The organism is Flavobacterium zhairuonense (genome assembly GCF_004352915.1).
In the GTDB taxonomy this organism is placed as follows: Bacteria; Bacteroidota; Bacteroidia; order Flavobacteriales; family Flavobacteriaceae; genus Flavobacterium; species Flavobacterium zhairuonense.
The window spans coordinates 57,672-115,342 of sequence record NZ_SJSY01000066.1; the positions used below are offsets into that span (position 1 = coordinate 57,672).

The 57,671-nt window shown below is 32.6% G+C and carries 57 protein-coding genes (2 of these 57 cut by a window edge); 21 read left to right on the forward strand and 36 right to left on the reverse strand.

The annotated features are described in order from the left end of the window. The 14 genes from EYY60_RS04415 to dusB all read left to right on the forward strand — a co-directional run. Positions 1 to 598, forward strand: the 3' portion of a protein-coding gene (locus EYY60_RS04415; RefSeq protein ID WP_132988185.1) for a beta-ketoacyl synthase N-terminal-like domain-containing protein. 464 nt of this gene lie to the left of the window's left edge; only the last 598 of its 1,062 coding nucleotides appear in the window; its start codon lies off the left edge, out of view; the stop codon is at positions 596 to 598. Next, a complete protein-coding gene (locus EYY60_RS04420; protein ID WP_132988186.1) occupies positions 595 to 1,371 on the forward strand; it encodes a polysaccharide deacetylase family protein in 777 nt (258 codons plus the stop codon). The genes EYY60_RS04415 and EYY60_RS04420 overlap by 4 nt, the downstream gene beginning before the upstream one ends. Further along, on the forward strand, positions 1,361 to 1,993 hold the full coding sequence (locus tag EYY60_RS04425; RefSeq protein WP_132988187.1) for an outer membrane lipoprotein carrier protein LolA: 633 nt from the start codon (positions 1,361 to 1,363) through the stop codon (positions 1,991 to 1,993). Before EYY60_RS04420 ends, EYY60_RS04425 begins: the two co-directional genes overlap by 11 nt. 79 nt (positions 1,994 to 2,072) lie before the next feature. Beyond that, positions 2,073 to 2,594: a hypothetical protein gene (locus tag EYY60_RS04430; RefSeq protein WP_235832288.1), complete on the forward strand. Its 522-nt coding sequence runs from the start codon at positions 2,073 to 2,075 to the stop codon at positions 2,592 to 2,594. Between the two features lie 20 nt (positions 2,595 to 2,614). Further along, a complete protein-coding gene (locus EYY60_RS04435) occupies positions 2,615 to 3,220 on the forward strand; it encodes a porin family protein (RefSeq protein ID WP_132988189.1) in 606 nt (201 codons plus the stop codon). A gap of 3 nt (positions 3,221 to 3,223) precedes the next feature. Beyond that, positions 3,224 to 3,835 carry an outer membrane beta-barrel protein gene (locus EYY60_RS04440; RefSeq protein ID WP_132988190.1) on the forward strand — a complete coding sequence of 204 codons (612 nt, stop codon included), beginning with the start codon at positions 3,224 to 3,226 and terminating at the stop codon, positions 3,833 to 3,835. A 4-nt stretch (positions 3,836 to 3,839) separates the two neighbouring features. Then, a complete protein-coding gene (locus EYY60_RS04445) occupies positions 3,840 to 4,211 on the forward strand; it encodes a 3-hydroxyacyl-ACP dehydratase (protein ID WP_132988191.1) in 372 nt (123 codons plus the stop codon). Positions 4,212 to 4,213: 2 nt separating this feature from the next. Then, positions 4,214 to 4,699 (forward strand): hypothetical protein, encoded by a 486-nt coding sequence (locus EYY60_RS04450; protein ID WP_132988192.1) that lies wholly within the window; start codon positions 4,214 to 4,216, stop codon positions 4,697 to 4,699. A 19-nt stretch (positions 4,700 to 4,718) separates the two neighbouring features. After that, positions 4,719 to 5,897, forward strand: a complete 1,179-nt coding sequence (locus EYY60_RS04455; RefSeq protein ID WP_132988193.1) for a DUF2062 domain-containing protein — start codon at positions 4,719 to 4,721, stop codon at positions 5,895 to 5,897. A gap of 252 nt (positions 5,898 to 6,149) precedes the next feature. Continuing rightward, on the forward strand, positions 6,150 to 9,830 hold the full coding sequence (locus EYY60_RS04460; RefSeq protein WP_132988194.1) for a 1-acyl-sn-glycerol-3-phosphate acyltransferase: 3,681 nt from the start codon (positions 6,150 to 6,152) through the stop codon (positions 9,828 to 9,830). 1 nt (position 9,831) lies between these two features. After that, positions 9,832 to 11,346 carry a phytoene desaturase family protein gene (locus EYY60_RS04465; RefSeq protein WP_132988195.1) on the forward strand — a complete coding sequence of 505 codons (1,515 nt, stop codon included), beginning with the start codon at positions 9,832 to 9,834 and terminating at the stop codon, positions 11,344 to 11,346. Positions 11,347 to 11,534: 188 nt separating this feature from the next. Beyond that, on the forward strand, positions 11,535 to 13,202 hold the full coding sequence (locus EYY60_RS04470) for a C45 family autoproteolytic acyltransferase/hydolase (RefSeq protein WP_132988196.1): 1,668 nt from the start codon (positions 11,535 to 11,537) through the stop codon (positions 13,200 to 13,202). Continuing rightward, complete coding sequence (locus EYY60_RS04475; protein ID WP_132988197.1) at positions 13,199 to 14,488, forward strand: phenylacetate--CoA ligase family protein; 1,290 nt, start codon at positions 13,199 to 13,201, stop codon at positions 14,486 to 14,488. Before EYY60_RS04470 ends, EYY60_RS04475 begins: the two co-directional genes overlap by 4 nt. A 150-nt stretch (positions 14,489 to 14,638) precedes the next feature. Beyond that, complete coding sequence (gene dusB / locus EYY60_RS04480) at positions 14,639 to 15,631, forward strand: tRNA dihydrouridine synthase DusB (protein ID WP_073415046.1); 993 nt, start codon at positions 14,639 to 14,641, stop codon at positions 15,629 to 15,631. Positions 15,632 to 15,706: 75 nt separating this feature from the next. Here the strand turns inward: dusB and EYY60_RS04485 are convergent, their stop codons facing one another. The 6 genes from EYY60_RS04485 to rbfA all read right to left on the reverse strand — a co-directional run bounded on the left by EYY60_RS04485 (position 15,707) and on the right by rbfA (position 20,433). Beyond that, a complete protein-coding gene (locus EYY60_RS04485) occupies positions 15,707 to 15,916 on the reverse strand; it encodes a hypothetical protein (RefSeq protein ID WP_132988198.1) in 210 nt (69 codons plus the stop codon). Positions 15,917 to 15,932: 16 nt separating this feature from the next. Beyond that, a complete protein-coding gene (locus tag EYY60_RS04490) occupies positions 15,933 to 16,475 on the reverse strand; it encodes a DUF6934 family protein (RefSeq protein WP_132988199.1) in 543 nt (180 codons plus the stop codon). A gap of 97 nt (positions 16,476 to 16,572) precedes the next feature. Continuing rightward, positions 16,573 to 17,175, reverse strand: coding sequence for an N-acetylmuramoyl-L-alanine amidase family protein (locus tag EYY60_RS04495; protein ID WP_132988200.1), 603 nt, complete (start codon positions 17,173 to 17,175; stop codon positions 16,573 to 16,575). Between the two features lie 66 nt (positions 17,176 to 17,241). Beyond that, positions 17,242 to 18,669: an MATE family efflux transporter gene (locus EYY60_RS04500; RefSeq protein ID WP_132988201.1), complete on the reverse strand. Its 1,428-nt coding sequence runs from the start codon at positions 18,667 to 18,669 to the stop codon at positions 17,242 to 17,244. 170 nt (positions 18,670 to 18,839) lie between these two features. Then, on the reverse strand, positions 18,840 to 20,039 hold the full coding sequence (locus EYY60_RS04505; RefSeq protein WP_132988202.1) for an ABC transporter permease: 1,200 nt from the start codon (positions 20,037 to 20,039) through the stop codon (positions 18,840 to 18,842). Between the two features lies 1 nt (position 20,040). Then, positions 20,041 to 20,433, reverse strand: a complete 393-nt coding sequence (gene rbfA / locus EYY60_RS04510) for a 30S ribosome-binding factor RbfA (protein ID WP_132988203.1) — start codon at positions 20,431 to 20,433, stop codon at positions 20,041 to 20,043. Between the two features lie 225 nt (positions 20,434 to 20,658). On the opposite strand from rbfA, the gene EYY60_RS04515 reads away from it, so the two are divergent. Further along, positions 20,659 to 21,078, forward strand: coding sequence for a CBS domain-containing protein (locus EYY60_RS04515; protein WP_132988204.1), 420 nt, complete (start codon positions 20,659 to 20,661; stop codon positions 21,076 to 21,078). A gap of 45 nt (positions 21,079 to 21,123) precedes the next feature. On the opposite strand, the gene EYY60_RS04520 is transcribed toward EYY60_RS04515, so the two are convergent. The 24 genes from EYY60_RS04520 to EYY60_RS04640 all read right to left on the reverse strand — a co-directional run bounded on the left by EYY60_RS04520 (position 21,124) and on the right by EYY60_RS04640 (position 46,990). Then, positions 21,124 to 22,377: a murein hydrolase activator EnvC family protein gene (locus tag EYY60_RS04520; protein ID WP_026727270.1), complete on the reverse strand. Its 1,254-nt coding sequence runs from the start codon at positions 22,375 to 22,377 to the stop codon at positions 21,124 to 21,126. 23 nt (positions 22,378 to 22,400) lie between these two features. Beyond that, entirely contained in the window at positions 22,401 to 23,183 is a 783-nt protein-coding gene (locus tag EYY60_RS04525; RefSeq protein WP_132988205.1) for a DUF4292 domain-containing protein, read from the reverse strand. A gap of 2 nt (positions 23,184 to 23,185) precedes the next feature. Then, positions 23,186 to 24,535, reverse strand: a complete 1,350-nt coding sequence (locus EYY60_RS04530; protein WP_132988206.1) for a tetratricopeptide repeat protein — start codon at positions 24,533 to 24,535, stop codon at positions 23,186 to 23,188. Positions 24,536 to 24,586: 51 nt separating this feature from the next. After that, complete coding sequence (locus tag EYY60_RS04535) at positions 24,587 to 25,603, reverse strand: sugar phosphate nucleotidyltransferase (RefSeq protein ID WP_132988207.1); 1,017 nt, start codon at positions 25,601 to 25,603, stop codon at positions 24,587 to 24,589. Positions 25,604 to 25,688: 85 nt separating this feature from the next. Continuing rightward, positions 25,689 to 26,123 (reverse strand): dUTP diphosphatase, encoded by a 435-nt coding sequence (dut, locus tag EYY60_RS04540; RefSeq protein ID WP_132988208.1) that lies wholly within the window; start codon positions 26,121 to 26,123, stop codon positions 25,689 to 25,691. Between the two features lie 29 nt (positions 26,124 to 26,152). Further along, a complete protein-coding gene (locus EYY60_RS04545; protein ID WP_132988209.1) occupies positions 26,153 to 27,613 on the reverse strand; it encodes a lipopolysaccharide biosynthesis protein in 1,461 nt (486 codons plus the stop codon). A 94-nt stretch (positions 27,614 to 27,707) separates the two neighbouring features. Beyond that, a complete protein-coding gene (locus tag EYY60_RS04550) occupies positions 27,708 to 28,154 on the reverse strand; it encodes a GNAT family N-acetyltransferase (protein ID WP_132988210.1) in 447 nt (148 codons plus the stop codon). A gap of 477 nt (positions 28,155 to 28,631) precedes the next feature. Continuing rightward, positions 28,632 to 30,158, reverse strand: coding sequence for an AAA family ATPase (locus EYY60_RS04555; RefSeq protein WP_132988211.1), 1,527 nt, complete (start codon positions 30,156 to 30,158; stop codon positions 28,632 to 28,634). A gap of 8 nt (positions 30,159 to 30,166) precedes the next feature. Then, entirely contained in the window at positions 30,167 to 30,997 is an 831-nt protein-coding gene (locus EYY60_RS04560) for an ATP-binding cassette domain-containing protein (RefSeq protein ID WP_132988212.1), read from the reverse strand. Positions 30,998 to 30,999: 2 nt separating this feature from the next. Next, positions 31,000 to 31,770: an ABC transporter permease gene (locus EYY60_RS04565; RefSeq protein ID WP_132988213.1), complete on the reverse strand. Its 771-nt coding sequence runs from the start codon at positions 31,768 to 31,770 to the stop codon at positions 31,000 to 31,002. 45 nt (positions 31,771 to 31,815) lie between these two features. Beyond that, a complete protein-coding gene (locus tag EYY60_RS04570) occupies positions 31,816 to 33,630 on the reverse strand; it encodes an OmpA family protein (RefSeq protein WP_132988214.1) in 1,815 nt (604 codons plus the stop codon). Between the two features lie 28 nt (positions 33,631 to 33,658). Then, positions 33,659 to 34,780, reverse strand: coding sequence for a hypothetical protein (locus tag EYY60_RS04575; protein ID WP_132988215.1), 1,122 nt, complete (start codon positions 34,778 to 34,780; stop codon positions 33,659 to 33,661). Between the two features lie 2 nt (positions 34,781 to 34,782). After that, positions 34,783 to 35,457 (reverse strand): hypothetical protein, encoded by a 675-nt coding sequence (locus EYY60_RS04580; protein ID WP_132988216.1) that lies wholly within the window; start codon positions 35,455 to 35,457, stop codon positions 34,783 to 34,785. Between the two features lie 255 nt (positions 35,458 to 35,712). Then, entirely contained in the window at positions 35,713 to 36,573 is an 861-nt protein-coding gene (gene atpG, locus EYY60_RS04585) for an ATP synthase F1 subunit gamma (protein WP_132988217.1), read from the reverse strand. 90 nt (positions 36,574 to 36,663) lie between these two features. Further along, entirely contained in the window at positions 36,664 to 38,241 is a 1,578-nt protein-coding gene (atpA, locus tag EYY60_RS04590) for a F0F1 ATP synthase subunit alpha (RefSeq protein WP_132988218.1), read from the reverse strand. 37 nt (positions 38,242 to 38,278) lie between these two features. Then, positions 38,279 to 38,812 carry an ATP synthase F1 subunit delta gene (atpH, locus tag EYY60_RS04595; protein WP_132988219.1) on the reverse strand — a complete coding sequence of 178 codons (534 nt, stop codon included), beginning with the start codon at positions 38,810 to 38,812 and terminating at the stop codon, positions 38,279 to 38,281. 4 nt (positions 38,813 to 38,816) lie between these two features. Next, the gene (locus EYY60_RS04600; protein ID WP_132988220.1) at positions 38,817 to 39,317 is read right to left on the reverse strand and encodes a F0F1 ATP synthase subunit B; all 501 of its coding nucleotides are present in this window, start codon (positions 39,315 to 39,317) and stop codon (positions 38,817 to 38,819) included. A 129-nt stretch (positions 39,318 to 39,446) separates the two neighbouring features. Then, positions 39,447 to 39,638 (reverse strand): ATP synthase F0 subunit C, encoded by a 192-nt coding sequence (gene atpE / locus EYY60_RS04605; RefSeq protein ID WP_053472986.1) that lies wholly within the window; start codon positions 39,636 to 39,638, stop codon positions 39,447 to 39,449. 101 nt (positions 39,639 to 39,739) lie between these two features. Beyond that, on the reverse strand, positions 39,740 to 40,891 hold the full coding sequence (gene atpB / locus EYY60_RS04610; RefSeq protein WP_132988221.1) for a F0F1 ATP synthase subunit A: 1,152 nt from the start codon (positions 40,889 to 40,891) through the stop codon (positions 39,740 to 39,742). Positions 40,892 to 41,458: 567 nt separating this feature from the next. Beyond that, a complete protein-coding gene (locus tag EYY60_RS04620; protein WP_132988223.1) occupies positions 41,459 to 41,683 on the reverse strand; it encodes an AtpZ/AtpI family protein in 225 nt (74 codons plus the stop codon). Then, positions 41,664 to 42,059 carry a bactofilin family protein gene (locus EYY60_RS04625; RefSeq protein WP_132988224.1) on the reverse strand — a complete coding sequence of 132 codons (396 nt, stop codon included), beginning with the start codon at positions 42,057 to 42,059 and terminating at the stop codon, positions 41,664 to 41,666. Before EYY60_RS04625 ends, EYY60_RS04620 begins: the two co-directional genes overlap by 20 nt. Before the next feature lie 5 nt (positions 42,060 to 42,064). Beyond that, positions 42,065 to 44,665 (reverse strand): type IX secretion system periplasmic lipoprotein PorW/SprE, encoded by a 2,601-nt coding sequence (gene porW, locus EYY60_RS04630; RefSeq protein ID WP_132988225.1) that lies wholly within the window; start codon positions 44,663 to 44,665, stop codon positions 42,065 to 42,067. Positions 44,666 to 44,753: 88 nt separating this feature from the next. Beyond that, a complete protein-coding gene (locus EYY60_RS04635; RefSeq protein ID WP_132988226.1) occupies positions 44,754 to 45,449 on the reverse strand; it encodes an ABC transporter ATP-binding protein in 696 nt (231 codons plus the stop codon). A gap of 80 nt (positions 45,450 to 45,529) precedes the next feature. Beyond that, positions 45,530 to 46,990: a DUF5687 family protein gene (locus EYY60_RS04640; RefSeq protein ID WP_132988227.1), complete on the reverse strand. Its 1,461-nt coding sequence runs from the start codon at positions 46,988 to 46,990 to the stop codon at positions 45,530 to 45,532. Positions 46,991 to 47,115: 125 nt separating this feature from the next. Between EYY60_RS04640 and EYY60_RS04645 the strand changes: the two genes are divergently transcribed. Both EYY60_RS04645 and EYY60_RS04650 read left to right on the forward strand, forming a co-directional pair. Then, entirely contained in the window at positions 47,116 to 48,168 is a 1,053-nt protein-coding gene (locus tag EYY60_RS04645) for a ferredoxin--NADP reductase (protein WP_132988228.1), read from the forward strand. A gap of 329 nt (positions 48,169 to 48,497) precedes the next feature. Beyond that, entirely contained in the window at positions 48,498 to 48,842 is a 345-nt protein-coding gene (locus tag EYY60_RS04650) for a hypothetical protein (protein WP_235832289.1), read from the forward strand. A gap of 216 nt (positions 48,843 to 49,058) precedes the next feature. Here the strand turns inward: EYY60_RS04650 and EYY60_RS04655 are convergent, their stop codons facing one another. Together EYY60_RS04655 and EYY60_RS04660 are read right to left on the reverse strand one after the other, a co-directional pair. Further along, positions 49,059 to 50,069: a glycosyltransferase family 9 protein gene (locus EYY60_RS04655; RefSeq protein WP_132988230.1), complete on the reverse strand. Its 1,011-nt coding sequence runs from the start codon at positions 50,067 to 50,069 to the stop codon at positions 49,059 to 49,061. Between the two features lie 43 nt (positions 50,070 to 50,112). After that, positions 50,113 to 50,718, reverse strand: coding sequence for a DUF4254 domain-containing protein (locus EYY60_RS04660; protein ID WP_132988290.1), 606 nt, complete (start codon positions 50,716 to 50,718; stop codon positions 50,113 to 50,115). Between the two features lie 112 nt (positions 50,719 to 50,830). Here EYY60_RS04660 and upp point away from each other — a divergent pair, with 112 nt between their 5' ends. Beyond that, the gene (upp, locus tag EYY60_RS04665; RefSeq protein ID WP_132988231.1) at positions 50,831 to 51,484 is read left to right on the forward strand and encodes a uracil phosphoribosyltransferase; all 654 of its coding nucleotides are present in this window, start codon (positions 50,831 to 50,833) and stop codon (positions 51,482 to 51,484) included. On the opposite strand, the gene EYY60_RS04670 is transcribed toward upp, so the two are convergent. Then, on the reverse strand, positions 51,479 to 52,408 hold the full coding sequence (locus tag EYY60_RS04670) for a DUF6427 family protein (RefSeq protein WP_132988232.1): 930 nt from the start codon (positions 52,406 to 52,408) through the stop codon (positions 51,479 to 51,481). The genes upp and EYY60_RS04670 overlap by 6 nt on opposite strands. Before the next feature lie 141 nt (positions 52,409 to 52,549). Here EYY60_RS04670 and EYY60_RS04675 point away from each other — a divergent pair, with 141 nt between their 5' ends. Continuing rightward, positions 52,550 to 52,780: a DUF6341 family protein gene (locus tag EYY60_RS04675; RefSeq protein ID WP_041519835.1), complete on the forward strand. Its 231-nt coding sequence runs from the start codon at positions 52,550 to 52,552 to the stop codon at positions 52,778 to 52,780. A 43-nt stretch (positions 52,781 to 52,823) separates the two neighbouring features. Here the strand turns inward: EYY60_RS04675 and purD are convergent, their stop codons facing one another. Continuing rightward, complete coding sequence (gene purD, locus EYY60_RS04680) at positions 52,824 to 54,098, reverse strand: phosphoribosylamine--glycine ligase (protein WP_132988233.1); 1,275 nt, start codon at positions 54,096 to 54,098, stop codon at positions 52,824 to 52,826. A 135-nt stretch (positions 54,099 to 54,233) separates the two neighbouring features. Between purD and EYY60_RS04685 the strand changes: the two genes are divergently transcribed. Together EYY60_RS04685 and EYY60_RS04690 are read left to right on the forward strand one after the other, a co-directional pair. Continuing rightward, a complete protein-coding gene (locus EYY60_RS04685; RefSeq protein ID WP_132988234.1) occupies positions 54,234 to 55,544 on the forward strand; it encodes a phenylacetate--CoA ligase family protein in 1,311 nt (436 codons plus the stop codon). A 42-nt stretch (positions 55,545 to 55,586) separates the two neighbouring features. Further along, positions 55,587 to 56,114, forward strand: coding sequence for an ORF6N domain-containing protein (locus EYY60_RS04690; RefSeq protein ID WP_132988235.1), 528 nt, complete (start codon positions 55,587 to 55,589; stop codon positions 56,112 to 56,114). Positions 56,115 to 56,244: 130 nt separating this feature from the next. Here EYY60_RS04690 and EYY60_RS04695 read toward each other — a convergent pair whose 3' ends face one another. Together EYY60_RS04695 and EYY60_RS04700 are read right to left on the reverse strand one after the other, a co-directional pair. Continuing rightward, positions 56,245 to 57,012 (reverse strand): glycosyltransferase family 2 protein, encoded by a 768-nt coding sequence (locus EYY60_RS04695; RefSeq protein WP_132988236.1) that lies wholly within the window; start codon positions 57,010 to 57,012, stop codon positions 56,245 to 56,247. A gap of 71 nt (positions 57,013 to 57,083) precedes the next feature. Further along, positions 57,084 to 57,671, reverse strand: partial view of a UDP-glucuronic acid decarboxylase family protein gene (locus EYY60_RS04700; RefSeq protein ID WP_132988237.1) — the 3' portion only. It continues 396 nt past the right edge of the window; only the last 588 of its 984 coding nucleotides appear in the window; the start codon falls outside the window, past its right edge; it ends in the stop codon at positions 57,084 to 57,086.

The window sequence follows — 57,671 nt, forward strand, 5'->3', positions numbered from 1 at the left end:
TGAAGAAGACGAAGCCAATTCGATTTTAGTGGGCGGAGTTGATGAAAACGGAGAATATACGGTATCACTTTTTAAATTAGCCGGAAGAATTAAAAAAGAAAATGATCTTCCTTCCGAAGTTTTAAACGCAAATTCAACTGGGGTTGTTTATGGAGAAGGCGCAAGTTTTTTTGTTTTAGAAAACGAAAGAAAAGCCAATACGTATGCAGAAATTCTTGATGTTGAAATCATAAATACATTGGAAGAAAATGAAATTGAACCTGCTTTAATTTCATTTTTAAAAGCAAATAATTTACAAATTTCAGATCTTGATGCTGTGGTTTTAGGTTTTGACGGCAACTCAGACTCTAATTTTTATTATCAAAATTTAAGCAAAAATGCTTTCGCAGAAACGCCTCAACTGTATTACAAACATTTGAGCGGCGCATACGACACGGCTTCGGCATTTGCTTTGTGGATGGCTTCAAAAGTTATAAAAACGCAGGAAATTCCAGAAATTATAAAAGTAAATTCGGTTTCAAAATCGATTTATAATACCATTTTATTGTACAATCAAGTAAATGGAAAAAATCATAGTTTTACGTTGCTTTCAAAATGATAACGCATAAAAAAGTCACAATATTTTTTATCTTCTTATTGCTTTTATTATTTATATTAAAAGCCGATATAGGAATAAATGAATTATGGTTTTTAATAGTTCCTTTGCCTTTGATTCTTATATCCGCATATGGTTCTGCACGAATTTCTTCCAATTATCATGTAAAAGCATTCTGCAATAACCCATTAGAAACTGAGAAAAAAATCGCCTTAACTTTTGATGACGGACCAAGTGAATTTACTTTGGAAGTTTTAAAACTGCTGAAAGAATACAATGCTAAAGCGACTTTTTTCTGCATTGGAAAAAACATTGAGGCGCATCCGGAAATTCTTCAAAAAATTATAGACGAAGGTCATTTGGTTGGAAATCATTCTTATTCACATTCTAAGTTTTTTGATTTTTATACCTACCCAACCATAATCGAAGAACTTCGCAAAACAGATCAATTGCTGGAGAAATTCACATCCAAAAAAATCAACTTTTTTCGTCCGCCTTATGGAGTGACGACTCCATCAATTCGCAGAGCTTTAAAATTTACAAAGCATAAAGTAATTGGCTGGAATATTCGTTCGCTTGACGGCGGTACAAAAAATGTTGATTTGATTTTGAATCGAATTAAAAAACGAGTTTCTCCCGGCGGAATTGTACTTTTGCACGATACTGCTCCGCACTCTGTTTTTGTATTGGAACAGTTTTTGCAATTTTTACAGCAGAATCAATATGAAGTCGTTTCTGTAGAGGAACTTTTGAATCTTAAAGCTTATGAAGACTAAATTATATATTTTCCTTTTTCTAAATGTTTTCAGCATTTCCATTTTTGCCCAAGAACAAAAAATGACCGATGCCGAAATTGCGTCTTTCAAACAAGATGTAAATGTGGTTTCGAAAAAAATCAAAACTTTAAGTACTGATTTTGTGCAATACAAACATTTGGATTTTCTTTCTAAAGACATTGAAACTTCTGGGAAAATGGTTTTTAAAGAGCCTGCATTATTATCTTGGCAATACAAAAAACCATACAATTACAGCATTGTCTTCAAGAACGGAAAAATCCTGATTAACGATGAAGGAAAGAAAAGTGCGGTTGATATTGGTAACAGCAAAATCTTCGCCAGAATCAACAAATTAATTATTGGAAGCGTGAGTGGCAATATGTTTGACGACAAAGAATTTACGATTTCATATTTAAAATTGAAAGGTCAAAACCTGGCGAAATTTGTTCCGAAAGATGCGACGTTGAAGAAATACATCAAACAAATTGAACTGACTTTTGATAAAGAAGAAGCAACCGTAGTTCAGGTAAAACTTTTGGAATCATCTGAAGATTATACCCGAATTGTACTTAAAAACAAAGTGATCAATGCAAAAATCGACGATTCAGTTTTTACTAATTAATTGTTTTCTGGCAATTTTTTTAGTTTCCTGTGGCTCGGTCACAAAAAATTATACGCCTAAAAAATTAGATAAAACGAAGATGGAAGTTCCTTATTTCTCTGACCCAAATGCTGATTATGTTTATAAAACAAATATCACAGTTTATGGTCATGAATTGTCTGGAATTTTTATTGCCAAAAAAGTAAATGACACCACACATCGCGTAGTTTTTACAACTGAATTTGGGAACAAATTACTGGATTTTGAAATTTCTGAAAAGACTTTTAAAGTAAATTCGATTGTGTCAGAATTAGATAGAAAAATCCTAATTAATACTTTGGAAGAAGATTTTAGACTTCTTCTAAAAAAGGAATATTTGATTCAGGAACAATTCGAAAATGAAGATTTTGAGATTTATAAATCGGCAGATGGAAATCGAGACAACTATCTTTTCTTCTCAAAAAAAGACAAAAAATTAGAAAAAGTAGTGCGTTCTTCGAAGTCAAAAGAAAAAATAACAATTACTTTTACTTTAGAAAACGATAAATTTGCTAAAAAAGTCGTCATTTTACATCAAAATATCAAGTTGAAAATTGAACTGAATTATTTTAAATCAGAATAAAAATACAAACCAAACCAACTATGAAAAAACTAACCTTAATTGCATTTGTTTTATTTATTGGACTTATTTCTGTGCAAGCACAAGTATCTGTTAGTCCAGGAATTCGAGGCGGTTTAAACCTTACTAGTTTAACCAATATTGATAACAACAGCATGAAAGCTGATTATTATATTGGAGGATTAGTTGCCATAAAATTCAATAAATTTTTCACACTTCAGCCTGAAATAACGTATTCGCGACAAGGTGCCGAAGCACGAGAATATTATAATGGATCAAATACTTTACAGGATACAAAATATGAATTAAATTATGTAACGCTTGGCGCAGTTGCAAAGTTTAACTTTGGTGGTCAAGGTTTTCATATTTTAGCTGGACCATCTCTTGATTTGAAAACAAGTGACAATTTTGGTCGATATGGCTATGATCCTATTGGTACAGATTTCTCTTTTGTTGGAGGTATTGGCTATACTTTGCCAAACGGACTAACTTTTGAGGCAAGATTTAAACAGGGATTAATTGATATTTATGGTTATGATGGTATTGATTATGACGACTATTATTACGATCAAGTTATTTTAAATCAGGTATTGCAGTTTGGAATCAGTTATACTTTTAAAGTAAAATAAATATTGGGCTTTAAAAATATAGCAGTAACAATATTGTTCTTTATTGTACTGCAACTGGCTCATGCTCAAGTAAGTTTTAATCCAGGTTTGAGAGGCGGTTTATCTCTTTCGACTATTTCCGAAACAAAATCGACTTATAAAACTGATTTTTACGTTGGTGCCTTTGGAGAAATAAATATTACAAAAAAATATGCTCTTCAGCCCGAAATAACGTATAGCAGGCAAGGATCTGATAATGTGGGATATTATTTTGATAATGCAGAACCCAAAACCGTAAAATTTCGTGATTTGCAATTGGGTTATTTGTCTTTTACGCTTTTGAACAAATTTACATTTGGACCTGGAATTCAAATACAATTTGGACCAGCAGTTGATGTTCTTGTAAATGATAATTTAGATAAAGTAGAAATGTATAACGATTTATCGCTTATTTCTGGTATCGCTTACCGATTGCCTTCGGGACTTACATTTGAAGCGCGGCTAAAAAAAGGCGTACTTGATGTATTTGATAGTTCTTATTATAATGACAAAAATGATTACTATTTATTTGGAAGCTACAATACGAATGTCAATATTCAATTAGGAATTTCTTATGCATTTGGCGGAAAAAAATAAAAAAATGGTTTTAAAAGATTTTTACAAAGTTCTTTCGGAAGAAAAAACGGGAGACACAAAATATACTATTACGATTCTGGTCAATGAAAAACATGAGGTTTTTAAAGGTCATTTTCCGGGAAATCCAATTATGCCAGGTGTTTGCATGATTCAGATTATTAAAGAACTGACAGAGAAAATTACGCAGAAAACTTTGATGATTCAGACTTTGGCGAATGTAAAATTTATGGCGCTTATCAATCCGGAAGTTAATCCCGAATTACGCATAGAACTTGACATTACAACAACCGAAGACGATTTGGTAAAAGTAAAAAACACGACTTATTTTAACGAGACTGTTGCTCTAAAACTTAGCAATGTCTATAAAAAAATATAATTATGAAACTGCTATTAACATTGCTTTTATGGGTAAGTTTTGTTGGAAATCCAGATCTGACTTCCATCAGAAAAATGTATACCAAGGTTACAAAATCGGAAAGCAATGCGAAAGAGTTTTCAGAAAAATTGGCTGGAATTTCCAATAACGACGAAAAAATTTTAGTAGCTTACAAAGCGGCTTCTATTTTATTGGACGCCAATTTCAAGAAAAAATTAAAAGAGAAAATCGACCGTTTTAAAGAAGGCGCAAATTTATTAGAATCGACTATAAAAAGCGACCCTGATAACATTGAAATGAGAATGATTCGTTTGAGCATTCAGGAAAATGTTCCTGGAATTACAGGTTATAAAAAGAATATAAAAGAAGATAAAAAATATCTTACAGAGCATTATGCCGATCAAAACGGCGCTTTAAAAGAATATCTAAAAGACTTTGTTTTACAATCAAAAAGCTTCTCTGAGAAAGAGAAGCAATTTGTAAAGTAAACGAAAGCAAAATTTACAAATGAAACCTATTTTATCACAGCACGATCTCCTTAATTCCACTTCTTTTTGTGTTATTGTCCCAACGTACAATAATCAGAAAACATTAAAAAAAGTTTTGGATTCTGTTTTAGAATTTACGTCAAATGTGATTATCGTCAACGATGGCTCTACAGATGAAACTCCAGAAATTCTAAAACACTTTTCGCAGCTTACACAAATTCATCATCCAACGAATTTAGGAAAAGGCCGTGCACTTCGAAATGGTTTCAGAAAAGCAATCGAAATGCAATTTGAATATGCGATCACGATTGATTCTGATGGACAGCATTTCGCATCAGATATTCCGAATTTTATCTCCGCCATTCAAGAAGAGCCAAATTCTCTTTTGATTGGAAGCCGAAATATGACTCAGGAAAATGTTCCAAAGAAAAGCAGTTTCGGGAATAAATTTTCAAACTTTTGGTTCAAATTCGAAACCGGGATCAAGCTCGACGACACACAATCTGGTTTTAGATTGTATCCGTTAAAACTGATTCCGACAAAATTTTATACCAATAAATTTGAGTTTGAAATTGAAGTAATTGTTCGTTCAGCATGGAAAGGAATTGTGGTCAAAAACATTCCGATTCAGGTTTTGTATGATCCCGCAGAACGTGTTTCACATTTTCGCCCTTTCAGAGATTTTACCCGAATCAGTATTTTAAATACGGTTTTGGTTACGAATGCCTTGCTTTACATCAAGCCAAGAGATTTTTTTAGAAGAGCAAAAAAAAAAGGTTTTAAAAAGTTCTTTCTAGAAGATATTTTAGAAAGCAGTGATTCTAATTTCAAAAAATCAGCCGCAATTGCGCTTGGTATTTTTATTGGATTTTCGCCTTTTTGGGGTTTTCAGACCATTTTGCTTTTTACTTTTGCTGCTATTTTCAGGCTTAACAAAGTCATTGCTTATTTGACTTCAAATGTGAGTTTCCCTCCATTTATTCCTTTTATAATTTACGCTTCACTTCAGGTTGGAAGCATTTTTGTGTCGAGTGATGCGCCTTTAGTTTTAGACAGTTCGATCACGCTCGACGATATTCAAAAAAATGCTACGCAATATATTGTAGGAAGTCTTATTTTAGCAACCGTTTCAGCGCTATCAATTGGTCTTATAAGTTATTTGCTTTTAACGACTTTTAGCAAGAAACAAATCGAATAATTTTTCGCCACAGATTAAAAGGATTAAATGGATTTTTTCTCTTTGTTTGCCACGAATTTCACTAATTTTCACGAATTAATTTATTTAAATTCTGAAATTGCTTTATCATTGACTATCATTAAAATAGTGGAAGAAAAAACATTAATTTAAATTGTTTTTCCGTTTTTAATTAGTGAAAATTAGTGAAATTCGTGGCGAAAAAAAAATCTGTGTAAATCAGCTTAATCTGTGGCAAAAAAATAAAAAATAATCATGCATCAATACTTTTACGCCATACATTTATTTGTTAACCGAAGAAAATCGCTGTCGGTTGCATTGGCCGTTTTGATGCTTTTGGTGTTTGGATTTTTTGCTTCTCAAATCAAATTTGAAGAAGATATTACCAAATTGATCCCAACAAATGACAAGGCCGATGTTACAGCGAAAGTCTTAAAACAGTTAAATTTCGCCGATAAAATAACTGTCATTTTCAAATTGGAAAAAAACGGTTCTGCAGAAGATTTAAAAGAAATGGCAACTGCTTTTTCTGATAGCGTTTCAACTTCGTGCAAACCTTATGTAACCGGGATTCAAGGAAAAATTGATGAAGAAAACATTCAGGAAACTATTGATTTTGTTTACAATAACCTACCCCTTTTTCTTGAGAATAAAGATTATGAAACGATTCAAGCAAAACTGCAAAAAGACAGTATTGCTGCAACCGTTCAAGGAAATTACAAATCGATTATTTCGCCTTCGGGATTTATTACAAAAGATTTTATTCTTCAAGATCCGCTTGGAATTTCTTTTATCGCTTTAAAAAAATTACAACAATTAAATGTTGGCGACGATTTTACGCTTGACAATGGTTTTGTGATGACGAAAGACAAAAAGAAACTTTTGCTTTTTATAACCTCAAACCTTCCATCAAGCGAAACCGAAAAAAACACGCTTTTTGCGGCAAAACTAAAATCGATTCAAGAAAATCTAAATCAGAAGTTTAACGGAAAAACTTCTATCAGTTATTTTGGTTCGGCTTTAATTGCAGTTGCAAATGCCAATCAAATCAAAAGCGATATTATTCTGACAACATCAATTGCCATGTTTACGCTGATGTTGATTTTAATTTTATTCTACAGAAAAATATTGATTCCGTTAATTATTTTTCTTCCAACAGTTTTCGGAGCTTTATTTGCTGTTGCGTTTTTATATTTTGTAAAAGAACAAATTTCAGCAATTTCACTCGGAATTGGATCTATTTTACTCGGGATCACGATCGATTATTCGATTCATATCCTCACACATTACAAGCACAACAGCGACATCAAAACATTGTACAAAGACATTACGATGCCCGTAATTATGAGCAGTTCAACAACCGCTGTAGCTTTTTTATGTCTGCTTTTTGTAAAATCGGATGCGTTAAATGATCTCGGAATTTTCGCTGCCGTAATTGTAATGGCAACCGGAGTTTTCTCGCTTTTGATTGTACCGCATTTATACAAACCAACAGAAAACCCAGCTGAACACAAGAAAAATGTCATTGATAAAATGGCGCATTTTTCATTTCACAACAATAAATTCTTGATTGGTTTTTGCGTCATCATTACGATTATTTGCTGTTTCACTTATAATGATGTTGGTTTTAATAACGATTTATCACAACTGAATTTTGTTCCAAAGGAAATCAAAGCAGCCGAAAAACAGTTGGAAGAAAGTACAAGTTTGACTTCAAAAACCATTTATGTTGCTTCATACGGAAAAAGCATGGATGAAGTTTTGCAAACCAACAGCAAGCTTTTTTCTGATTTATCCAAAGAAAAAAAACAAAACAAAATTCTGAATTTCAGTTCTGTTGGAGGAATTATGCTTTCGCAGAAGGAACAGTTTGAGAAAATCGAAAAATGGAATTCATTTTGGGATGCCAATAAAAAAGAACTTTTGCGATCGCAATTAATTTTCGAAGGCTCAAAACTTGGTTTCAAGCCGACTACTTATTCGGAATTTTTTGATCATTTGAATTTTGATTTCAAACCCATTTCGGCAAACGATTTTTTAAAAATTCAGGCGCTTCAATTAAAAGAATTTGTAACCGAAAAAAATGGTTTTTACACGATTTCGACTTTGGTAAAAGTTACTCCAAAACAACGTGATCAATTTGTAAAAGCAACTTCTGCCAAAGAAAACATAATTGCAATCGATCGCCAGCAAATGAACGAAACGTTTTTCAGCACCTTGAAAACCGATTTTAATTCGCTTGTCAATTATTCGTTTGTAGCCGTAATTTTAATTCTGTTTTTCTTTTTTCGAAGAATCGAACTAGTAATTGTAAGCTGTATTCCAATTGCGCTAACCGGAATTGTAACAGCTGGAATTATGGGGATTTTTGGCATTCAAATGAATATTTTCAGCATGATTGTCTGCACTTTGATTTTTGGTCACGGTGTCGATTTCAGTATTTTTATGACAAGTGCTTTACAAAAAGAATATACAAGTGGAAGAAACGAAATTGCGATTTATAGAACTTCAATTATTCTGGCTGTAATCACGACAATTTTAGGAATTGGCGCCATGATTTTTGCCCAACATCCAGCGCTGACTTCGATTTCATCGGTTTCTTTGATTGGAGTTTTTGCGGCATTAATTATCACGTTTATCTTCTACCCGATTCTCTTTAAACTTTTCATCTCAAACCGATCAAAAAAAGGAAATCCGCCGTTTCATTTGCGCACTTTTATTCATGGAATTATTTCATTTGCTTATTATGGTTTGGGTGGCATTATCATGTCGATTTTCAGTTTTACACTAATGCCAATTTTGCCATTGAGCGCAAAAACGAAAATGAAGGGATTTAGATATATCGTTTCAAAATTCATGAAATCGGTATTGTATTCAAATCCGTTTATACGCAAAAAAGTCGTTAATAATTTCAATGAAACTTTCGAAAAACCTGCAGTAATTATTGCCAATCATTCTTCATTTTTAGACATTTTGTCAATGGGAATGTTAAGTCCAAAAATTATATTTCTGGTAAGCGATTGGGTTTACAACTCTCCAATTTTTGGCGGTGTTGTGAGAAAAGCTGGTTTTTATCCCGTTTCGGAAGGTTTGGAAGGTGGCGTTGAACATTTGCGAAAAAAAGTAAACGAAGGATATTCTTTAATGGTTTTTCCGGAAGGAACTCGTTCAGAAAATAATATTATTAAACGTTTCCATAAAGGTGCTTTTTTCCTTGCCGAAGAATTTAATCTCGACATCATTCCTATTGTGATTCACGGCGCTTCTGAATTAATTCCGAAAGGTGATTTCGTCATTCACAACGGAAAATTAACAATTACGATTCTGGAAAGAATTTCGCCTGAAAACGCATCCTTTGGAAAAAATTACGCCGAAAGAACAAAACAAATAAGTACTTTCTTCAAAGCAGAATATCGTACTATTCGTCAGGAATTAGAAGGTGCCGATTATTTTAAATCGATGTTGCTCCACAGTTTTGATTATAAAGAAATTGAAGTGGTGGACAGTGTAAAAAAAGATATCAAAAAGCATCTAGAAACCTATTTTGTTCTTGGAAAACAATTTTCGGCGAAAGCCAAATTATTGCATCTAGCTGACAACTACGGACAATTAGATGTTTTATTAGCTTTGCAAGAACCACAACGAAAAATTCATACTTATATTTCTGATGAAGAAAAACGCGACGTAGCCAAAACCAATTATGTTGTTGGAAAACGAAAAATAACCTATCTCGAAAATTTAGAAACAATATCAGAAAATCAATATGATGCCGTTTTAATTTCAGATGAAAATCATGAAAATGAAATTCAGAATGTTATTTCTGCAACATCTTGTATAATTTTAATTGATTGCCCTAGTTTAAAAGATACAATCATCAACCTTGGTTTTCATTGTGTTATTGAAGAAAACGGCCTGATTATTTTTAAGAAAAACTAACATGAAGGAACATTACGATGTAGTAATTATCGGCAGTGGTTTAGGCGGATTGGTTTCGTCTATTATTCTGGCTAAAGAAGGCTACAGCGTTTGTGTGCTCGAAAAAAACAATCAATACGGCGGAAATCTTCAGACTTTTGTTCGGGACAAAACTATTTTTGATACTGGAATTCATTACATCGGGGGTTTAGGCGAAGGCCAAAATCTGCATCAATATTTCAAATATTTAGGAATTATCGATAAGTTAAATCTGAAGCAATTAGATAAAAATGCTTTCGATATTATTTCTTTCGAAAATGACAATACCGAATATCCGCATGCGCAAGGGTATGAAAATTTTGTTCAACAATTAGCAAAATATTTCCCCGAAGAAGAATCAAATATTGAAAAATACTGTCAAAATTTACAAACCATTTGCAACTCTTTTCCGCTTTATAATTTAGAATGGGAAGGAAAATATGATTCTGAAATTTTGACGCTCAATGCAAAAGAAACAATCGATTCGTTTACCAAAAATGAAAAACTAAAAGCAGTTCTGGCGGGTTCGAATTTTCTGTACGCGGGCATTCCTGATAAATCGCCTTTTTATGTTCATGCGTTAATTGTAAATTCATATATTCAAAGTTCATGGCGTTGTATCAATGGCGGAAGCCAAATTACAAAACAGCTTTTGAAACAGCTCAAAAAATACGGAGGCGAATTTTACAAGCATAAAGAAGTTACACGAATTGAAGTCGAAAATCACAAAGTGAATTCGGTTGAAATGAAAGATGGAACTCACGTTTCTGGGGCATATTTTATTTCGAATATTGAGCCCAAAACAACTTTGAAAATGGCGGGAGAAGAAAACTTCAGAAAACCATTTTTTAACCGAATCCAAAATCTTGAAGGCGTACTTTCGGCTTTCAGTCTGTATCTTGTTTTTAAACCTGAATCGTTCAAATATATCAACCATAATTATTATCATTTCAAAAACAGCGACGACGTTTGGACGGCACATGAATATGACGAAAATTCTTGGCCAAAAATGTATATGGCTTCCATGAACGCTTCAAAAGAAGACGAAATCTGGGCCGATGGAATGACTTTTATAACCTACATGAAATTTGACGATGTTTTGCCTTGGGCAGAAACATTTAATACTACTGTCGAAAAAAATGATCGAGGCGAAAGTTATGAAGAATTCAAAACTAGAAAAACAGCTAAATTTTTGGATGAAATCGAAATCAAATTTCCCGGAATTAGAGATTGCATCAAATCGATACATACTTCAAGCCCACTTTCATATCGCGATTATATTGGCGGTGATAACGGAAATATGTACGGTTATGTCAAAGATTCTAACAATCCGATGAAAACTTTGATTCCGTCAAAAACCAAAATCGAAAATTTATACCTGACTGGCCAAAGCATCAATATGCACGGCGTTTTAGGCGTAACTATTGGCGCGGTTGTAACCTGTTCTGAAATTGTTGGGAAGGAATATTTGATTACTAAAATTAATCAAGCTAAATAAATGAATTATGGAATTGAAGTCAATTGGTTTGGTTAGCAGGTTTAATCACAAGGCTTCAGCAACAGATTGAAATACTTAATTTAACCAAAAATCTGCGCAATTTGCGGTTAAAAACTTTTAAGAAACGGCAACAAGTACATAGTAAATTGCCTACTTTTTAATTATTTTTGAGAGCAATTAATTAAATTATGAAAAACCGAATTACATATCTTTTCTTTATCGGTTTTTTAGGAATTTTGGTTTCTTGCGGTACGTCAAAATCAAAAAATCATCAGCCGGATATTTCTAATTTTAATGCTACAAAACCTATTGTCACAAAACTTTCTGACAGCGTTTTTATTGCTGGAAATAATTCGCTTTTAAAAAACAAACAAGGACTTTGGGAACTTTATGTCGAAGGCGATCCTTTAGAGATTGGTCTTAACACCGGTGCTTTATCTGATTCACTTTTGCAAAGGCAACAACAAATATTTTTCGCAAAAATAAAAGATTTAATTCCGTCAAAATTTGAACAAAAAATGCTGCGCCATTTCTTAAAATGGTACAATCGGAAATTATACGAAAATGTTCCCACAGAATATCAGACAGAAATTTTTGGTGTCTCACAATATACCTCGCACGAGTTTGACAACATTGCGCCACAATATCAGCGTGGTTTATACTTACATGCTGCACACGATATTGGGCACGCTTTGCAAGATTTGGCTTTAGTTGGTTGTTCGTCATTTGCAGCTTGGGGCGAAAAATCAGAAGATGGAAATTTGATTCTCGGACGCAATTTTGATTTTTATGTCAATGACGCTTTCGCGGAAAATAAAATCATTGCGTTTATAAAACCTGAACAAGGCCATAATTTTATGATGGTTTCTTGGCCTGGAATGATTGGCGCAGTTTCTGGAATGAATCAGCAAGGATTGACGATTACGATTAATGCCGCAAAATCTGAAATTCCGTTGACCGCAAAAACGCCAATTTCTATTTTGACGCGGGAAATTTTACAACATGCTTCAACTATTGAGGAAGCAATTGCAATCGCAAAAAAAAGAAAAGTATTCGTTTCTGAATCTATTATGGTGGGAAGCGCTCAAGACAACAAAGCCGTTTTGATTGAAGTTTCTCCAAAGAAAATGGACGTTTATGAAGTTCCAAACAACAATCAATTAATTTGTTCCAATCATTTTCAGAGCACTACTTTTAAAACTGAAAAACGAAATCAGGCACAAATCGTCGAAAGTCATTCTGAATATCGCTTTGAAAGAATGCAGGAACTTCTTTCCGAAAATAAAAAAATAAATCCGGAAATTGCTTCTGAAATTCTTAGAAACAAAAATGGCTTGAATGATATTCCTCTTGGTTTTGGCAACGAAAAAGCACTAAATCAATTATTGGCACATCACGGAATTATTTTTAAACCGAAAGAAAAATTGGTTTGGGTTTCGGCAAATCCATTTCAATTGGGTGAATTTGTCTGCTATAATCTGGATTCAATTTTTAACGGGAAAAAGACAAATACAACAATTTCATATGAGCAGGAAAATCTAAATATTGCTAAAGATCCTTTTATAAAAACCGAAGCTTTCCAGAACTTTAAAAAGTTTAAAGCCGAAAATCATCAAATGGATTTGTATCTGAAAAACCACGAAACAATTTCGCCCGAATTTATTCAGCAATATCAATCGTTAAACCCAGATTATTGGGTTGTATATTACAAAGCAGGGTTGTACTTTTATCAAAAAAAACAATTCCGAGCTGCTCAAATAAATTTTGAAAAAGCATTAACGAAAGAAATTACTACTGCTCCTGATAAAGCAAAAATTGAAAAATATTTAAAAAAACTCAAAAGAAAATTACAATGATTCCAGCAATAGAAAAAAATTCTTTAGACGAAATTAAAGTTTTTCAGGAACAAAAATTAGTTGAACTTTTAGCTTACATCAGCAAAAATTCTCCTTTTTATAAAAGACTTTTTGCTGGACAAAATATTGATATTTCAAAAGTAAAAACTTTAGAAGATTTACAATTTCTGCCCGTTACAACAAAAGAAGATTTACAGCAATACAACGATGATTTTTTGTGTGTACCACAACATAAAATTATCGATTACGCTTCGACCTCAGGAACTTTGGGCGATCCGGTAACTTTTGGTTTAACCGATTCTGATTTGGATAGATTGGCTTATAACGAAGCTATTTCGTTTGCCTGCGCCGGAATTGCAGAAGGCGATGTGGTACAATTGATGACCACAATCGACAGAAAATTTATGGCTGGTTTGGCTTATTTTCTTGGTTTACGAAAATTAAAAGTCGGTGTAATTCGTGTTGGTGCCGGAATTCCAGAAATGCAGTGGGATTCGATTTTAAAATACAATCCGAGTTACTTAATTACTGTTCCTTCTTTCCTTTTAAAATTAATTGAATACGCCGAAATTCACGGAATCGATTATAATAATTCGAGCATAAAAGGGGCAATCTGCATTGGAGAATCTTTAAGAGAACAGGATTTTTCCATGAATATTTTATCGAAAAAAATTACAGATAAATGGAACATCAAGTTGTTTTCGACTTATGCTTCGACAGAAATGAGCACCGCTTTTACAGAATGTGAATACGGAAAAGGAGGACATCATCATCCAGAATTAATTATTGTTGAAGTTTTAGATGAAGATAATATGCCTGTAAAAAATGGTGAAACCGGCGAACTTACTTTTACGACTTTAGGAATTGAGGCGATGCCTTTGCTTCGTTTTAAAACTGGGGATATTGTGCAGTTTCATAACGAACCTTGTGAATGCGGCAGAAACACTTTGCGTGTTGGTCCAGTTGTTGGCCGTAAAAAACAAATGATAAAATATAAAGGAACAACGCTTTATCCGCCAGCAATGAATGACGTTTTAAGCAGTTTTGACAATATCGAAAATCATTTAATCGAAATTTCAACCAACGACTTAGGCACCGATGAAATCCTCATAAAAATCGCAGTAAAAAATCAAACTCCCGAATTTCTACAGGAAATAAAAGATCATTTCAGAGCCAAATTAAGAGTAACTCCAAAAATAGAATTTGCCTCAAAAGAAACTTTAAACCCGTTAGTTTTTAATCCAATGAGTAGAAAACCAATTCGATTTTTTGATTATAGATCTTAGTATTAGGTACAAAGAGGTAAAGGTTGAAAGGGACAAAGGTTTCTGTAATTGCCTGATAAAAAGCCTTTGAACCTTTGTTGCTCTGAACCTTTGAACCTCAATTTGGTACAAATTGAACTAAATGTTGTAATTTTGCAAAAAATTATGAAGATGGTCAAGATTGGCAACATAGAATTACCCGAATTTCCTTTACTGCTTGCTCCGATGGAAGATGTGAGCGATCCGCCGTTTCGCAGATTATGCAAAACGCACGGCGCTGACATGATGTACTCTGAATTTATTTCGTCAGAAGGATTGATTCGTGATGCTATAAAAAGTCGAATGAAGCTGGATATTTTTGATTACGAACGTCCGGTTGGAATTCAGATTTTTGGTGGAGATGAAGAAGCAATGGAAATGTCGTCTAAAATTGTTTCAACTGTAAAACCAGATTTAGTGGATATCAATTTTGGATGTCCGGTAAAAAAAGTAGTTTGCCGTGGGGCCGGTGCAGGAGTTTTGAAAGATGTTGATTTGATGGTTCGTTTAACTAAAGCGGTTATCAAAGGAACTGATTTGCCTGTTACGGTAAAAACGCGTTTAGGCTGGGATGAAAATTCAATCAACATTGATGAAGTTGCTGAAAGGCTTCAAGATATTGGTGTTCAAGCTTTAACAATTCACGCTAGAACTCGTGCCCAAATGTACAAAGGCCATTCTGATTGGTCGCATATTGCGCGTGTAAAAAACAACCCTAGAATTACAATGCCAATTTTTGGAAATGGCGATATCGACAGTCCAGAAAAAGCATTACATTATAAAAATGAATACGGAATTGACGGAATTATGATTGGCCGCGCCGCGATTGGTTATCCTTGGATTTTTAACGAAATCAAACATTATTTCAAAACGGGTGAACACTTGCCTGCTCCAACTGTTATTGATCGCGTTGAAGCTGCGAGAAATCATTTAAAATGGTCAATGGAATGGAAAGGTGAACGTTTGGGAATTGTAGAAATGCGCCGTCATTATACAAACTATTTCAAAGGAATTCATTCGTTTAAAGAATTCAAACAAAAATTAGTTACCACTGATGCGCCTGAAGATTTATTCGCAATTATGAAAGAAATCGAACAGGTTTACGCAGGATATGAATTTGTTTAAAAAGCATAAAAAAGGCCTTCAAAATTGAAGGCCTTTCTTTTTATTATATTTTTGCATAAAGTTATTCTAAATATTCTATGTAGAATTTTTTTTAGCTAGATCAATGGCTAATTTTAATTCCGAGAAAAACAATTCCGCTTCTTTTTCATTTCGAATTGATTTAGTCAAATTGTCACTATAATTTGATTCTGTAACATCTTTGTCATCAGCAATGCTTTTTACAGAAGCAGAAGCTAATGCAATTTCCTGAATTTTATTAATCTTGTTTTGAATGGAATCTTTCATAAAGCAAATTTAAACATTATTGATTTAAATTAAACATATAGTATCTATAAAGATCATTAGTTTTTCTTTGAAAATCAAATGATTCTGGTTTTGGTTTAAAAAACGCCGCTCCATTATTATCTAATTCAATTGTGCCATTTCGAAGTAATCTCACGTACCAATCTACTCCAATAATCACTAAAAAATCTTTTAAATCTTTGTAATTATATCTAAACATTCTATGATATAAATTAGCTCGTAAATCATCAGAGCCATCAATGCCAATTGAAGTATGTGGGTTATTTTTTAAAAAAGTTATCGAAAACAAAATAATTGTCGAGAAAACTTTATTACTGTCTTTATGTTTAAGATTAATTGAATCATCTATTTTTCCAGTTGCGTCAAACGGACCAAAAGCTAAATTATAGACATTCGGTAATAAAGAATCTGCTATGTTTGTGAACTTAACTTTAAGTTGAATTATTTTATTGTTCTTTAATTGAGATTCAAAAATATACTGATCGAAAGTAGAGCTAACATATATGGCTTCAAAAGTGTTTTCTAAATTAATTTTAATCATAAAAACATTAAATTTTAGAAAAACAAAATTAGATTAAATTTCTTACAAATAAAAAGGCCTTCAAAATTGAAGGCCTTTTCTTTTACAAAAATATTTTTTATTTAACCGCGTCTAGTATTTTAGCCGCAATTTCATCTTGCCCTTTTTCACTGGTAATGTAATTTCTATCATTTACATTTGATAAATATCCAACTTCTAAAGTCAATGCAGGACAATTAGAATTCTTCAAAATATAAAAAGACGCTTCTTTCACTTCGTTTTTCGAAAAATAATTCCCCGCAACTTTATCAACCAGAACTTCAGCATTTGTTTTAGACTGATTGTAAAATGTTTTATTGGAAGAAATATAAGCTTCCACTCCATTCTTATTAATGTTTGTAGAAGAATTAATGTGCAGTGAAATTACTAAGTTCGGATTTATATTATTGATGATAGAAACTCTTTCGCTTAATTCAATAAAATGATCACCTTCACGAAGCAAAACAATTTCTAAATTCTGATTTTTATTCTGATCTTTAATTTTTTTAGCAATTGTTTCTACGATTGTTTTTTCCTGTAAACCATTCAAGGATGCGCCAAAGTCATCTCCACCATGACCCGCATCAATAACAATTATCTTTTTGGTTTCTGGCGATTTAAAAGCAAAAAGCCCAAATAATAATGCGCTCAGAATTGTCGCAAATTTAATCTTAGTTTTCATATCAATTTGTTTTTGGTTACTAGTAAACAACGATATTGCTTAAGAAATATTGTACAAAATAAAAAACTAAACTTGAACACGTTTCCACTTTCCTCTTTTATAGAAGAATATTCCCGTCAAAGTAATTGCTGTTTCCGCCACAGGAATGGCAATAAAAACTCCTGTAGGTCCCATATTAAAATGTTTCGCCAATACAAATGCTAGCGGAATTTGGAATAACCAAAACCCGAAAAAGTTAATTCCTGTTGGTGTCCAGGTATCTCCTGCTCCATTGAATGTATTGATCAAAACCATTCCGATTCCGTAGAAAATAAAACCAATGCTCATGATTTGTAAAGCTTCGATTGCAATGGTTTTTACCTGATTATCATTCGTGAAAAACGAAATAATATATTGTCCAAAAACTAAAGTGATAATCATAATAGAAGCCATGAAAATCACATTGTATCGCGCTGTCGTGTAAACCGATTTTTCAGCACGTTCAATTTGTTTGGCACCTAAATTCTGTCCAACCAAAGTTGCTGCGGCATTACTCAATCCCCAAGCTGGAAGAATAAAAAACATCATAATCCTCAGTGCTGTTTGATAACCTGCAGAGCCGTGATCGCCTCCTGTCGTTGCGACTAATTGCGCCAAGAAAATCCAACTACAAGATGCAATTACAAATTGTAAAATTCCTGGAGCAGCAATCTTAACTAAAGCTTTTATTTGCTCAAAATCTGGTGCAAAATATGGAATCTTGATTTTTAAAATTCCCTTTCCTGAAAACAAATGATACACTTGATATAAAACGCCAATACTTCTTCCGATAGTGGTTGCTAAAGCTGCACCTATTAATCCGAAAGCAGGAACTGGTCCAAAACCGTTGATTAAAATTGGACATAAAATGATGTTGCAAATATTAGCAATCCAAAGGCTTTTCATCGCAATGGCTGCATTTCCTGCTCCGCGGAAAATTCCGTTTATCAAGAACAAAAGCATAATGCATAAACTGGAACCAATCATAATCTGTGTAAATCGGAAACCATGTTCCGCTGATTCTAATGAAGAACCCATTAAAATCAAAATATCTTTTGCATATATAATTCCAAGAATGCTTAAAAGACTATTGACAGCAAATGCAATTATAATGGCCTGCATTCCTGCTTTTGCAGCCGCAACCGGATCTTTTTCACCAATTCGTCTTGCAACAACGGCAGTCGCGGCCATACTCATTCCTATTACGAGTGAGTAAATAACAGTCAAAACCGATTCGGTTAAACCAACCGTTTGAATTGCAAAACTGCTATGTTCTAAATGTCCAACGAAATATAAATCGACTAAAGCAAAAACCGATTCCATCATCATTTCCAAAACCATTGGAATGGCTAATAGAATTACAGCTTTTTTTATACTTCCAGAAGTATAATCAAATGATTCGTCGCCTTTTAAGGCTTGTTTTAAAGTAGTGAAAATTTTGGAAATAAAACTTTCCTTTATAGATGTTTCTGTCATGATATATTAGGATAAATGATAAAATTGTCCAGATCTATAAACCTGAACTAAAAAGTAAAAAACGTACAGTATCCTAATTATTCTAAAAAATAAATCAGGATTAGGCAGAAACAATCATATGCGTTAATTTTTTGAGACGATAAATATAGGGAATATTTTTTAGCTAGAAATTAATCCAATAGCTTTTTGCTCACTCGGCTACAAGCGATTAACGAAGCCAGGAAGCCAAGAGAAATAATGGTTCCTAAAACAATTAATATGTTTTCTATTGTAAAAACAACCGGAAAAGCTAATGTCGGCGTAATCATAATCAATTCATATTTCTGTTGCAGCAAAACTAAAATGACACCTAAAACAAGTCCAATTATACCGCCAAAAACACTCAGCAAAGTTCCTTGCAGCAAGAATATTTTTCTGAGATGACTAATTTCTGTTCCGAGATTAAAAAGGGTTTTCAGATTTCCTTTCTTCTCTAAAATCATCATAATTAAAGCACCAATCAAATTAAAAAGCGCCACAATAATTACTAAAGTGAAAATCAAATAAACAGCGATATTTTCGGTGTTAAGCATTCTGTACAAAGACTCATTCAGCTGTGCTCTGTTTCTAAGCGTCACTTTATTTTTAAAAATGCTTTCAAGTTGCGATCGTATTGCGCTTTCATTTGCATTTTCTTCTAAATTAAATTCAACGCCCGAAATTTGATTTGGCTTGTACATCAATAATTCCTGCACCAAACCTAAGTCGGCAAAAACGTATTTAGAATCTAGATCTTCGCTAATTGAATAAATTCCGACTGGCAAAACATCTGTTTTTGTAAAAGCATCTTCTGGATTTTCAATTGCGCCCTTTCCAGGTTTTGGCGCAAAAATCTGTAGCGGATTTTCAAAATCCAAAACCCCTAAAGAAAAATCACGAGAAATTCCGTAACCAATTACTACTTGATATGTATCTGGTTTAAGCCACTGTCCTGTAAAAAGCTTTTTTCTGATATTGTTGACTACCGGATAATTGCGGTCAACTCCTTTTAATGAAGTAACTTTTTGTTTGTCTTTGAACAAAAACAAAACACGTTCTTCGATGATTTTGGTATATGAAACAACACCATCTATTTTCTTGATTTGGCTTTCTTGATCTGGCGTAATCAAAAATGATTTTCCGTAAGTACTTGTCATTTTTAAATCGGGATCGATTTCATTTGTAAATGAAAGACTAAAAACCTTTAATCCGCTAAAAACTGACAAAACCACAAACAAAGCCATTGTGCCAGCAATAATTCCTAAGCTGGCAATACGGTTTATGATATTAATAGCATTGTTTTTACTTTTGCTAAAAATATAACGTTTGGCTATGTAAAGGGGGAAATTCAATTTATGATTTTCTTCTTTTGTCTAAAAGATCACGGTTTTCAATTGGGTTTTCTTTGCCTGCTAAAGCATTGTCGATTTTTTCGATATAATCTAAAGAGTCATCGATAAAAAATACCAAGTTTGGTACACGACGTAACTGCAATCTCACACGTTGTGATAAATCATGCTTGATTAAAGTTGTATTTGATTTTATTCCTTCTAAAGTTTCTTTGGCTTTTTCCTGAGGAAAAATGCTTAAATACACGGTTGCCACAGATAAATCTGTAGTCACACTAACTTTGGATACTGAAATTACTAAATTCGTAATTCCGTTTTTTCGCACTTCACCTTGCAAGATATCAACCAGATCTTTCTGAATGACACCGCCTATTTTTTTCTGTCTATTTGTTTCCATACTGCAAAAATACTATTTTTAAATTCAATCAGTTAATTTCGAATCAAGATATAAACTGAATTTTCAAATTGAATCATTTTTTCTTCTTCTTAAAAAGGGTTTTCTTGTCTGATATTAATTCTGAAAAAAATTAACTTATTATATTTCAAACAGTAAACTGATAAAAATCATATTTTTTATACGGTTATTTTGTGACCTTTGATAAAACATTACAACCTATTTATCATGAAAAAGAGAGAACCAATTAGTCACATCATGACAAAAACCGTGGTGACTGCAAATGAAAAAGATGATTTAAAAACTGTAGTTGAAAAATTAAAGAAAAATACAATTCGCCATATTCCAATTGTTAAAGGAAAAGAAGTCATTGGTATTATCAGCCGAACTGACATCAACCGATTGACTTTTGGTGCTTTGTTTGAAGGACAAGAAGGTGCAGATGAAGCTATTCTTGATATGCTGAATATTTCTCAGATTATGACTTCAAAGCCCAGAACAGTTCCGTCTGACATGATTATTAAAGATTTGGCTGAAATTTTCGCAAAAGAAGATTTCCATGCATTGCCAGTTGTTGACCATGACGAACTTAAAGGAATTGTCACAACTACTGATGTTATTAAATATCTTTTAGAACAATATGATTAAGAAAATTTCGAATTAAAAAAAGGAGCCTTTGAGCTCCTCTTTTTTTTATCTATTTTGCAACCATCCTTCCGGATTCATATTTGTTGTATTTTGAAGTATCAAAAACTTAATAGTTGTTTTTCCAGTATCTCCGCTGGTTCTTACTTTTCCTATACTTTGCTTCGTATTTACTTTATCACCTTTTGCAACTGATACTGAACTTAAATTTTGATAAACCGTAAAATAATCTCCATGCTGAATCATAACAGCTCTGTTGATTGGAGATAAAACAATTACACTCGAAACCTCGCCTTCAAATACCGCACGAGCAGTTGCTCCTTGTTCTGTTGTAATCTCAACTCCAGAATTGTGAACCGTGATCGAAGGATGCAGCGGGTGTGGCTGATCGCCGTAACCTAGCGAAACAAATCCTTTTTCAACTGGCCAAGGTAATTTTCCTCTGTTTGCTTTAAAATCAGCAGCTAATATTTTTCCTTCTGGCGTCAAAGCAATTTTAGAAGAAGAAACTGGCGCTGTTGAAGATGTCGATCCAGGGTTTTCTTTTGCTCTTTCAAGAGCTGCTTTTCTATTTGCTTCGGCAATTGCTTCACGAATCAAGCGATCAATTTGTCTGTCAATTCGTTTTGCTTCTGCTTGTTTGTTTCTAGTATCAGCAATGATTTTGTTTTTGTCTTTTTTAAGCGAATTAACTAATTTTTGTTGCTCTTTCTTTTCTACTTCTAAGCTTTGTTTTTCTTTTTGATTTTCAGCAATAATTTTTTTCTTAACCTGTCTTTGTCCGTCCAATTTTGCATTAAAATCAACTAATTGAGCTGTTTTAGATTGAATTTCTAAACCTTGATTTTTTCTATAATTTGTGTACTGCTTTAAATATTGAGCTCTTTTGTAAGCTTGCAAAAAGCTTTCAGATGACAAAATAAACATCGCTCGGCTTTGCTCAGAACGGCTTTTGTATGATTTTAAAATCATCTTCGCATAATCTGCTTTCAAAACTGTCAATTCTTTTTTCAACTTATTAACCTGAACTTGATTAATGTACATGTCATTACTTAAAATTCGCTCCTGCTTTGCAGTCGTATTAATAAGTTTCTCTTTCAGCTTAATTTTATTCGCCTGAATCATGTAAACATTTACAGCCGATTTTTCTTGTTTCTTTACAGACTGAAGCATTTTTTCATTATCTCTAATTTCCTGCTGAATTTGCGCTTTACGCTGTTCAAGTTTTTCTTGCTGTGAATCCTGTGCCCACGTAAAAGTAGTGGCACAAATAAAAATTAGGCTTAGGAGAAATTTATGCATGTTTCTGTTTTCTTTTTGCAAATTTACTTAATTATAACTTTTTTATACCCACTTGGAACGCTGTATGGGAAAGAAAGTTCTTCATTAAATGAAATATTATTATAATTTAAACTAATGTTTGTTTTGCCTTTTGGCTGTATTGCATTAATTTCAATATTTGTTGGAAGCGTTCCTTGATTAAATGTTTTATTATCTGAATAGATAATTTCCAGATTTACATTTTCTGCCGATTGTGAAATTTCTTCCTTCTGAATCAAATATTTTTCTGAATCTAAGTAAAATATCTTTTTTACTTTGTCTTCTTTTTCATCTTCTAAACGAAATAGATTTTCTACAATCGTCTGTGTATATTTTCCTTTTCTTAAATCGTCAAGTGCTTCTCCAACCAATAAATTCTGAACTTTGCTGTAATCCAACTCTGTTCCCAGCCATTTGCTTAAACTAGTGAAATCACCTTCATAATAGGAACCTTTCACTTTTTCATAATAACTAACTGTTGTTGGCGTAATCAAAGCTTTTGCCATTGTAATTCCAAGGAAACGAACACTTATCAAAATCTGTTTGTCTTTTTCGATTTTAATATCGGCAGTAACATTCTGACTTTGCTTTTCATCTTCATATCTTGCGCTGGCTTTTATACTTAAAGTTGAAAAATCTAACTTATTGTTATAATGTTTTTCAATTGCTTTTTTATCTTCTTTTGGCGCTTCTTCTGTTTTAGTAGTATTGTTTTGTACTGCTACAGCTTTTGATTTGCATGAAATCACAAAAACCGACAGTAATACAACTGCTATATATTTTTTCATCTTTACTTCTTTTGTTTTAATAACTCATTGGCCTTCAAAAAGTATTCCTCTTTTTTCTTGGCATCTCCCAACCCATTGTACGCCTCTCCTAATTGAATATTAAAATTTGATTCCAACGTTTTATCATCAACAACATAATCAAGCCCCATTTCTAAAACGGTTTTTGCATTCTTAAATTGTTTTAACTGATTGCTTCCCAGTCCTGCATAATAATAAAATTGTGGCTGGCTCGGATAAACTTCAATCATATTCATTGCTCTTTTGGTCATTGGTTCAAATTGTTTTGCTTGCGTATAAGCTTCAAGCAAAAGCAAATTGGTTTCGCGATCGGTATCTGAATGTGCTTTTAAATCTTTTTCATAATATTTAATTGCATTTTCATATTGACCTTTGCTGTGATAAAATTTCCCGATTTCTTTTGCAACGTCAACATTTGGGTCGTTATCAAAATAAGAAATCGCTTTCTCTAAATCTGGAGCGTATTGCGGATTTTTATTAGTATAAATCAAAAATTCATTCAAAGTTCTGTGCTTGATTTTTGAATCAATTTTTGAACTTGCCAAAATAATATTCATTGACTTAATTGCTTTGTCCGCTTGGTTGGCATCCAAATACGTTTTGAACAAACTTACCTGCGCCCATTCAGAACTTGGGACTTCTTTTGCCAACTTTGTCGCAACCTCTAAAGCTTTGTCATTATCATCTGATTTTGAGTATAAAATAATCAGATTAAGATAATTTGATTCTTCTTTCGGATTCTTTTTAATCTGATCAATCAAATTAGAAATTTCGGCATTTTGATATTTTCCCTGCGATAAAATCTGCATTTTGTAACGATCACGATCTTCAGATTTTCCAAATTTATCATTCATTTCGTTTATCGTAGCAAGTGCTTTATCAAATTGATTTGTAAGCATGTATAACGAAATCAAATCATCTTTGTATTCTTCATCAAAAACAATAATTTTCTGAATCGTTTCTATCGCCAACGGATAATTCTTGGTTTCATAACTTACATCATAAATTCCAAGCCAATACCATTTGTTTTTCGGATCTAATTGTGTAGCTTTTTCAAAAGCAGTATTTGCGCTTTGATAATCTCTTAAAGAAAAATAATTTTTCCCCAATTCAAAATAAGCAACAGCGTCATTAGGTTTTAGTTTAATACATTTTTCTAATGATACTATAGCTTTATCATAATTTTCAATTCCTTTTTGTTTCAAAGATTCATAAAAAGCATCTTGATATTCATCTGGTGCCATAGCAATATCTTCTGGTTCAGTCTGAGCCAAAACCGAGTTTGAATTGCCAAGCAAAACAAGAAATAAAATTACAAAAACGCTTTTTTTCATTCTTTTTACAATTTATTTTTTTAAATCAAAAAGAATCTGCTGATACTCTTTTTATTCTAAAACTGAATAATCTCCAATACTAATGCTAGTGAATTTACCATCATAACTAACGTGATTTCCAATCATCGCATTGTCTAAGTTAGCGTTTTTTATTTGAGAATACGTTTGTATTAAGCTATTTTTAATAGAACTGTCTGTGATACGACATCCTTTTCCAACAGAAACATTTGGTCCAACTGTTGTATTCTTCAAGACCACGTTTTCTCCAATATAGCATGGTGGAATAATTGTTGCGTTTTCTAGTGTCACATTATAATCAACTAAATGCTCGCCGTCGTTATGCAAAAATCCTAGCATTCTGCTATTTGTTTCAACCGTAACATCTTTGTTTCCACAATCCATCCATTCATCAACACTTCCGGTTTTGAAAACTTTTCCGTTCGCCATCATTGCTTTGATTCCGTCATTGATTTGGTACTCGCCTCCATTTTGGATATTATTATCTAAAACACCTTGAAGTTCTTTTTTCAAATCACCAACTTCTTTGAAATAGTAAATTCCGATAACCGCTAAGTCACTTACAAATTCTTTTGGTTTCTCAACCAACTCAATAATTTCATTGTTTGAATTTAATTTCACAACTCCAAAAGCCTCTGGTTGCTCTACTTGTTTTACCCAAATTACAGCATCTGCAGAAGGATCCAATTCAAAATCAGCTCTGATCAAAGTATCTGCGTAAGCGATAACTGCAGGACCAGAAAGTGATTCTTTCGCACACATAATCGCGTGACCTGTTCCTAAAGGCAAATCCTGACGGTAAATAGATGCTTTTGCTCCAAGGCCTTTAGCCAAATCCTCTAAACTTGTCACAACATCTTCGCCAAAGAAAGCTTCGTCACCTAAAATAAATGCAACTTCTTCAATTGGTTCTTTTAAAATTTTAGCAATATCTTCCACCAAACGGTGAACGATAGATTTTCCTGCAACCGGAATTAGTGGTTTTGGAACGGTTAAAGTATGTGGTCTAAGTCTCGAGCCACGGCCCGCCATTGGAACTATTATTTTCATTTTATCTTTATTTTTGTGGGAAGATTAAAAAAACCTTCTTGGTTTGGTTCTTAATTTTTAATTTAAAAGTATTGATTACTTCAAACTATTTCACACCAGTACTTCCAAAACCTCCAGCGCCTCTTGAGGTCTCAGATAATTCTTCAACTTCAATCCACTCTGCTCTTTCGTGTTTTGCGATAATCAATTGTGCAATTCGTTCACCATTTTCAATAACGAATTCCTCATTTGATAAATTTACTAAAATCACTCCTATTTCACCTCTATAATCGGCATCAACGGTTCCTGGAGAATTCAAAACGGTTACGCCTTTTTTTGCTGCGAGCCCGCTTCTTGGTCTTACTTGTGCTTCGTAGCCAATTGGCAATTCAATAAAAAGTCCTGTTTTTACAATAGTTCTCTCTAAAGGTTTTAACGTAATTGGTTCTGTTAAATTAGCACGCAAATCCATTCCTGCTGAAGCAATTGTTTCGTAGTTTGGCAAGTCGTGCTGTGATTTATTTATGATTTGTATTTTCATTTTTTTGCTTTAAATTTTTAAACGCGATCTTATTTTCTCTTCATAATTCCTTTAATTGTATCTTTTTCAAAATGGTAAACCATATACATAAAAATTAAAAGAAGAGGAATCCCAACATAATATTTTTCTCTAAATCCGTAAAATGAAATTATTGAAAATAATATTGAAACGCCTAAATAAGCACCAATTTTGTTCATGTCATAAGGAATTGGGTAATATTTATTTCCGAGGGTATACGAAATAAGCATCATACTTCCGTAAGCAGAAATGGTCGCAATTGCAGACCCATAATAACTATATTTTGGGATCAAAAGATAATTTAAAACCAAAGTCACAATTGCGCCAACAATAGAAATATAAGCTCCAATTTTTGTTTTGTCTGTCAGTTTATACCAAACAGATAAGTTATTGTAAATTCCTAAAAAGAAGTTTGCCAAAATAATCAGTGGCACCACTTTCATTGCTTCCCAGTACGATTTGTTATCTAGCAATAAAAATTTTAAGACATCTGCAAAAACAATAACTCCCAATAAAATCAATGATCCTAAAATCACAAAGTATTTCGTGATTACGGCATAAGTTTGTGGGGCATTTTCATTTTTTGCATGGCTAAAAAAGAAAGGCTCAATTCCTAATCTGAAAGCTGTTGCAAATAGAACCATAAATAATCCTAATTTGTAACAAGCTGAATAAGCACCGACTTCAGATTTTGCTAAATTTTCAGGAAGCAAATATCCTAATAAGATTTTATCAAAATGCTCATTTACGGCAAATGCCAATCCGGCAACCAAAATAGGAAGTCCGTACTTCATCATTCTTCTCCAAAGTTCTGGGTCGAATTTTCGGCCAAGTGAAAGATAATTTGGCGAAAGCACAATGAAAGTGGCCAAACTCGCCAAAAGATTTGCAATGAAAATATATGCTATTTGGAAATTCTCAACATATAAATTATCCCAAACAGAATTTGGATTTGAAGCGGCAAGTTTTGGCAAATACATTAAGAAGAAAATATTCAGCACTAAATTTATTACGACATTTCCAATCTTAATTGCGGCATAAACCATTGGTCTCTGATTGGCTCTTAATTTTGAAAATGGTATCAAAACCAAAGCGTCCAAAACTAAAATCCAAACTGAATATGTGATATACTGAACATCTACTTCGGCCCAGGTTGCTAGAGTATTTCTAAAAATCAAAGCCGCAAACAAAAACCCAATCGACGACCAAAATATTGAAATTGTAGAAGTCGCAATTACATTTTTCTTATCTTCTTCGGCACTATAAAATCTGAAAAAAGCAGTTTCCATTCCGTACGAAAGAACAACATTAAAGAAAACCATCCAAGACAAGACAATCGAAACTTCACCATATTCTGCTGTTGGCAAAATGCCTGTATATAATCTGACCAATAAAAAACTCAGCATTCGAGGTAAAACCGTTGCTAGTCCGTAAATCGCAGTTTGTTTGAATAGATTTTTATATAATCCCAAAATAATTTAATAATAAAGTTCGTAAAACAAAAATAACCAATTCTTTGGTTTAATAATGATTTTGCAGGTTCAATAAAACAAGTTGTTCGTGTTTTTATTGCGTTAATTTGGTTTCGTCCAAAACTTTTACAAAGTGAAATCCTTTTGGGCCATATCCTTGATTGTAGTAAAAGCGATGTGCGCCAAAATTTCCTGTAAATGCATCCAAAACAATACTGCTGCAACCTAGATCTTTTGCCTTTTGGTCAACATAATCTGTTAGCAATTTTCCTATTCCTTTAGATCTGTATGCTGGATTTACGACAAAATTATCAATCTCAAGATATTTTCCTGTCCAAAGTTTTGTCGCCGACCAACAACCCGTTATCCCTAAACAAGAATCATTTTCAAAAACCCCAATCTGAATGTAATTGTGTGGTACCATCTCCAAAAGAAAAGATTGATATTTTTCAACTGAAAGTTTCGGATATAGAAATCGCATCGTTTCAATTTGCTCTAGCATTTCTTCGATTGTAGTAAGTTCTCGTATTTGAAATTCCATTATACTAAAAATAAACCTCAAAAATACTCAATTTTTCTACGTTTATCATATAATTCTAAAACAACTAAAGATGTGAAATGTATAAAAAGACAAAAAAATTATATAATTTTTTACAATTGCTTCTATATTAACTTTGTACAACAGGGAATGAGAAAAGCTAAAATGCAACCCTTTAAAAAAGTAAAGCATTGGGACGGATAAAGCTAGTTTGTTCCCATTAAAGACAAAGCACAAGGGATTGATTCTGCTGAAATGTAACCCTCAAAAAAACAGAGCATTGGGACTAATAAAGCTAGTTTGTTCCCATAAAAGACAAAGCAAAACAGAGGTGATAAATCTGTGCAATAATTTTATAAAATGGTAGTGATTCTCAATTTATGTTTAAATTGAGAATCACCATTTTATAAACAAAAAATTAAAAAGCTAAAACCTTATATAAAGAAAATAGCCGACAAATACTTGTCGGCTATTTTGCTATTATTCCTTATCCTTTACTTCAAAATTAACATTTTGCTCTGTTTCTTTTGGCTCCGGAATATCTTCTTCAGTTAATGTTTTTAAAACTTTATTGGTGATCTTTTTTAATTTCACAATTCTGTTGGCCTGATTCTGCACACATTTTTCAAATAAATTTCTAACCACTCGTGCATTTCCAAAACTTTCATTTTTACTTTCATATAATAATTCAAAAGTATCTGTAAGTTTTTCTTTTGCATCTTCAGAAATAATAAAATCAGACTTCGAACAAAACGATTCAAAAATTTGAAATAATTCTTCTGGAGTAAAATGACCAAAATGAAAATACCTGTTAAAGCGAGAACGCAACCCCGGATTTGATTCTACAAAAATCTTCATTGGTTCTGTATATCCAGCAACAACAACGGCAAGATCTTCACGATGATCTTCCATTCTTTTTAGCAAAGTGTTTACTGCTTCGGCACCATAATCATTTCCAAATGCATTTTGATTTAATGCATAAGCTTCATCAACAAACAATACTCCTCCAAGACTTGCCTCTACAGCATTATTTACTTTTGTCGCCGTTTGCCCTACATAACCTGCAACCAAACCTTCCCGGTCTGTTTCAAACATTTGACCTTTTGACAGAAATCCTAAGTGTTTAAAAATTCTGCTTAAAAGTCTGGCAACAGAAGTTTTTCCGGTTCCGGGCGGGCCAAGAAAAACGGTATGAAGCGTAATTTCTACATTCTTCAATCCTTGTTCTGAACGCTTTTTTTGTATTTCCAATAAATTGACAAGTTCCGAAACGTCTTTTTTTACTTCCGTCAAACCCACTAATTCATTTAATTCTTTAAGAACTTTTTCCAGTGTATCTTCTTCAGGCAGATTATCCGGCTCTTTTTTCTTCTTTGACTTGTTCAGATTTAAACCCAAATAGTCATTAAAAGCTTTCTCATTTTCAAATTTTTTATGAAATGAAAAGTATAGGAAGTTTTGATATCTGATTAAGATTTCTTCTAATTTATTATTCTTTTTTTCAGCTAAAATTTCCGGCAACAAATATTTGTTTTCTATTCCATTTGAAGCTGGTATTTTATTCTCGCTTTTTATTTTGCTGAGATGATTTTTAAAACTTTCCGAAAAAACCAACTGATTTAGTTCACTAACAGAATTTTCATCGGCAAAATGTTTATTGCGCAACGCGTCATAATAATAGGCTAGAACAAACTCTTGTTTTTCACTTTTTGTTCCTTGTTCTTTTTCATAAAGCTGAATAACATCTGAAAGAAAAAAATGTTCTGCCTTAAACAATCCTCCTCTGGAAAAAGATGGATTTACGGTTTGATTTATCTTTTGAATAAACTCTGTATCCTGATTTAATTGATTGCAAATCTCAAGAATTTGCCTGGTTTCTTTTTGCAAATCCATAATAAATGAAGCCGTAAAAACGGCTTCATTATTAGGTATGTTTGTTTCTAAATATTTTTTTAGAGACAAAAATGATTCTTCTATAATTGATATCGGATTGTTTTTCTTTGACATATTCTAATTTAAGAAATCATCATTTGATGAATAATTTCTTTTGACAATTTTAAGTGATCTTCGCAATAATCTTTCCAGGCTAATTCCATTTCTCTCAAATCATATTTGGCTACAATAGTTGCATACGATTGTAGTTTACCGTTGACTGTCGGATACCCGATAACATAAATTACCTGCGCTAATTCAAGCGCCAGTTCAATATCGTGAGTTGAAAATATAACCGTATTATACTCAGATGTATTTCCTAATAACTTGAACGCTTTTTTTACTTCCTGAATATTCCCAACATCAAGACCTGAAAATGGCTCGTCTAAAACGATAAACTGGTCAGACGAAAACAACTGTTCAATAATTGCGGTTCTTTGTCTTTGTCCACCCGAAAGTTCATTAGGATATTTGTCTGCACAATTTGTTAAACCCCATTCTTCCAGATACTGATTTATTTTTTGTTCTTTTTCAGTATTCGAAAGTTTGGTTTTTCTTAAAGAAAATTTAAGTGCTTCCCTTACTGTTTTATGTCTGAACAAAGTATATTTCTGATCAACAAAACCAATGTCTCCTTCTTTTATAGATTTAGCTGTATTAGGTTCTGGGTTTTCAAAATCTTTGATTAAAATTTTTCCTGAACTTGCGGGAACTAAGCCTGTCAATGCTTTGAAAAATGTAGATTTTCCTCTTCCGGAACGTCCTACAAAAGCCATTACCTGCCCTGTACAATCACGTTCCTGATGCACCACGTCTTTTTCTATAATATTAATATCCTTAATAATAACATTATCATCATAGGCAACGCTTAGGTTTTCAATATATAAAAGCGTTTCTTTAAATTCGTGTTTCATAATTATATTTTTGAATATCTAAATACAGCTTTTCTTAAGAAATTTATTCCTGCATCTAAGCCAAGACCTATTAATAAAATGATAATTTGAAGGGCAATAATTCGTCCTGTATTCATAAACTTATCTGAGTTTTTTATTAAAAACCCTAATCCTCCAGAAGCCACAACAATTGACTCAACTGTTACAAGCATCATCCAGGTAATTGCAAGATTCTGTCTGATAACATCTATTACATAATCAACTCTACCTAAAATAATAACTTGCCAAAGCACTTCTAATCTTGTACATTTTAGCATTTTGGCATGATCAAATTCTTCTTGCGGAATGTCTTTTATTACTGCAATCAAAGATGTCGTCAAAAATGTGGTTAAAAAAATTACCAAAATCCAAACCTGCATTGTTCTTGCTTCATGAACAACCATTGTGATATAAAATGAAAGTCCGGTAAATGGCAGGAATCTAAATTTTGTAACAAATTCAGAAATTGATTTTAATAGCGGAATTGGCCATGTGTATGCAAAAAGCAAAGAAATTATGGTCGCTAAAAAAATCGAAATAAAACATAATGACAATGAATTGAAAATATGTACTACTAAACCTTCTCTGTACAATTCCTGAAAACCTGTCAAAACCTGAGAAGGGGAAGGAAAAAGATGTTTTTCTCCTGCAGTTGATACAAACCAAATAATAATCAAAAGCACTAACCAACCTGTTAAAATAAGGGTTTTGTTCAGCTTTGATATTTTTTCAAAGGGCGTTAAAAATTTTATCATATTTATTGTAAAAGGCTATCCGTTAAGATAGCCTTTAATTAATTTTTATTTTAATAGAGTGATTACAACACGTCTGTTTAATGCTTTTCCAGAAGCTGTGTTATTGTCTCCAACCGGATCATTTTGACCTTTTCCGTCAACTAACTGGAAACGATTTGCAGGAATTCCTTTTTGTTTTAAGTAATCTACAACTGCCTGAGCTCTGCTTTTTGACAATGCTAAGTTAGCATCTGCATTTCCAACATTATCTGTGTGTCCAACAACAGTTAACTTTGTGTTTTCAGCTTGCACTAATAAGTTGTAAATTTTCTCCACTTCTTTACTAGATGTATTTGAAATTTCAGCACTTCCTGTGTTAAAGTTAATTTTCCATTCTCCAGAAGCTACCACTTCTTTTGCCTCATTAGTGTAGTCTGCTTTATCAGCCGAAGTTGATTCGATATCATTAATATTTTTAAGGAAAAATAAATTTACCGCTTGCTCATAAGGAACAACAGCTCCAACATTTTCATTAAATCCAAATGGATTCAATTCTGTCAAATAACTTGAAACCTGATTATAAACTGATTTGTATCTGTTTACACCATCAGATAAACCATAATATTGCATTGCGTCAGCATAATTAAATACTTTTGAACCTCCCATATTATAGGTCAATCCGCCTTTTGTTCCTTGTTGTCCTTTAAACATTTTGTACCAATATTCAGGAGTTTCAAGTTTATATGTTGCAGCAACTGCTTCTGAAGCTCTTACTTTCCAATCTTCATAATTTTTCATTTGATTTGAAGCTGTCAATGCCGACTTCAAAATATTTGAAACTATGTTCGGGTTTTTCTCTGCCCATTCTTTCACACCAATAATAGTAGTTGGCATTTGGTTGTTAAATTCTTTTGTAGAAACAATATCAATGAAACCAGTCAATTTATCAAAAACCGTTTTATCTCCAGGTGTCCATGTAGCACAACCGTCAATCTTTCTATTAACAGATTTACCTGTTAATTTCCCGTTTACTACTTCTTTCAAAGTAACAGTCCATCCTGTTGTTTGAGATTTGATTAATTCCTCTGCCGATTTGATATAATCATCATTTTCTGATGGATAAATATTTACTGCTTCAGCGTCATACGTTGTTGGATCAGGGTTTACTTTTAAACCGTTAGCAAAACAATAGTTTACAGTAGTTACCCAGTCACCATCTCCAAGTACTGCAGAAATAACAGAACCTTTCATAGATTTTGGATCTGATTTCCAGCTTGGTGGCCCGATTAATTTATCTTCTCCGTAACTCATACCAACAGCTCCCATTACCTGTAAGTGGTACTTATCTTTTCCGTATTTTTCGTCAAGAGATTTCTGAACAGAACTAATATAAAATGGTGCTCCATCACCCATAATGATTACAGCAAAAACACTTTTTTCTGAAGATGGAAAAGCTTCACCTTTATCAAATTCTTCAATAAATTTCATTTGCATATTACGCAATTCTGAAAGCCAGTCCTGACGGATAATTTCAAGATTTACTCCATTTTTTTCCATCAAGGATCCTTTTGTTGTTTTTGGACCACCATTAGCAACAATAAATCCAGATTGCGCATTCCATGCATAAGCACCAATTCTCACTAAAGGTTGATTTGAAACTTCAGTAGAAATTTCAGTTGATGGAAGTTCTATTTTTGCTGCATTAGTAACATTATTAACATCCGTCTGATTCAAATCAATTCCGTTTAATTGTTTTGAAACAGCTGTCTTAATTCCTGGTGAAATATAATAAACACCTCCTAGAATTATTCCAATTCCAGCAATAACTATTAATAACTCTGAAAGCGTTGTAAGCTTTTCAGTTCTTAAAATTTTTCCCATTTTTATTTATAAAATTAAAATTATTGTATTAAAAAATATCTCCAAAACCACCACTGGACAATTTATCCTCTTTGGTCATTTTATAATTTGGACTCGTATACTTTGTAGAGTCCGGAATTGTATTGTCTCCGGTTTTGATTTCATCTGCCAAAGAATCTAATCTCGAATAAAGCTCATCATTATCAACTGAATATTTAGAAGTCAACGCGTCAATGTCAATTAAGTTTTCCGAAGTCTTAGCAATATCCTGAGCAATTGTAGAAGTTACCACTTCCAGAGCATACTCTAATTCCCAGTCTTTAGTAAACAACATCGCACTTTTTGCGCTTTCAGTTGCCTCTTTAGCATTTCTTGCAAATTCATACTCTTTCTGAAGCATCTTAACTGTTACATCAAAATCTGCAATTTTAATGTCGATCGCAGTACCCGCCAAAGTCAGTTTACGATCCATTTTACCTAAAACATTCGCACGAACTCCATATTTCTGAATGAAACTTTTACTTTGTTCATACTGGGTTGAAACTCTTTGAGAATCACTTAACTTTCTAGCTAATTCACTTTGTAGGGCTACATATTCATCCGTATCTTTAGCTGCAGCGCCATTGATTCTAACCATTTCGTCCATGGCAGATTTCAATTTTTCTGATTGACGTTGTAAACTCAAGACATCTTCCTGGAATCCCTTAGCTTCCTTTTCAGATTTATTCGCTTCAATTTCCATTTCATTTTTAAGACCTTTAAGCTTGGCTTTTGTATTCTTAAAAACTTCACGGTTTTTTATCATTTTTTGTTTTTGTTCTTCTAATTCATTAAAAGGATTGTTTTGTATCAATGCTTTATGAATGTTTTTAGTTGCAAAACGAAGTCCTTTCATAATAACAGGCGCCATCAAAACCAAAAAAACTAAAAATACTCCGGTTGCAGATAAGGCAATCGCCTGACCTAGCATTGTAAATAATGGCGGAATAATGTAAGTCCAGATTAAGTAACCTCCAACTCCCAATAAACCAAGTGCTAAAGCCAAAAATAAAGACTTTTCTCCTTTTTTTAATGCCCCGGATTTTAAAGCAATTTCACCTTTTGATTCGTCAAAATGTTTAAGAATTGGCAATGTTAAAAGAGTACTTCTTTCTTGTTCGAATTTGTCCATTATTATAAATATTGATTGATTCCTGTTATTACAGTATTGATTGAACTTAATATTTTTTGTTTTGCCAAATCGTTGGCTTCCATTTTTAATTGAATCTCTGAAAGTTGTTCTCTATTTACTGGATCAATTTTTTGAAGTTCAAGTTTTTTAGCTTCTAACTCTTTTTGAAGTTCTACAATTTTGGCTTCTAAATCTGAAATGCTTTTAGATAAATTATATTTCTCTTTAGTAATACTGTTATCCAATTCCGCTTTTTTTGTTTTACCAATTGCGTCATATTTAGCGTAAACCTTTTCAATCTCAGTTATATAAAAGCTTCCCTTTTGCAAAAGAAATTCTTTATTCAAATCAGATTTTAAAGATTTACCCATCGTAAAAGCCATCTGATAACTTTGAGGATTAGTAACTCCAACTGCCAAAACAGATTTATAAAGTTCAAAGAAATCAAAACCTTCTACATTCAAAGATTCAAAACCTTTGTCATATACTTGCAAGATTTCATTTAGAAAGGGATTTGTTAACGAATTAGTTGCAGATGATTCTCCTGCATGATCTGGAAATTTACTATTTGTTGGTGATAAAATGGGAGCTGATTGTTTAATTTCCGCTTTATCCTCCGAATTATTAGCCTCATCATTTATGAATAGACTTTTCCAATTAAAACTTTCTTTTGCCATTGTATTTAGTTAATCAATTATTTAATAACTTTTTGGTTGTTAAATGTTATACGAAGAAAGTGTTAAAAAGTTACTAATTTTAAAGCTATAAATATATACTTTTTTAAAAATAAATCGTAACTATTTAATTACCAAATCAGTTTATTCGTATAATTTTTTAAAAAATTACATCAACTTGGTCAAATCAAATAAGTATATACAAAAAAAAGAGCCAATATAAATTGGCTCTTTCATTTTTCATTAACTGAAATATTTTTATCCGTTCAATGCCTCAGCACCACCAACAATCTCTAAGATCTCGTTAGTAATAGCCGCTTGACGCGCTTTGTTATAAGTCAATTTCAATTGGTTTCTCAATGCAGTTGCGTTGTCAGTTGCTTTGTGCATAGCTGTCATACGTGCTCCATGTTCTGAAGCAAATGAATCGCGAATACCTTTGTATAATTGCGTTTTTAACGATTTTGGAATCAAAGTCAATACAATTTCTTCTTTTGAAGGCTCGAAAATATAATCTCCAGTAGTAGTTGCTGCATCAGATTTAATTGGAGCTAACGGTAAAAATTGCTCTGTCTGAACAATTTGAGTCGCAGCATTTTTAAACTGATTGTAAATCAATTCGATTCTGTCATATTCTCCAGATAAGAATTTTTGAGTCAAATTATCAGCAATTCCAGCAACATTTTCGAAAGTCAAATGATCAAAAATTGCATTATGATGTCCGTGAACTTTAAATGTTTTAGACAAAACGTCGTTTCCTTTTTTCCCAATAGGAAAAACATCAACTTGTTTTCCTGCATAAAATTCAGAACGGTTTTTAACCTCTTTAATAATATTCGAATTGAATGCACCACACAAACCTCTATTAGAAGTAATTGCTACAAGCAATACTTTTTTCACTTCACGTTGAGTTGTGTAATCTCCTCCAACTTCACCATCAAGTGTAGCTGAAAGATTTTGCAATAATTCCGTTAATTTCTCGGCATAAGGGCGCATTGCAGTGATTGCATCTTGTGCTTTCTTAAGCTTTGCTGCAGAAACCATTTTCATAGCCGATGTAATCTGCATCGTCGATGAAACGGAAGTAATTCTATTACGGATTTCCTTTAAATTTGCCATCTATTAATTAGAAAATGTGACAATTTGAAAATTAGATAATTAGAAAAATGTGAAACCATTCTCTAATTATCTAATTAACGAATTATCTAATTAGTTATATTTTGCTGAAACTTCTTTTGCTGCTTTTTCGATAACATCTGTAATGTTGTCATCAAATTTACCAGCTTTCAAAGCGTTAAGCGTATCTTTATGTTTACTGTTCATGTAAGCTAAGAAATCAGCTTCGAATTCTTTTACTTTATTTACAGGAACACTTTTCAATAAGTTTTTAGATCCAGCGTAAATAATAGCAACTTGGTTTTCAACAGGATAAGGATCATTTAAACCTTGTTTCAAGATTTCAACGTTTCTTTTTCCTTTTTCAATTACGTTTAAAGTAACTGAATCCAAGTCAGAACCAAATTTAGCGAAAGCTTCTAATTCACGGAATTGAGCTTGGTCTAATTTTAAAGTTCCAGAAACTTTTTTCATTGATTTAATTTGCGCATTACCTCCAACACGAGATACAGAGATACCTACGTTGATAGCAGGACGAACCCCAGAGTTGAACAAATCTCCATCAAGGAAAATCTGACCATCTGTAATAGAGATTACGTTTGTTGGGATATATGCAGAAACGTCACCAGCTTGAGTTTCGATAATTGGTAAAGCAGTTAATGAACCACCACCTTTTACGATAGATTTGATAGAATCTGGTAAATCGTTCATGTTTTTAGCGATACCATCATCAGCGATTACTTTACAAGCACGCTCTAATAAACGAGAGTGTAAGTAGAAAACGTCTCCAGGATAAGCCTCACGTCCCGGTGGTCTTCTTAATAAAAGAGAAACCTCACGGTAAGCAACAGCTTGTTTAGATAAATCATCATAAACGATAAGAGCTGGACGACCAGAATCTCTGAAATACTCTCCAATTGCAGCACCAGCGAATGGAGCGTAAACTTGCATTGGAGCTGGATCAGAAGCATTAGCAGCAACGATAACTGTATAAGCCATTGCTCCTTTTTCTTCTAACATTTTAGCGATTCCTGCTACAGTTGAAGCTTTTTGTCCAATTGCAACATATATACAGAATACAGGTTTTCCTGCATCATAAAATTCTTTTTGGTTCAAGATTGTATCGATACAAACAGTTGATTTACCTGTTTGACGGTCACCGATTACAAGCTCACGCTGTCCACGACCAACTGGGATCATTGCATCAACTGCTTTTACTCCTGTTTGTAATGGCTCAGTTACTGGCTGACGGAAAATAACTCCTGGCGCTTTTCTTTCTAAAGGCATTTCGTATAAGTCTCCACCGATTGGCCCTTTTCCATCAATTGGAAAACCAAGAGTGTTAACTACACGTCCTACCATTTGTTCACCTACTTTAAGAGAAGCAATACGTTGAGTTCTTTTTGCTGTAGATCCTTCTTTAATTCCTGTTGATGGTCCTAATAATACAACCCCAACATTATCCTCCTCAAGATTCAATACGATACCTTCCATACCGTTATCAAATTCTACTAACTCACCATATTGAACATTAGATAGCCCGTAAACACGAGCAATACCATCTCCAACTTGAAGTACTGATCCTACTTCCTCTAGCGTAGCACCAGATTCAAAACCTTCTACTTGCTTTCTTAATATTGCTGAAATTTCAGCAGGTTTGATTTCCGCCATCTTAATTTATAATTTAGACACTTTTTGTGTTATAAAACTAATTACTTAACTCTCTTTTTAATACTTGTAATCTGTTTGCAACAGAAGCGTTGTATTGATTATCACCTATTCTTAAAATAAATCCACCAATGATTGAAGGATCTACTACATTTTCAATTGTTATTTTTTTATCTGATAAAGTTGCAATTTTAGCCAAAACTTTAGCTTCTAAAGCAGCGTCCATAGGAATTGCTGTTGTCACTTTTGCAACTTCAACACCATTGCTTTCATCATATACTTTAGTATACTCTACAGCAATTGCATTTAAAATTTCAAATCTTTTATTTTCGAATAATAATTGGAATAACCCTTTAGTTACACCATTTACATTTGCGAAAACTTCTAAAAGAGCACTTTGCTTAACTTCAACTGTCGTTGTTGGGTTTTGAATAAACGTACTCAATTCTGTATTTGTCTCAATTGCATTTGCAATTGATTTCATATCGTTATTTACAGCTTCGGCAACACCTTTAGAGTTTGCTAAGTCCAGAATTGCTTTTGCATAACGAATTGCTGCTCTTGTACCTGCCATAATCTTAGTTTAACTTTACGTCACCTAACATTTTCTCAACTAATTTAGTTTGAGATTCTTTGTTAGATAATTCTTCTTTCAATAATTTCTCAGCGATGCTTAATGATAAAGTTGAAACTTGAGATTTCAATTCAGCCATTGCAGCATTTTTTTCGCCCTCGATAGCCGCTTTAGCTTGCTCGATCATTTTTTGACCTTGTGCTTGTGCTTCGTTTTTAGAATCAGCGATCATTTTCTCTTTCATTTCACGAGCTTCTTTCAACATAGCATCACGTTCTGCACGAGCTTCGTTTAAGATTCTTTGATTATCAGCTTGAAGATTTTCCATTTCTTTTCTTGCATTTTCAGCAGAAAGTAATGCATCTTTAATTCCTTGCTCTCTATCATTTACTGCATCAAGAATAGGTTTCCAAGCAAATTTTTTCAACAACAAAATTAATCCAACAAATATTAATACTTGCCAAAAGAACAAACCGAATTCGAACTGATTTATTAACTTTTCCATTATATAGAATTATAAATTTTAAATTATATCTTTTAAATTGCAGTAAAAGGCAATTTTGTTTTTAATGTTTTAATTTTTTTAAACAATAGTTGCAACCAACCGTTGCAACTATTGTTTTTTGTGTTTTAATTAAGCAGCGAATAATGCAGCGAAACCAATACCTTCAATAAGTGCAGCAGCGATAAGCATAGCTGTTTGGATTTTTCCTGAAGCTTCTGGCTGACGAGCAATAGCGTCCATTGCTGAACCACCAATTCTACCAATACCTAAAGCAGCTCCGATTACGATTAATCCAGCTCCGATGAAATTTAAACCGTTCATATTTGTATATATTAAAAATTAAACATTCAATTTTGATTTTAGATTTTTGAATGTAGATTTTAGATTGAAATAATCTGAAATCTAAACTCTAAAATCTAATTTTAGTGGTGCCCCTCCTCTTCGTGGTGGTGCTCTTCTACTGCTGAACCAAAATAAAGTGCAGACAGCATTGTAAAAATATAGGCTTGTAAAAATGCAACTAGAATTTCAAGAATAGAAAGTGCAAATGATAATCCGAAAGATAAACTACTTCCGATCCAGCTTTTAAAGATAAACATTAATCCGATGATACTCATCAATACAATGTGGCCTGCAAAAATATTTGCGTACAAACGAATCATTAATGAGAATGGTTTAATAAAAACTCCTAACAATTCGATTGGAGCCAAAATAATTCTCATTGGTTTTGGTACGCCTGGCATCCAAAAAATGTGACCCCAGTAGTTTTTATTTGCAGTAAGATTTGTAATTAAGAAAGTAAGGATTGCTAAAGAGAATGTAATTGTTAAATTACCAGTAGCATTAATTCCTAGTGGAGTTAATCCAAAAATATTTAAAAACAATACAAAGAAGAAAATCGTTAACAAATAACTCATGTATTTCTTATAATGTTTTTCACCAATGTTTGGAATCGCAACGTCATCACGAATAAAAAGTACTAACGGTTCGAAAATTCTTCCAACCCCTGAAGCAATTCCTCCATTTTTAGCATACGATTTTGCTAAGCTTGTAAATAACCAGAACATCAATAAAGCGGCAACTATAATAGAAAGTACCGTTTTTGTAATTGAAAAGTCTAACGGACGAACATTTGTTGGGTGTCCTGTTTTTTCATCTTCAGTAATTGTTCCTTTAGCATCTGTTTTGTAGATTTTACCATCATGATGATTAATCACATAATAATTTCCGTTTGATTCTGCTACTTCGTGTCCGTGGTGAAATTTAGAAGAAGAAAAAATTTGAAGTCCATTATCCCAAAGAATTACAGGTAATGAAAAACCGTAATATTTTCCAGTCTCATCATCTTGTGTTAAAGTAAAATCATGAGAGTCTAAAACGTGGTGACCAATAAATGCTTTTATCTTAGATTTAACATCTGTTGGCTCGGCATGCTGACCTTCTGCAGCTCCTTCATGGGCTACTTCAGTTTGAACATGCGTAGAGTCTTTTTCAGTATTTGAAAAACTCATTAGTGGAAGACAAGCTACTAAAGCTGCAAGAATAAATCTGAGTGGTTTGTTTGAAATCACCATATCGTGGAAAATCTTATTTTTTTACGTTTCTAAAATTTGGTGCAAAGGTACATTTTTTATTAATATTCAAAAGGATATGAAAAATTATTTTTGAACCTTCTTTTAAAGAATCCTTATTTTAACGCTTTTCATTTAATAATCGGACAGTTAAAACTGTCTCAAATAACAAAAATAGCATAAATGTTATAAAAAAGTTGCTTTTTTCAACAGAGACATTGTGAATCTTGTCTGATAAAATCGGTCTTGCAAATCCATAATAGATAAACATTTGAATAAAAGTTCCTAACATGAAGAACATTCCAATACTGTCAAATTTATCTTTCTTGAATTTTAATGTGAGTATTATTAATAAGGCAGAAAAAAATAAAAAGATCAAATACAATGATTCTAGGCTATAATAGAAGTTTTGATCCTCGATTTTAAAACAAAAGAAAATTCCTTTATGTATTATGTAGGAAGCTAAAGCAACAATGCATAAATAAAGAACAAGTATGTATTTTTTTAAAAACATTTGAAATAATTTTTTGCAAAGATGCAACTTTTATTCCAAGCTGTTTAAAAGATAAATTACTTCATCTTATTGATTTCGTTAACCTGACGAAATACATTATATAATGCTAAACCTACTCCAACCATTACAAGAATTTTGCTGTAATACACTTTTGTGCTCGGGTGTTTCTCGTCTAGCCAAGATCCTAAATAATAGAACAAATAAATAATAACCCCCATTTGAATTGGGATATTAATAAGGGCGATCCATTTATTTCCTTTATTATTCGGTTCCTTTTCCATCTTCTAATAGTATTACCGGATTAGAATTTAACATGGTACAAGTTGCTGTAAACTCAGCTCCTGGTTCGATAGATAATTTACCAACGGCGATTTCTCCATGAATACGAGCAGTACCTTTAATATTAAGGACTTCTAAAACTTTTAATTTTCCTTGAAATTCTCCTTCAATATCGGCATTATGGCAAATAATTTCGCCCTTAACAATTCCTGATGCGCCAATAACGAGTTTTCCTTGCGAAGTAAAATTTCCTATCAATTCACCATCAAGTCTAAAATCAGCTTTTGAAACAATATCTCCAACAATAGAAGTTCCTTCTACAATTCTATTGGTTTTTCCTAAATTCTCTGTACTGCTTTTTTTGACTTTTTCAAACATGGCTTTTATGGGGTTTTTGGGGCTAAATAAACGTCAAGATTTTTTTTGATTTGAACTACCTTATAATTATCACTTGAAATAATTATAGGCATATTCGAGATTTTATATTTTTTATCATCTCTCAAAACTCCTGAAACATCTTTGGCATATGCCTCTGATTTTAAACCATGAATAACTACAAAACTTTCCGTTTTATTGTATTTGTCAAATGAAGTTGTTAGTCTTTCGTAATTTTCGACTAACATATATACCTTAATTGATTCCTCGATTTTTTTAACTGTTTTTGTATCTGTATTCGATACTCGATATAAAATTTTCCAATTTTTACCGTCAACTGCTGTAAAATCTAATTTTTCTAAAGCTGGAATTTGTTTTTCTAAAATTTCACGCGCATCTTTCCCTTCTTCACTATTTGGATAGTTGTCAGCAACATTTTCTAATCCTTTTTTGTAAGCTGCCAAACCTTCTACTTTTCCTAAAGTACTTGCTTTAAGCAATTCAAATTTCGAAACAATGTCTTCACCGGCATATTGATTAATCAAGTTGTCGATGTTGTTTAAAACTTCGTCAAAATGCTCTTCTTCAAACAATTTATACCATTTTTTATATTCCCTGTCTGCCGAAGCTAAATCATCTGAATTGGTATTGTTTAAAATCTGTGCATATCTAGAAGATGGATAATTGCCTATTATATCCGATTTTATTCTTTCAGCTCTTGCTGGATTTGTAATCTGATATATTTTATACAAATTGTACATTGATGGCAAAACCAATTTTTCTTCAGGTTTATTCTGCAATAATTGTTCTAACTTGTCACTAGCTAATTTATATTCTTTAAATTTCTCCTTATAAATAAGCCCTAATTGATAATAGGCAAAGTTTCGCTCCTTTCCAATACTATCCATAACAGCAGGACTTGTTGGAATCTTGCTTTCATAAAATGCCGTTGTATATTTTTCCGGAACCGTTTGCTGCAATGCATTTATAGAATCCTGATTTATATTTAATGAATCTTTTAAAGACGTATTTACAATTGATTTTCCTGCACTTAATCTCCAATTTCCATCTATAGTACGGTTACCCCACATTTTTCTAAATTGCAATTTTCCGTAAGCAACCGTTGTTGGGTTATAAAAATAAAAAGTACTTGCGGCATCATTTCCAGATGGTGGATTAAATGCTCCAGCCGCTAAATCCATTTTATTAGGCGTCATTGCTGATGATCCACTGTTTGCATCAGTATTTCGTTGAATGTTTGCCTGTTTTTCCTTTTCCTTTTCTTGTTCTAAACGTTTTGCATCATCTTTCTTTTTGAGTTCAGCAATATAGATTTCGAAATACGTTTTTCTCTCTTCTGTTGGCAAATTGTAAACTTTGATAATGCTGTCGTTACGTTTTGCAATTGCCTCGTATTTGATTACATTATCTAGATTTTTTCTGTTTTTTTCAATAAACGCAAACTCTCTAGTTTTTGGATTTAATTTTACCAACGTACTATCATAATATTTTGCTGCCATTGTATAATCTGTATTTCTAAAATACATATTTCCAATGTTTCGATAGGTAGAGGCAACAAGATAAGGATCTTTAGATTTTCGGGCTAACGAATGATTGTAAAACTCCAAAGCATCCTTTTGCTCATTATTCTTATCAAAAAACACTCCCATTTCATAAAAAAGGATATCATAATAAGGTCTGTTTTCTCGATCTTCAACTAATTTATTATAAGTTTCGATAAACATATCATGATCATCTTTTTCATAATCAAACATTTGTGCTTTTTTTGCATAAGCTTGCATCATGTATTTACGATCGGCTTTTCGGTTCATGTCGATTACGCCATTATAAAAGTAAACGGCACTGTCTCTTTTTCCGGATTCTTGATACAATTGTCCCAAAATAAAACGGTAGCGCGCTCGGTCTTCATTAATTCTAGTAAATTTTTCAGCAATTTTCAATTTGGTTACGGCACTGTCTTTTTGCTCTGTATTCAAAAAAGCTTCTGCCAATAATGCATTTGCATCAGAAAACGTCTGCTTGTCTAAATCTGTTTTCTTTAATAATTCATTGATGTTTTTAATTACGATCGCATCATTACCTAAACGCATATTGGTTTTTTCACGCCAGACTTTTGCTGTATTGATATTACTGCTATTTGGGTATTTATAAAGAATATAATTGAAAGCCTCAATTGCCGGAATAAAGCGCTGATCATAATATCGTGCTTTTCCCAGCATCAAATATGCCTCATCTATCTGATAATTTCTTTCTCTTCCTCCAATATTCATGGAGTGTTTCTGAATTGCCTTTGTAGCTTTAGTTTCTGCTTTCTCGAAATCTGGATTTTTTGTCTTTTCCCCTTCCGAAAAATTTTCATCAAATTGCATTTTTTCGATCGGCAGAATTTTCCAGAAATTATCCTGGTTGTTGGCCTGAATAGATTTAAGCCCTTTTTCAAGACCAATTCCACCATTATACAAAATGTTGTATTTGGTACTTAAAGCATGCGAATTCCTATTCACAAAGGTGTTATTCTTTGTGGAACATGCTATCAAAAGCAATGCAAAAGTTAGAAAAAAACTATATTTAAGAGTATTCTTTTTCAATAGAATCAATTTTTAAAGCATTAACTTATAAAAAGCACTTTTAGTATAATGACTTGTAAAATTACGCTTCTTTTTGAAATATAGAAACTTAAACTGCAAAAAACGATTCCAGCTCCTGCAAGGTCTCTTTTGAAGTTTGAATATCTTTTACAATTTCACCTTTATTAAGGGCAACTATTCGGTCACAAACCTCAACCGTGTGCTGTAAATCATGACTTGAAACCAAAACAGTTACATTTGGGTCATCGGCTAATTCTTTGATAATTTTCTTCAAACGGCTTACGGTAGTAGGATCTAAATTTGCAAAAGGCTCATCTAAAATTACCACTTCTGGATTTCCAATAAGGGTTGCAATAATCCCTACTTTTTTCTGGTTTCCTTTTGATAAATCACGAAGATATTTTTTATTTTTTAAAATTTCTCCATTAAAAAATTCTTCATGTTTAGCCAAAAGCGCATCAATATCGGCTTTGTTCTGATGGCGCAAATCTCCAATGAAGTAAAAGTATTCTTCTGGCGTCAAATAGCCAATAAGGAAACTTTCGTCTAAAAAAGAACCTGTAAAAGATTTCCATTTTTCACTTGTATTTACTTGAATATCATTTGTTTTTATATAACCAGTCGAAGGATGAATAAGATCTAAAAGCAAACTGAAAAAAGTTGTTTTTCCGGCACCGTTGTTTCCAACAAGCCCAAAGCTTTGTCCTTTTGGAATTTCAAGATTTTCAATATTTAAAACTGTTGTACCGTTATATTTTTTTGAAAGCTGATTTACTTGTATCATGATAATGTTAGATTTTAGATTGTTGATTTAGATTTCTAAAGAATGAAATTATCTCATTCTCAAATTGACAAATTATCTAATTAATTCTTTTGTTTATAAGCGCTAATTGTACTGTACTTTTCGACTTTGTACCTTTTTTCAATGATTGAAAAAACTTTGTTTCTAAATACAAATCCCAAAATTCCGGCTCCAGCAACCAACATTAAGCCAAGCGTTTTATCGCCCAAATAAAGTCCGATTCCGTAAAGTCCTAAAGGCAACAATAATTTTGGCAGAGTCAACAGCATCGCGTTTACATTAAATGCTTTTTTATCTCCAAAAGCACCACCAGCATTGCTCAAATCGATTGGTGTTTTTGTAAATGCTCCTCCCAAAAGAACCAAATGAGAGTTTACTCCAATATTATAAATGGCGCCAACCACAATTGTCAAATACACCTGCCATCCGTAAAAAAGATAAAACGAAGCCAAAATTGTCGAAACAAAAGTGGCAATAACAATAAGCCACCATTTTGAGGTAATATATCCTCGATAAGGAATGTTTTGTGTCATCATCAATTGATAATACGAACTGTCCCAGCTTGGTACAAATTGACCAAAGACAAATAAGAAGCCGCCTGAAACAAATATTCCTGCAAAAATATACATGACCGCCGGCTGATGCGTATTTCCAAAAAAGATCAATCCGTAAAACAAAAAGAAAAAACTCATTATAATTGTCGTTTTTGATCTTTTGTTTCTTTTGATCAATTTGATGTCATTTTTAAGAAATGTTCCCAAAGTTCCAAATTGATTCAGCCAAGAATAATTTTCAGTAGTCGCAATGTCTTCTTTTTTTGAAAGTCCAGCATCCAGATATAAATTGTTTTTGAAATACTTAAATGTAAAAACATACAATCCAATTAAGAATAAAATTGGAATTATAAATAATACTTTTGATGTATAAAGTCCTTGAAAAAAAGGCATTGTGAAAACCGTAATATCAAAAAGCTTATAATATTGTGCTGCCCCCAAAGCCAAAGCCAATCCGACAAAAACAACAAATAATTTATCGATATTACTTAAAACAATATTTAAAAAATTATTGATGTAGATTAATGAGAAAATAGCCAAAAGCCAAAATAGGATTCCTACAATATCATATCCTTCAATAGCCAACACAACTGAAAACGGCACAAAAAACAGCGCATGAACCCAGTTAAAAAATGACAATGCTGTTTTTCCCAAAGAGAAATGAACAATCGTTGGTTTTTTGAAAGGCAAAACCAATAACGGTTTAATATTAAGAACCGGAATTGCTTGCATCAACAAACGAATTATAAGATCAAATAGAAAATAATAAATCAAGAATTTGTTGATGGTGATTAATGGTTCAAGGTTCATTTTTTTAAGCACATAAAATGCTCCAACTCCCATTGCAACAAAAAGTACTGAAAAGTACACCATCAAAAAACCAATTAAAATTTTCATGGCCAAATTTGCTCCAAATGAAGCTGATCTGACAAAGGCTTTCCATTCTAAGTAAATAAACTTTTTAATCATGGTTATTTGTTTTAGTTTTTCAGTAAGAGACCAAATGTAGGAAAACGTTACAAAAAAAGTTAAAAAAAATATTTTAGTAAGTGTCAATTACTTAGTTCTTGCTACTTTTGCAGAAAAAAATAACCATGCCTTCATTCTTAAAACTTATAATTAAAGAGGTAAAACGCGAGACAGCAGATGCGGTTTCGGTACTTTTTAATGTTCCTGAAGAACTAAAACCAGACTATAAATTTACAGCTGGACAATACATAAATTTAAAATTAACCCTTGATAACCAAGAAATAAGACGTGCCTATTCGATTTGCTCAGCGCCAGAAAGCGGTGAATTGCGAATTGCAGTAAAAGCAGTAAAAAATGGTCTTTTTTCTCAGTTTGCCAATACGACTTTAAAAGCTGGAGATGTTCTTGAAGTAGGTCATCCAGAAGGAAAATTTACACTTGAACCAGATGCTGACAAACAAAAAAATTACGTAGCGTTTGCTGCAGGAAGCGGTATTACTCCAGTAATTTCTATCATTAAATCGGTTTTAAAAAGTGAGCCAAAAAGTTCATTTGTATTGGTTTACGGAAATAAAACTCCTGAACAAACTATTTTTCATCAAGAACTACACGACTTGCAATTGCAGTATGTTGGCCGTTTCTTTATACATTATGTATTTAGTCAAGCTAAAGCCGAAAATGCTTTGTTTGGAAGAATCGACAAATCGGCGGTGAATTTTGTATTGAACAACAAGCATAAAGAATTGCAGTTTGACAAGTTTTTCTTGTGTGGACCAGAAGAAATGATCAATACGGTTTCGAATATTTTAAAAGAAAAAAATGTAAAAGAATCGGCAATTAAATTTGAACTTTTTACATCTTCTGCTCAAGAACACGAAATTCAGGGTTCTCAAGACGGACATACAAAAATTACCGTTTTGGTTGATGATGAAGAAGTTACTTTTGAAATGTCTAAAAAACAAACTATCCTTGATGCCGCTCTAAAACAAGGTGTTGATGCTCCTTATTCTTGCCAAGGCGGAATTTGCAGCAGCTGTTTAGGACGTGTGACATCAGGAAGTGCAGAAATGACAAAAAATTCAATTTTAACAGATGGAGAAATTGCAGAAGGCTTGATTTTGACTTGCCAAGCGCATCCAACATCTGAAACTATTTATGTTGATTACGACGACGTATAATTAGTTAAATATCAAAGAATATAAATTCCAAATTCCAGCTTTAATGGAGTTTGGAATTTTTTTTTTGTTTCTCCATTTATATCTTCCTTAAATTCAAATTACAAAAAAAGCAATTTTTTGTCGAAATATTGCCGAATTTTTAGTATATTAGAGGTGAAATTAAAGTAATCGCAATCTCATAGTTTGAGAATTTGTAGCGCTAAATCAACTTTGTCAAAACATTTAAAACTTTAAATATCATGACAGCTCACGTACACCACTTTCATCTTTATCTTTTCATTATGTTGTTCGTATCTGCTTCATTATGCGTTCTGGCAGTTATTCTAAAAATGAGAAATAAAAAGGGTCCGAAATTGCTTGAAAAAGAAAAATACAATTCGACCATGACCGAAAAAATGATCGAAGTAAAAGACACTGATTCAAATATTTTTAATATTTGGCCTTATGTAAGTAAACTTAAATCTGCTAAAATTTTATCTACAAAAATTAAAGATCACGACTTGATTTATAAAATTTACAGAGATTCAACAAATAAGTTCGAACATATTCTACTGTCTACTGAAGACAAAAATAATTTTGTTACGATAATCGTTAATAAAAAAAGAAAAAAAACAATAGGATATTCTATACTTGATTCTAACAAAAGATATGATTTACAAAGCAATGTTGCTTAAAAATTATTTTGTCAGCAATACCCCAGCAGGGTAAAATATTTATAGAATATAAATAAGACAAACGAAAAAGCTCCAGCGGAGCGACATATTATAAAATATATGTCGCTCCGCTGGAGCTTTAATATTGTAGTCATCATTTTTGCTATAAATATTTCGCTTCTCCGAAGCTTACAAAAAGAAGTTATTCTGTTATTTCGACTATTTTCTTTAATCTTTTTATAAAAGTTGTTCTACAACTTTATCAACAACCTGTTGTGGTAAAATTGTCCTCATAGCATCTTCATAACCTTCAACAACTTTATTTCCGTAAACAGAAGTCGGCAATTTTGGATATTGATTTCGGTCAGAAGTCAATGCGTTTTCCAGCGTTTGGTTAAATGGCAAAAATCCTGCGTACGGATGTGTTGCGCCCCAAAGCGTAATCACTTTCACGCCAAGCATTGCCGCAATATGTGCGTTTCCAGAATCCATAGAAAGCATAACGTCCAGATTGCTGATCAACTTTAATTCCTGTTGAAATTTAATTTTTCCTGCCACATTTATGACATTTTTAAAAGGCTCTGAAAATGAATCTAAAATTTCAATTTCTTTTTTCCCACCTCCAAAAAGCAAAATGGTCTGATCTTTATTTTCTGCCAATTTTGCAATTACTTCCTGCATCAAATCCAAAGGATACACTTTAGAATCGTATTGGGCAAAAGGAGCGATCCCAATTAATTTTTGGTAATTTTCTCCAATTAAATCCGTGATTTCAGCACTTAAAATGGCTTTTTTTGGAAACTCTGGATTATTTAAATCTACAGGAAAACCAAGTTCTTCAAATACTTTTGCGTGTCTTTCGAACATCGTCGGCAATTGTTTGAAAATCTTGTTTTCTGCTCTTGTCAGTTCCTTTTTTCCTTCTCTTCCTTTATCGACCGTTGCTCTTTTTTTTCCGCTTAAAGCGAAAAGCAAGCTCACAATTTTGGATCGCAAAACATTATGAAGATCTGCAAAAGCGTCAATATTCAGCTTTTTCACATCTTTAAATAATCGCAAAAGCCCAAAAAAGCCTTTATGTCTTTCTTTTTCATCAAAAGCAAAAAATTCCAGATTTGGAATTCCGTCAAAAAAAGGTTTGAAAAAAGGACGCGAAATAACCGTAAGTTTTATCTCCGGATACTGTTTTACAAAAGCGCGTAAAACAGGAACCGTCATGGCGACATCTCCCATTGCGGATAGTCTCATGACGGCTATATGTTTGATTTTGTTGCTAGACAACGCTGCCAAATTATTTTTTATTTTGATACAAAACCGGGTTCAATTCATCATCATTGTACATTTTCATTTGTTTGTACACTTTCATGAATTTCTCTCCGTTTTCAATATCTGTCAATAATTCTTCAATTGCTGTAGACAAATCTGTTCTTTGCTCTAAAAGTACGTTTAATTTTTCTTGACATTTATCTCTGTGCTCTTGTGTAGCTTCTGCACGTGTAGCTTCTTCGTGCATGTGATAAATTTTCAAAGCCAAAATAGACAATCTGTCAAATGCCCAAGCCGGGCTTTCAGAATTGATTTTTGCTCCGTCTTTTGCTTTTATATGGCTGTATTTTTGCAAAAAGTAGCTGTCAATATATTCCACCATATCAGTTCTTTCCTGATTTGAAGCATCAATTTTTCTTTTCAAAGTCAACGCTGCCACAGGATCAATTTGTGGATCACGAATAATATCTTCATAATGCCATTGAACAGTGTCAATCCAATTTTTTAGATATAATAAATGCTCAAACTTATCTTTTGGATAAGGATTGCTAATTGGTTGATCAACATTATCAAATTGATGATAATCTTTGATACTTTGTTCGAAAACAGAATATGCTAATTTTGAAAACATGTCTTTAATTATTAGAGACACAAAGATACTTTTTATACTTTTATAGTGTGAAAAAAACCATTATTTTTTCATTTTTGTATTAAAAACAATCAAATAATTTTAAAAATTAGATATGAAAATTCATTATATATCTGAAAACAACAGCGTTTTAAATCATTTTTTAGGCCAAATAAGAAATGTAAATATTCAAAACGACAGCATGCGTTTTCGAAGAAATATTGAACGAATTGGCGAAATTATGGCATATGAACTGAGCAAAATTTTGCCTTATAAAAATGTCGAAATTCAAACACCACTTGGTATTAAAAAAACAACTGAAATTGCATCTGATATTGTTTTATGTCCAATTTTAAGAGCGGGATTGCCACTTCATAATGGCTTTTTGAATTACTTTGATCATGCCGAAAACAGCTTTGTCTCAGCCTGCAGATTTCATCCAAATAATGATGATGAATTTGAAATTCGAGTTGAATATCAAGCGATTTCAAACTTAAATAATAAAACAGTCTTATTGCTTGATCCAATGTTGGCAACGGGTCAATCGATTGTAGCAGTTCATAAAAAACTAATGGAAAATGCTACTCCAGCAGAATTTCATATTGTAGTGGTTATTGCCGCTCCCGAAGGAATTGCTCATTTAGAAAAAAATCTGCCTGAAAACTGCCACTTATGGGTAGCTTCTCTAGATGAAAAACTTAATGAGAAAAACTACATTGTTCCTGGACTTGGCGATGCTGGTGACCTTGCTTACGGAAGCAAATTATAATTGAGAGAAAAAAGTAAATAAACTGCAGCAAATAAGCACGTAAAAAACAATTTCGTTATTTAATTTTTGTTGCATATATTCTACATGACTAGACGCCATAATTGTCAACGGCGTAATGCTGAACAACAGTAAATCATTGCTTTTATTTGGTGAAAGAATAAAAACGAAAGCAGCTATGAAAAAACAAGCCACAACTTTTTTATAAGAAGAATGTACAATTTGTGGTCTGTTTGATAATGTTGACAACATCGAAACTAAAAAGAAAAGCGCAACAGCAACATAAATTGAAAGCGCTCCGTTTTCGTAATTGTTTTTGAAATAATCTATATTCAAGTCGATTACGGCTCTTTTTTCAAAAAATGCAATGGCATCAAAATGAAATACCAACGATACTAATAAAAAGATCAAAGAAACTGCTAAAAGCGCCACAAACGGCAAAACCCAGTTACGATAATCGCGCGAAACGTGAAAAATAATCGATATAAAAACTAAAATCAGGAAAAGAATACACCAAAATTGAAATAAAGAAGCTACTAAAATCCAAAAAGAGGCATCAAATATCTTTTCTTTTGAAGCTTTTAAGGATTGCAACGAAATTAATCTACGAAGTGCTAGCAACAGAAAAAAATTGGCATAAATTACATTCGAATCGTTAAATATGGTGGGGAAAAACAATATAAACAATAAGTAGAAAAATATCGAATATCCGTTGTCTTTACTGAGCCCATTCTTTTTTACGATAAAATTAACCAAGAAAAAAGAAGCCAAAATAAAGCACAACAAACTTACTTTTTGAAATGCTAAAAAAGGCGCCGTTATCCAAGATGGCTCTTGAATTTGAAACAGAAAAAAGAAAACTAGTATTAAAATTACGACCAAAGAATAATTTAATGGTGTAGATTTTTTAAAAACACTTGTTATCATAAGGATATTTTATACTTTTGTGATTGTAAAGATAATACTTGTTTAAAATGAAAAACCGAACAAGTTGAAAAAAGATTCTATTAAATGAATTTTGTCTTCAAAGCATTACACAACAATAAATAACATATAATTTTTAAAATTATGACAGCTTTTTTTGAAGGAATTCAATACCTATTCGTTAACATTTTGTTTGCTCCTCTTGATTTTTTACGTCATTTGGAACTAATTACGTGGTTTGGCGCAAACACTATTAACTGGATTTTTATGATCATCTGCGCATGTGCAATCGTTTATTGGATTAAACAATTACGCATTTTTGATGACGCTGGAACAGAAAACCAAGATACAACGGCTCATTCATTTTTAAAATAAAAAACCAAACCCTTTAATTAAAAAGGGCTTGCAAATTTATTTTTTAGATTAAATCGAAACCGATATCTTTTCTAAAATACATCTTATCAAAGCTTAGTTTATCTATGTTTTGGTAAGATTTTTTTATGGCCTCTTGGAAATTGTCTCCGTAAGATGTCACTGCAATTACACGTCCTCCATTAGTAACGACATTTTCGCCATCTAATTTTGTTCCCGCGTGAAAAACTATCGAATCTGTAACATTTTCTAATCCAGAAATTACTTTTCCCTTTTCGAAATCTTCAGGATATCCTCCAGAAACAACCATAACAGTTGTTGCGCTTCTTGGATCTACTTCTAAATTAAAGTCTCCTAATTTCTGATCTGCAACAGATAAAAATAATTCAACTAGATCTGATTTTAATCTCGGAACCACAACTTCAGTTTCAGGATCTCCCATTCTTACGTTATATTCAATAACGATTGGTTCGTTTTTAACATTGATTAAACCAATAAAAACAAAACCTTTATATTCGATTCCGTCTTTTTGGAAACCTTCGATTGTTGGTTTTACAATACGAGTTTCGATTTTTTCCATCAAAACAGCATCAACATAAGGCACTGGAGAAACTGCTCCCATTCCGCCTGTATTTAAACCTGTATCGCCTTCTCCAATTCGTTTGTAATCTTTTGCAGTTGGAAGAATTTTATAGCTTTTTCCGTCTGTTAAAACAAAACAGCTTAATTCGATTCCGTCAAGGAATTCTTCAATAACCACTTTTGCACTTGCTGTTCCAAATTTTGCGTGAACCAGCATATTGCGTAATTCCGTTTTTGCTTCTTCAAGATCCTGAATAATCAAAACACCTTTTCCTGCTGCTAAACCGTCTGCTTTTAAAACGTATGGAGGTTGTAGTGTTTCAAGAAACTTACATCCTTCTTCAACTGTTTCGGCAGTGAAACTGTCATAAGCTGCTGTTGGAATATTATGTTTCATCAAGAATTCTTTTGCAAATTCTTTACTTCCTTCTAATTGAGCACCCAATTTTGATGGCCCAATAACCGGAATATTTTTTAAACTTTCGTCGTTTTTAAAATAATCGTAAATACCCTTTACCAATGGATCTTCAGGTCCTACAACTACTAAACTTATATTTTCTTTAAGAACTAATGCTTTTACAGCTTCAAAATCGGTTGCAGAAATTGCAACGTTTTCAGCGATTGCAGCTGTTCCTGCATTTCCAGGTACTACAAAAAGTTTTTCGCAAAGCGGACTCTGAGTCATTTTCCATGCAAAAGCATGCTCTCTTCCGCCTGATCCCAATAATAAAATTGTCATGGTGTTGTTGTATTTAGTTGTGGTGCAAAAATACTTGCTTTTGCACGGAAAAAATAATTAAATCTTCAAAAAATTGTTGGTTCTACCCTGTTAGTAATTCGTAAACGTTATTTTTGACGAAAATTATTCTGAAAAATGATTCGCCTTTTTGATATTTCGCTTCAATTAAATGGTTTTCCGATAAAGAAAGCCAAAGCCGAATTGGATAAAATTGTTCATTTTTCAGAAGATGAATATGCTTCATTTCTTGAAAGCAAAAAGAAAGAGATTGTTGATTTTCATCTTAAAAACAATCCTTTTTATGCAGAATTAGCTGGAAATGCAACAGCTGAAAATTGGGAAAATCTTCCGATTTTAAATAAACAAAATCTTCAAAAACCGCTCGAAGAAAGGCTCTCAAAAGACTATTCTAAAAAAAGTGTTTACCTCAACAAAACGTCTGGTTCAAGCGGAACGCCTTTTGTTTTTGCAAAAGATAAATATTCTCATGCTTTAACCTGGGCTTCCAATATTATGCGTTTTGGCTGGTTCGGAATTGATTTTAATCATTCGTATCAGGCACGTTTTTATGGAATTCCAATGTATTTTATTGGGTATCGAAAAGAGCGTTTCAAAGATTTTCTGACGCATCGTTTTCGTTTTCCTGTTTTTGATTTATCTGATGAAGTTTTGGAAAAATTTCTGAAGAAATTCAGAACAAAAAAATTCGATTATATCAATGGTTATACGAGCTCGATTGTACTATTTGCTAAGTTTTTAGAACAGAAAAATATCATTTTAAAAGAAATTTGTCCAACGCTAAGAGCTTGTTTTGTTACTTCGGAAATGCTTTTTGAAACAGATAAAAAACTGCTGGAAAAGCAATTCGGAATTCCGATTATCAGTGAATATGGCGCTTCCGAATTGGATTTAATTGCTTTTGAAAATCCGCAAGGCGAATGGCAGGTAAATGCAGAAACACTTTTTGTCGAGATTTTAGATGAAAATAATAATTCTGTTCCACATGGAACAGAAGGAAAAATTGTGATTACTTCTTTATTCAACAAAGCAAATCCTTTTATCAGATATGAAATTGGCGACATTGGAATTTTAGACGAAAAAAGCACACCTCAAAAACCAATTCTTAAAAAATTAATTGGAAGAACAAACGACGTTGCAATTCTTCCAAGTGGGAAAAAATCGCCAGGTTTGACATTTTATTATGTAACCAAAAGCATAATAGAAGACGATGGAAACGTAAAAGAATTTATCATTAAACAGACCAAAATAGATACTTTTGAAATTGAATATGTCGCCGAAAAAGGATTAACAAAAGAACAAATTCAAAGTATAAGAGAGGCAATTTCCACATATTTGGAACCTGATTTAAATTTTACTTTTACCCGAAGAATTGCTTTAGAAAGAACCAATCGCGGAAAACTAAAACAGTTTAAATCTTATTTATAAATATAAATAAAATCTTACATTTGTTTTTATAATTAAAAACTTATGGAAGATCAATCTATACTTTCTGAAGAAACAATTTCTAATAAAATATATTTTATCCGCGGTCAAAAAGTGATGCTTGATCGTGATTTGGCTTTGCTTTATGGTGCTGAAACAAAGCGATTAAAAGAACAAGTAAAAAGGAATTTAAACCGCTTCCCGAAAGACTTTATGTTTGAACTTACCAAAACAGAATTTGAAAATTGGAGGTCGCAATTTGCGACCTCCAATTCAGAAAAGATGAGTTTACGGTATGCACCAATGGCTTTTACTGAACATGGTGTTATGATGCTTTCAAGCATTTTAAAAAGCGACAAAGCAATTCAAACCAATATTCAAATCATGCGCATTTTCACGAAAGTGAGACAAATGCTTTTGGATACAACAGAAATTAAAGTTGATATTTTGCAGATTCAAAAGAAGTTAGAAAATCACGATAAAAATATTGAGCTAGTATTTTCTTATTTAGATGAATTGACTGAAAAGAAAGAAAATGAATCTGAAAGAGTAAAGATTGGCTATAAAAAATAACTCTTTAAGGTCACAGATTGTGACCTTAGAAATCGAAACGTATTATTAAAAAAAATTGGAGGTCACAAATTGTGATCTCCAATTCTAAGCGAAATTCTTCAAGGTCGCAAATTGCGACCTTGAAAAAACATTAAACTTTCTTTATATACTTTGATTTGATTATCAATTGAGTAAACAAAAACCTCATCATTAACAAAACAGAATAAACAAGATTATATCCATGAAATTCTCTGTAAACACCAAAGTTGTGTTTTATCAATTTAAATTTTGAAGAAGAAACAGAATCTTTTCTAATTCTGTAAAATGCCAAAGGTTCTGGAATTGGTTTGGCTACTTTAATTTGTTTTACGATTGTAAGCCATATTCTCCAATCTTGACGTTTTTGAGAAGTTTCAAGAATAATTTTCCCGAAATAATCTGCATCATAAATGGCGGTTAAATTACCAACATAATTACAGAAAAACAATTCATTATAAGTTAACGGATTTGGCGATTCAACTCTTCTATTTAAATCATTTCCTTCTTCATCAATTGAATCATAAAAACTAAAAGTAAAATGCAAATTATTCGTTTTTAAAAACTCAATTTGCTTTTCTAATTTCTCAGGAAACCATAAATCATCTGCATCTAAATAGGCGATATATTTTCCTGTAGCTTTTTCTAAAGCGGTGTTTCTTGCAAAACCATTTCCACGATTTTTCGGTGATTTAAATAGTTTTATTCGGCTGTCTTTTTGAGCAAATACTTCAATAATTGCAACCGTTTTATCTGTTGATGCATCATCGGCCAAAATCATTTCCCAGTTTGCATAGGTTTGATTTTGAACTGATTCAATTGTTAATCGAATGAACTTTTCAGTATTATATGTTGGTACAATAATAGAAACTAATTCGCTCATTGATGCTGATTGTTTTGGAGTTTGATTATAAAAACAGCCCGAATTCAATTAAATTCGAGCTGTGTGAAGTATTATTTTATATAGCTTGAAAAGTCTTTGTGTTCTTCTTTAGCAAGTTCTTCAGGAGATAATGATTTGAAATATTCATAGGTAATTTTCATTCCTTCTGCCCTATTTACTTTTGCTTCCCAACCCAACAATTCTTTCGCTTTTGTAGTATCTGGCTGGCGCTGTAAAGGATCGTTTATTGGCAGTGGATGATAAACCACTTTCTGGTTTGTACCTGTCAATTTTATGATTTCTTCCGCAAAATCTTTAATGGTGATTTCGTCTCGATTTCCAATGTTTACTGGATAAACGTAATCTGAATGCAATAATCTGTAAATACCTTCAACCTGATCATCTACATAACAGAAAGAACGCGTTTGCATTCCGTCTCCGAAAATCGTTAGATCTTCGCCACGTAAAGCCTGTCCTATAAAAGCAGGAATTACACGTCCGTCGTTTAATCGCATTCTTGGACCGTACGTGTTAAAAATACGCACGATTCTGGTTTCTACACCGTGAAAAGTATGGTATGCCATTGTGATAGATTCCTGAAAACGTTTTGCTTCATCATAAACGCCACGCGGACCAATTGTATTTACGTTTCCGTAATA

Bases quoted from the DNA above. Each gene is read 5' to 3' on its own strand.
- EYY60_RS04420 (WP_132988186.1), top strand. From the start codon at position 595: ATGATAACGCATAAAAAAGTCACAATATTTTTTATCTTCTTATTGCTT.
- EYY60_RS04425 (WP_132988187.1), top strand. From the start codon at position 1,361: ATGAAGACTAAATTATATATTTTCCTTTTTCTAAATGTTTTCAGCATT.
- EYY60_RS04430 (WP_235832288.1), top strand. From the start codon at position 2,073: ATGGAAGTTCCTTATTTCTCTGACCCAAATGCTGATTATGTTTATAAA.
- EYY60_RS04435 (WP_132988189.1), top strand. From the start codon at position 2,615: ATGAAAAAACTAACCTTAATTGCATTTGTTTTATTTATTGGACTTATT.
- EYY60_RS04445 (WP_132988191.1), top strand. From the start codon at position 3,840: ATGGTTTTAAAAGATTTTTACAAAGTTCTTTCGGAAGAAAAAACGGGA.
- EYY60_RS04450 (WP_132988192.1), top strand. From the start codon at position 4,214: ATGAAACTGCTATTAACATTGCTTTTATGGGTAAGTTTTGTTGGAAAT.
- EYY60_RS04455 (WP_132988193.1), top strand. From the start codon at position 4,719: ATGAAACCTATTTTATCACAGCACGATCTCCTTAATTCCACTTCTTTT.
- EYY60_RS04460 (WP_132988194.1), top strand. From the start codon at position 6,150: ATGCATCAATACTTTTACGCCATACATTTATTTGTTAACCGAAGAAAA.
- EYY60_RS04465 (WP_132988195.1), top strand. From the start codon at position 9,832: ATGAAGGAACATTACGATGTAGTAATTATCGGCAGTGGTTTAGGCGGA.
- EYY60_RS04470 (WP_132988196.1), top strand. From the start codon at position 11,535: ATGAAAAACCGAATTACATATCTTTTCTTTATCGGTTTTTTAGGAATT.
- EYY60_RS04475 (WP_132988197.1), top strand. From the start codon at position 13,199: ATGATTCCAGCAATAGAAAAAAATTCTTTAGACGAAATTAAAGTTTTT.
- dusB (WP_073415046.1), top strand. From the start codon at position 14,639: ATGGTCAAGATTGGCAACATAGAATTACCCGAATTTCCTTTACTGCTT.
- EYY60_RS04485 (WP_132988198.1), bottom strand. From the start codon at position 15,916: ATGAAAGATTCCATTCAAAACAAGATTAATAAAATTCAGGAAATTGCA.
- EYY60_RS04490 (WP_132988199.1), bottom strand. From the start codon at position 16,475: ATGATTAAAATTAATTTAGAAAACACTTTTGAAGCCATATATGTTAGC.
- EYY60_RS04495 (WP_132988200.1), bottom strand. From the start codon at position 17,175: ATGAAAACTAAGATTAAATTTGCGACAATTCTGAGCGCATTATTATTT.
- EYY60_RS04500 (WP_132988201.1), bottom strand. From the start codon at position 18,669: ATGACAGAAACATCTATAAAGGAAAGTTTTATTTCCAAAATTTTCACT.
- rbfA (WP_132988203.1), bottom strand. From the start codon at position 20,433: ATGGAAACAAATAGACAGAAAAAAATAGGCGGTGTCATTCAGAAAGAT.
- EYY60_RS04515 (WP_132988204.1), top strand. From the start codon at position 20,659: ATGAAAAAGAGAGAACCAATTAGTCACATCATGACAAAAACCGTGGTG.
- EYY60_RS04520 (WP_026727270.1), bottom strand. From the start codon at position 22,377: ATGCATAAATTTCTCCTAAGCCTAATTTTTATTTGTGCCACTACTTTT.
- EYY60_RS04525 (WP_132988205.1), bottom strand. From the start codon at position 23,183: ATGAAAAAATATATAGCAGTTGTATTACTGTCGGTTTTTGTGATTTCA.
- EYY60_RS04530 (WP_132988206.1), bottom strand. From the start codon at position 24,535: ATGAAAAAAAGCGTTTTTGTAATTTTATTTCTTGTTTTGCTTGGCAAT.
- EYY60_RS04535 (WP_132988207.1), bottom strand. From the start codon at position 25,603: ATGAAAATAATAGTTCCAATGGCGGGCCGTGGCTCGAGACTTAGACCA.
- dut (WP_132988208.1), bottom strand. From the start codon at position 26,123: ATGAAAATACAAATCATAAATAAATCACAGCACGACTTGCCAAACTAC.
- EYY60_RS04550 (WP_132988210.1), bottom strand. From the start codon at position 28,154: ATGGAATTTCAAATACGAGAACTTACTACAATCGAAGAAATGCTAGAG.
- EYY60_RS04555 (WP_132988211.1), bottom strand. From the start codon at position 30,158: ATGTCAAAGAAAAACAATCCGATATCAATTATAGAAGAATCATTTTTG.
- EYY60_RS04560 (WP_132988212.1), bottom strand. From the start codon at position 30,997: ATGAAACACGAATTTAAAGAAACGCTTTTATATATTGAAAACCTAAGC.
- EYY60_RS04565 (WP_132988213.1), bottom strand. From the start codon at position 31,770: ATGATAAAATTTTTAACGCCCTTTGAAAAAATATCAAAGCTGAACAAA.
- EYY60_RS04570 (WP_132988214.1), bottom strand. From the start codon at position 33,630: ATGGGAAAAATTTTAAGAACTGAAAAGCTTACAACGCTTTCAGAGTTA.
- EYY60_RS04575 (WP_132988215.1), bottom strand. From the start codon at position 34,780: ATGGACAAATTCGAACAAGAAAGAAGTACTCTTTTAACATTGCCAATT.
- EYY60_RS04580 (WP_132988216.1), bottom strand. From the start codon at position 35,457: ATGGCAAAAGAAAGTTTTAATTGGAAAAGTCTATTCATAAATGATGAG.
- atpG (WP_132988217.1), bottom strand. From the start codon at position 36,573: ATGGCAAATTTAAAGGAAATCCGTAATAGAATTACTTCCGTTTCATCG.
- atpA (WP_132988218.1), bottom strand. From the start codon at position 38,241: ATGGCGGAAATCAAACCTGCTGAAATTTCAGCAATATTAAGAAAGCAA.
- atpH (WP_132988219.1), bottom strand. From the start codon at position 38,812: ATGGCAGGTACAAGAGCAGCAATTCGTTATGCAAAAGCAATTCTGGAC.
- EYY60_RS04600 (WP_132988220.1), bottom strand. From the start codon at position 39,317: ATGGAAAAGTTAATAAATCAGTTCGAATTCGGTTTGTTCTTTTGGCAA.
- atpE (WP_053472986.1), bottom strand. From the start codon at position 39,638: ATGAACGGTTTAAATTTCATCGGAGCTGGATTAATCGTAATCGGAGCT.
- atpB (WP_132988221.1), bottom strand. From the start codon at position 40,891: ATGGTGATTTCAAACAAACCACTCAGATTTATTCTTGCAGCTTTAGTA.
- EYY60_RS04620 (WP_132988223.1), bottom strand. From the start codon at position 41,683: ATGGAAAAGGAACCGAATAATAAAGGAAATAAATGGATCGCCCTTATT.
- EYY60_RS04625 (WP_132988224.1), bottom strand. From the start codon at position 42,059: ATGTTTGAAAAAGTCAAAAAAAGCAGTACAGAGAATTTAGGAAAAACC.
- EYY60_RS04635 (WP_132988226.1), bottom strand. From the start codon at position 45,449: ATGATACAAGTAAATCAGCTTTCAAAAAAATATAACGGTACAACAGTT.
- EYY60_RS04640 (WP_132988227.1), bottom strand. From the start codon at position 46,990: ATGATTAAAAAGTTTATTTACTTAGAATGGAAAGCCTTTGTCAGATCA.
- EYY60_RS04645 (WP_132988228.1), top strand. From the start codon at position 47,116: ATGCCTTCATTCTTAAAACTTATAATTAAAGAGGTAAAACGCGAGACA.
- EYY60_RS04650 (WP_235832289.1), top strand. From the start codon at position 48,498: ATGAGAAATAAAAAGGGTCCGAAATTGCTTGAAAAAGAAAAATACAAT.
- EYY60_RS04655 (WP_132988230.1), bottom strand. From the start codon at position 50,069: ATGAGACTATCCGCAATGGGAGATGTCGCCATGACGGTTCCTGTTTTA.
- EYY60_RS04660 (WP_132988290.1), bottom strand. From the start codon at position 50,718: ATGTTTTCAAAATTAGCATATTCTGTTTTCGAACAAAGTATCAAAGAT.
- upp (WP_132988231.1), top strand. From the start codon at position 50,831: ATGAAAATTCATTATATATCTGAAAACAACAGCGTTTTAAATCATTTT.
- EYY60_RS04670 (WP_132988232.1), bottom strand. From the start codon at position 52,408: ATGATAACAAGTGTTTTTAAAAAATCTACACCATTAAATTATTCTTTG.
- EYY60_RS04675 (WP_041519835.1), top strand. From the start codon at position 52,550: ATGACAGCTTTTTTTGAAGGAATTCAATACCTATTCGTTAACATTTTG.
- purD (WP_132988233.1), bottom strand. From the start codon at position 54,098: ATGACAATTTTATTATTGGGATCAGGCGGAAGAGAGCATGCTTTTGCA.
- EYY60_RS04685 (WP_132988234.1), top strand. From the start codon at position 54,234: ATGATTCGCCTTTTTGATATTTCGCTTCAATTAAATGGTTTTCCGATA.
- EYY60_RS04690 (WP_132988235.1), top strand. From the start codon at position 55,587: ATGGAAGATCAATCTATACTTTCTGAAGAAACAATTTCTAATAAAATA.
- EYY60_RS04695 (WP_132988236.1), bottom strand. From the start codon at position 57,012: ATGAGCGAATTAGTTTCTATTATTGTACCAACATATAATACTGAAAAG.